We start from the raw sequence: 49,255 nt of genomic DNA on the forward strand, positions 1-49,255 counted from the left end.
CCCTTGCGGCGGGGGCCCCCCCTCATCTGCTGTTGTGCGGGCGGGGCGTGGGGCTCCGGGCCCCCACCCCCGCACCGGGTGAGGCGGCACGGGCCTGTGACGTGCGCAATCTGAACGTGACGGATCCGATGTCCGAGGACCGTAGGGGAGCAGCGAACATGAGTTCGCATATGTACCAGCGCGAGGTGGTGAGGAGGAGTTCGTCCGAGCGAAGGAGCTGGTCCTGAGCGGTGGCCGTGGTGGCGTCTGACCACGTCACGGGCCTTTCGCCACTGTCGGATCCCGATGGTCCGACGAAGCACGCAAGGAGGTAGGTCATGAGTGAGACACGTGCAGCCCGCCCGGAATCGGCGAAGCAACAATGGGCCGGCGGTCTGATGCTGTTCGGCGCCGTCATGCTGATGATCTGCGGAGTGCTCGACATCTTCCGCGGCATCATGGGCATAGCCCAGGACAACGTGTTCGTCACCACGTACGGATACACCTTCCAGTACGACCTCACCGGCTGGGGCTGGATCCACGTCGTTCTCGGGGCGGTCGCCTTCGTGGTCAGCCTGGGCCTGTTCCAGGCGGCGACGTGGGCTCGGGTCGCCGGCGTGGTCATTGCCGGATTCCTCATCCTCGCCAATTTCCTCTCCATGCCGTACTCCCCGTTGTGGTCGATCGTGGCGATCACGATCTCCGGATTCGTGATCTGGGCGCTGTGCGTCGTGCGGACCGAGCGACCCTCGGCCGGTTTGCGCTAGGGCGGCGTGCCCGTCGCCGCACCTTGCCGGCAGCGTGAAAGGGGCGGAGGCGCTCGGCGTGATACAGCGGTCGGCTGCCGTGCCGGCGGCGCGCCGTGGGCCCGGCTGGCCCTCCTCGCCCTCCTGGGCAGCGTGCTCGTGCTGCTCGTCACCGCTGGGCTCGGGCTGGCCCCCGGCCCCGCGGCCACGGGCGCGCTCGCGGACCGCTTCGGCCTGCTGGGCGTCCCGCGCCTCGTGCCCCTCGTCGCGGTCGTGGCCACCATGGCCTTCCTGGTCGGCAGGCACTGGTCCGAACGCGACCTCCTCCGCCTCGTCGGCCTCGCCAGGAAGGCGGAGTCCAAGTAGCCTTCGGAGATCCCCTCATGAGCGCGACCGTGGAACCCACCGTGGTCATCGCGTCCCCGGTCTGCGTGATCACGTCGCGGACCACGGGCAGACCCTGCTGGCCAAACGCCATCACCACTGTGCACTGGCCCGCCGCCACCGAGCCGGCGTACGCGGTGCGCTGCTCGCCACGCCGCCGGACCTCGCCACACCGCTGTCGGACGGCCACCCCACACCCGCGGAGGCGGCGGAACACGGCTGGACCCCCGTGCCCCGCCCGCCGCTGCCCTTTCCCAGCCTCGTCGCCGCCAGTGCCGACGACCCGCTGGGCGCGCCCGAGCGCGACGCCGAGCTGGCCCGGAGCCGGGGCAGTCAACTCCTGGAACTCGGCGCGGTCGGCCACCTCAACCCCGCCTCGGGATACGGCGGGTGGCCCCGGGCAGGGGAACTGATCCGCATGCTGGAGTCCGGCTCCGGCAGCGCACCGCTCGCGGTGTCCACCGGAGAGCACTCTTGAACCCGGACACCGGCCTGCTGTGGACACCGGGGCGCCGCGCACACTTCGGGCTCAGGCGAGGTCGAACCGGTCGAGATTCATCACCTTGTTCCACGCTGCCACGAAGTCACGTACGAACTTCTCTCCCGCATCCTGGGACGCGTAGACCTCCGAGACGGCTCGGAGCTGGGAGTGCGCACCGAAGATCAGGTCGACGGCGGTGGCGGTCCACTTGACCTCGCCGGTGGCGCGATCCCGGCCTTCGAACACGTTCTCCTCCGTGGTCGACGCCTTCCACTCCGTGCCCATGTCGAGCAGGTTGACGAAGAAGTCGTTGGTCAACATTCCCGGCCGGTGGGTGAGGACACCGTGGGGGGACCCCTTGAAGCCTGTGTTCAGGGCCCGCATGCCGCCGATCAGCACCGTCATCTCCGGGGCGGTGAGCGTCAGCAGGTTGGCGCGGTCCAGCATGAGGGTCTCCGGCGACAGCTTCTCGCCCGCCGGAAGGTAGTTGCGGAACGCATCCGCCTTGGGCTCCAGCACGGCGAACGACGCCGCGTCGGTCTGCTCCTGCGAGGCGTCCGTGCGCCCCGGTGCGAACGGAACCGTGACGTCGTACCCGGCGTTCCTCGCGGCCTGCTCGACGGCCGCGCACCCGCCGAGGACGATCAGGTCGGCGAGGGAGACCCGCCTTCCGCCGGTCTGGGAGAGGTTGAAGTCCTGCTGGATCCGCTCGAGCGTGCGCAGCGCCTCGGTCACCTCGGGGACGTCGTTGAGCTCCCAGTCCTTCTGCGGCGCGAGCCGGATTCGTGCCCCGTTCGCCCCGCCGCGCTTGTCGGTGCCGCGGAAGCTTGCCGCCGACGCCCAGGCGGTCGTGACCAGCTGGGCGATGGAGAGGCCCGAGGCGAGGATGCTGTCCTTGAGGGCAGCGATCTCCTCGTCCCCGACGAGTTCATGATCGACGTCGGGAACGGGGTCCTGCCACAGCTGCGGCTCGGGAATCCACGGGCCGAGGTAACGCGAGACGGGTCCCATGTCGCGGTGCAGAAGTTTGTACCACGCCTTGGCGAACGCCACCGCGAGTTCCTCGGGGTTCTCGTGGAACCTCTTGGTGATCGGGCCGTAGACCGGGTCCACCTTCAGCGCGAGGTCGGTCGTCAGCATCATGGGGGCGTGCCGCTTCGACGGATCATGGGCGTCGGGCACGGTGTTCCTGGCTGCGGGATCCTTGGGAGTCCACTGGTGGGCGCCGGCGGGGCTGCTCGTCAGCTCCCACTCGTACCCGTAAAGATTGTCCAGGTACCCGTTGTCCCACTTGGTCGGCTCGGTGGTCCATGCGCCCTCCAGCCCACTGGTGAGCGTGTGGGGGCCCGTGCCACTGCCGTATGTGTTCCGCCAGCCGAGGCCCTGCTGCTCGATGGGGGCGGCCTCGGGTTCCGGGCCGATATAACTGGCTTCGACCGCACCATGACACTTGCCGAAGGTGTGGCCGCCGACGATGAGTGCGACTGTCTCCTCGTCATTCATCGCCATGCGCGCGAATGTCTCCCGAATGTCCCGGGCGGCGGCCATCGGGTCCGGGTTTCCGTTGGGCCCCTCCGGATTGACGTAGATCAGTCCCATCTGCACGGCGGCGAAAGGACCGGTGAGTTCCCTGTCACCGCTGTAGCGCTCATCTCCGAGCCAGGTGTCCTCGGGTCCCCAGAAGATCTCCTCGGGTTCCCAGATGTCCTCTCGCCCGAAACCGAACCCGAACGTCTTGAACCCCATGGATTCCATGGCACAGTTTCCGGCGAACACCAGAAGGTCGGCCCAGGAGATTTTCCGGCCGTACTTCTGTTTGACCGGCCAGAGCAGACGGCGCGCCTTGTCCAGGCTCGCGTTGTCCGGCCAGCTGTTGAGGGGGGCGAAGCGCTGTGCGCCACTGCCGCCACCGCCGCGGCCGTCCGCGATGCGGTACGTTCCCGCGGCATGCCAGCTCATCCGGATGAAGAGCGGCCCGTAGTGACCGTAGTCGGCGGGCCACCAGTCCTGGGATGTCGTCATCACCTCGAAGACGTCACGCTTCAGCGCGTCGACGTCGAGGGTCGCGAACTCTTCCGCGTAGTCGAAGTCCTCGTCCATCGGGCTGGATCGGGGCGAGTGCTGGTGGAGAACCTGAAGGTCCAACTGATTCGGCCACCAGTCCCGGTTCGTCCTGGGCCGCCGAGTCGGTGTGGGTGTCGGTGAAGGGATTGCTGGATTCTCGCTTTCACTGCCGGGCATGCCCGTCCTTCTTCCTGTCTCGGTGTTCCTTCTGCCGGCTGCCGCTTTTGACGTCGTTGGATTTGCTGGTGACGAGCACGTCGCCCCACACAATCACTGCGCCATGGCGCCCACCGGCTGGAATAATGTGTTGTGCCGCGTCCGTATGGTCGCGCACCGCAGACCACACCTCTATGAAACACGCAGAGCACCCCGCATGACAGACGTGAGAGCAGGGGGCGGCATTTCTGCTCCCGCGCCGACTTTCGACGCAAGCCGAATCGCATAACGACAGCCCCCTGGGCTCGCCTGACGGGCCTGGCTGGTGGCCGGCGTATGGCGCGGCACGCCTTGGCCGGTGGGCGAGCGATCAGGAATGATGAACGGCCTGAGCGAGCAGTCGTCCCTCTTGATCGTCGTCTGTTGGACGACGCGTTGCACGACCGCTCTCATCGTCGAGGTCGTCTCGCCGCGCCATGCCGTGCTGCCGGAGAACGACGAGCGGATGGGCGGAGTTCTGGTGCGCCGCGCCGCGCCTCGACACCGGCCCCGGTCCCGGTCCCGCGGCGCATCGCGTCCTCCGGAGCGCCGTCCCAGCCCTGGTCGAGCTGCCCCTTGGCCGGCTGCGGCGCGTTGGGCGACCTGGTGCGCAGGAGCGCCGCTGCCGGTGGCGTGGCCGGGCCCCCTCGCCGCCACCGGCACCGGGCACGCTTGGATCTGCCGCGTCATCGCGTGCAGGCGCTCGGTGGCCGCCGCCAGTTCCGCCTGCGTCTTCCAAAGGATGCAGCCTCCGAAGGTCGCCGCCGCCCTTGACCTGCATATCTAGCGTTTGGGTTTTTCTGCAGGTCACGGCCGACCCTCGCCCCAACTGACCCGCTGGCCGAGGAGAACCAGGCACCGCGATCACCTCACCACCCGTCCCGGAGGCGGGTGTGCACAGGCAGGGATCCGCAGGTTCAAGGTCGTATGGCCATCCTATGGAGCATCTGCCAGCGCGCGGGCACCCCGACCGGGTCGGTCACCTTCTCGGACGGCACGGCCACGCCGGCGACCGTGCCGCTCAATGACGGGTGGGCGACCTTCACGACCAGCGCGTTCCAGCCCGGGGCGCACAGGATCACCGTCGGCTACAACGGGCGACCCCGCCTTCACGGCCGGCGCCACGGCCGCGCCTACCGACCTCACCGCCGGCTTCAGCCAGCCGTGCGTCACGGACCACGACGGCCCGCTGACCGTGGCCGCCGACCAGTGGCTGTGCATCGCCCCCGGCGCTACGCAGAACGGCCCGGTGGAGGTGCGGCCCGGTGGAGCACTGGCAGTGTCGGAAGCGGAGATCAACGGCCCGATGACCTCGGACGGCGGCCTCGCCGTCACCACGGACTGCGCGGGCAGCGCCTTCAAGGCTCCGCTGACCCTCCACGGCAACACCGGCGGCCTTGAGGTCTCGTCCGACACGTTGTCGGCGAGTCGGACAACACCGTGAACGGGCCGCGCACCGGCCAGTGCAAGTGAGCTGAGCCCAGACCCCGTCTGGCCGATCCCGCCGGACAGGGCGTCGCGCTCTTCTGACCTAGAGTTCGCTCTGTGCCGTCGTACAGCATTGGGCAGGCCGCGAGGCTGCTGGGCGTGAGTTCGGAGACCGTCCGGAGGTGGGCGGACTCCGGACTGCTGCGCATGGACCGGGAAGGGCCGGGGAACCGCGCGATCGACGGAGTGAGCCTGGCCGCGTTCGCGAAGGAACGGGCAGCGGGGAAGCGCCCATTGCGGGAAGGCCCCGCGGCCACATCCGTACGCAACGCGTTCCCGGGGATCGTGACCCGCGTGACGCTCGACGACGTCGCCGCACAGGTCGAGGTCCAGTCGGGACCGCACCGCATCGTCTCGCTCGTGACGCGGGAGTCCGTCGAGGAACTCGGCATCGAGGTCGGTGCCAGGGTCACGGCGCGTGTGAAGTCCACCAGCGTGTACATCGACACTCCTTGAGCCGACGCTCGCCTGCCGGTTGCTCACCGGCACAGGAGTGCGGCGTGCAGGTCGAGTTTGTGGTCGAGGCGGGAGAGGTCCCGCCCGGTGAGTGCCTGCACGCGTTCGATGCGGTAGTGGACCGTGTTGACGTGCAGGTGCAGGGCTTTGGCGGTGCGGGCCCAGGAGCAGTTGTGGGCGAGGAAGACCTCCAGGGTCTCCAGAAGGGTTTGGTGCGAGGCCGTCTCGCTGTGGGCGAGCGGGCCGAGTGCCGTGCCGCTGAAGGCTCTTCGCACGTCCGTCGGGATGCCTGCCAGGAGTGATTCCAGGGAGGCCAGTTCCTCGATCGTGGCCACGTGGCCGGTCGTCGGGGAGCTGTGCCGTGCAGCGGCGAGGGCGTAGCGGGCCTGGGTGAGGGCGGCGTGGAGTCCGGTGGGCTCCCCGGCGAGGCCGCTGACCCCGGCGTACAGCGGAGTCTCCGGTCGGCAGCCGGTGAGCAGGGACCAGGGCTCGTCGAGCCGGAGGGTGTCCTCGCCCCTCATGCGTACGACAGCGACGGCTTCGGCATCCCTCGTTGTGCCGACGGCGAAGACCGTGGCGGGCAGGTGCTGAAGCGCCTCCCTGAGGGCGCCCTCGGCGCCACTGTCCGCGAGCCGGCTGCCGGTGGTCGTGACCACGACCCGCCAGGGTCCCTCGGCGAGCGGCCCGCAGGACTCGAGGGCGTTCGCCAGCGCTCCGGCGGCGGCGTCGCCCAGGTCAACGAGGTCAACCAGCTCCTGCCAGGTGCGTCGTCGGGTCGCGTACGTGCGGTGGTGATGGTGTCGGTACCGGCCGATCACCTCGGCTATCTCGTGCAGCGCTCGGGGAGGCGCTCCGCCCACCTGGGGCATATGGAGGTACCAGGCATCGTACGGGGTGGTCTCCGCCTGGACGCGCAGCGTCTCCCCGGTGAGACCGCGCAGGCGCTCCACCGCCCGCGCCGCCGGTAGCGGGGGAGCCGAAGCGGTGCGGGCTATCGTGCGTCCGGTGCTGGTGAGCACGTAGCAGGGCGGCGCACCGAACGGAGCGAGCGCGCGAACCAGGAGTTCGTCGGCGGCGGTGTCCTGATCGACGAGGCGGCCGAGGTCGCTGCGTACGTTCTCGGGCAGGGCGAAGTGGTCGGCGGGGCGGCGGCTGAGGTCGCCCCACTGGCGCCGGTACACGGCTTCTGTGATGGCCCGGAAGCTGGTGCGCGCCGACACGGCCAGGAGCGCGATGCCGTGGGCTCGACACGAGTCCACGATGTCGACGGGGATGCTGCCGTGGGTCTCCTCGCCGGCGAGCAGTGCCGTGGCTCCGGCCTGTGCCAGTGCGGAGACGAACCGCTCGGTCCTGGCCCGGCCGTCCGCCTCGTTCCACCAGACCAGGCCACTGAGCACGATCTCGCCGGGCTGGACGAAACGAGCGGGGTCCTCCAGATCGGTCGCGGTCACTCCGCTGATCGCCTGGCCGAGCAGATTCTCGCCACCCCACAGGTGCGTGAGATCGAGTCCCTCGATCTGGAGGAGGTCTCCGACGTGCATGTTGCTGACTCCTTGTGCAGCCACCGGTGGTCGCCCCGGCTTCTCACACCCACCAGGCAGATATGGGTCGAGCCATCGTAAATGCAAGGGCAAGCCAGGAGAACGCCTCTTGGTTGATTCACCAGGACAGGGTCGGTCCGGCCGGAGATTTTCCGTGCGGCGGACCAGTCGTTTCCAGCCTCCGGCGCAGCTTCACTGAACAGGCAAAGCAGTGGCCGGCACAGGCAAAGCAGCGGCCCGACAGAGGTGGAGACATGGATCTGAACACGGTGCTCGACATCTGTGACGCAAGCCGTCACGAGCCCTGGCGACCGGGCGACGCCTGGCTCGGCGGCGGCACGTACCTCTTCTCCGAGCCGCAGCCGCATCTGCGCCGGCTGATCGATCTGAGCCGGATGGGCTGGGAGCCGGTCCAGACCCTGCCGGACGGTTCGCTGGAGATCGCGGCCACCTGCACGATCGCCCAGCTGTCCCGGTTCGGGCGGACACTCGACGCGGAGGCCGCGCCACTGATCGAGCAGTGCTGCCGGGCCTTCCTCGCCTCGTTCAAGATCTGGAACATGGCGACCGTCGGCGGGAACCTCTGCAACGGCCTGCCCGCCGGACCGATGATCTCCCTCACCGCGGCCCTCGACGGCGAGTGCCTGCTCCGGGCCCAGGACGGCTCGCTCCGGCGGGTGAAGGTGGCCGACTTCGTCACCGGAGCCGGGCGCAAGGATCTCGCCGAGGGCGAGCTGCTGCGCTCGGTCACGATTCCCGCCCGCTCGCTGCGCTGCCGTACCGCCTTCATGCAGGTGTCGCTCTACGGCCTCGGGCGCTCCGCCGCCCTCGTCATCGGGACGCTGGATCCGGTGGACGGATCGCTGGCCGTGACCATCACGGCCGCCACCACCCGGCCGTTCCGTCTCTGGTTCGCCCTGCCGCCGGACCGGGCCGAACTGCGCAGGGCGATCGCCTCGGCCGTGGGCGACGGTGACTGGTTCGACGACATTCACGGGCTGCCCGAGTGGCGGCGGCACATGGCCTTCCATCTCTCCGAGCAGGTCCGTCATGAACTCGTCCTGGACGGTGTGCGATGAGCTTCGGCATGCGGGTCAACGGCCGGCCCTTCGAGAGGGAGCCCCGCGCCGGGCAGTGTCTGCGCACCTATCTGCGCGAAAACGGCTGGTTCGGCGTGAAGAAGGGCTGCGACGCCGGGGACTGCGGGGCCTGCACCGTGCATGTCGACGGCGAGCCGGTGCACAGCTGTCTCTATCCGGCCGTGCGGGCGAAGGACCGGTCGGTCACCACCGTGGAGGGATTGGCGACACCCGACGGTGAACTCCACCCAGTGCAGCAGAAGTTCCTGGATGCCCAGGGCTTCCAGTGCGGGTTCTGCACCGCCGGATTCCTGATGACCACGGCAGCCCTCGAAGCGGAGCAGGGCTCCGACCTCGACGACGGCAAGCTCGACGACCTGCCGCGCGCCTTCAAGGGCAACATCTGCCGCTGCACGGGATACCGCGCCATCGAGGACGCCGTCCGCGGCATCAAGCACACCGAAAGGCCCTGCGCCGGCAAGGCGGTCGGCAAGAACCTCGGCGCCCCGGCCGGACCCCAGGTCGTGACGGGCACCGCCCGCTACACCTTCGACATCGAGGTGCCCGGGCTGCTGCACATGAAGCTGCTGCGCTCCCCGCACCCGCACGCCCGTATCCTCGCCATCGACACCTCCGCCGCGCTGCGCGTCCCCGGCGTGCACGCCGTCCTCACCCATGAGGACGCCCCCGCCACGCTCTACTCCAGCGCCCGGCACGAGCACCCCAACGAGGATCCCGACGACACCCGCGTCCTGGACGATGTCGTCCGCTTCGTCGGCCAGCGCGTGGCCGCCGTGGTCGCGGACAGCGAGCAGGCCGCCGAGGAGGGCTGCCGGCGGATCGAGGTGACGTACGAGCAACTCCCTTACGTCATCGACCCCGAGGAAGCCATGCGGTCCGGCGCACCCGTCATCCACGCCAGCAAGGGCCCGCAGGAGCGGATCGCCCGCGTCGAGAACAACGTGGCCGCTGAGGTGCACGGCGAGATCGGCTCCGTGGACGACGGATTCGCCGAAGCAGCGGTCGTCTACGAGGAGACCTTCCGGACTCAGCGCGTGCAGCACGCCAGCCTCGAAACCCACGGCTGCGTCGCCTACTTCGAGCCGAAGGAGGACGGCAGCGGGGAGCGGCTGACCGTGCGCTCCAGCACCCAGACCCCGTTCCTGACCCGCCGTGCGCTGTGCGCCCTCTACGACCTTCCGGAAGACGAGGTCCGGGTGATCGCGGGCCGGGTGGGCGGCGGCTTCGGCGGCAAGCAGGAGATGCTGACCGAGGACATCGCCGTCCTGGCCGCACTCAAGCTGCGCCGCCCGGTCAAGCTCGAATACACCCGCGCCGAGCAGTTCTACGGCGCCACCACCCGCCACCCCTTCACCATCCGCATCAAGCTCGGCGCCCGCGCCGACGGCACGCTCACCGCGATCCGGATGCGGGTGGTCAGCAACACCGGCGCATACGGGAACCACGGCCCCGGTGTCATGTTCCACAGCGTCGGCGAGTCCTTCGCCGTCTACCGTGCCCCGCACAAGAAGGTCGACGCCTACGCCGTCTACACCAACACGGTCCCCTCGGGAGCCTTCCGGGGCTACGGCCTGGGCCAGGTCACCTTCGCGGTCGAGTCCGCCATGGACGAGGTCGCCCGACGCCTCGGCATGGACCCACTGGCCTTCCGGGAGAAGAACATCATCGGCCCCGGCGACCATATGATCACACCGATCGGCCACGACGAGGACCTCTACATCGCCTCCTACGGCCTCGACCAGTGCCTGAGCATCGTCCGCAGCGCCATCGAGGAGGACCGCAGCACCGAAGAGGTGCCGGAGGGCTGGCTCACCGGTCAGGGCACTGCCATGTCGATGATCGCCACCGCCCCGCCGAACGGACACTACGCGGATGCCACGGTCACCCTCCTCGCCGACGGCACGTACGACCTCGCCGTCGGCACCGCCGAGTTCGGCAACGGCACCACCACGGTCCACGAGCAGATCACCGCGGGCGCCCTCCACACCACCGTGGACCGGATCGCCGTCCGCCAGTCCGACACTGACGTCGTCCGCCACGACACCGGCGCCTTCGGCTCCGCCGGCACCGTCGTGGCGGGCAAGGCGGTGATGCTCGCCGCCGACTCCCTGGCCGGCCGCCTGAAGACCTTCGCGGCCCGGTACACCGGAGTACCCCGCCACCTGTGCACGCTCGGTGCGGAGGCGATCGACTGCGCGGGCCGCTCGGTCCCGCTGAAGGAGTTGTACGAGGCAGCACACGCGCAGGGAGCGCAGGCCGAACTCACCGCGGACGGCTACTGGGGCGGCAGCCCGCGTTCCGTCGCCTTCAACGCACAGTGGTTCCGCATCGCCGTCGACCCGGAGACGGGCGAGATGCGGATCCTGCGCAGTGTGCACGCCGCCGACGCGGGAAAGGTCATGAACCCCTTGCAGTGCCGGGGCCAGGTCGAAGGGGGAGTCGCGCAGGCGCTGGGTGCGACGCTCTTCGAGACCGTACGGCTCGACGAGCGCGGCGAGGTGACGACGGCGGCCTTCCGCCGGTACCGCCTCCCGCAGTTCGCCGACGTGCCGCGCACCGAGGTCCACTTCATGGAGACCTCCGACTCGACCGGCCCGCTTGGAGCCAAGTCGATGAGTGAGAGCCCCTTCAACCCGGTGGCCCCCGCCTTCGCCAACGCCCTGTACGACGCCACGGGCATCCGCTTCACCGAGCTGCCCGTGACGCGCGACCGGCTCTGGCTGGCGATGAACCGGCAGGCGGAACGACGGGGCGAGTCCTCACCCTGACCGCGATCTTCGTCGTGTACTACCCGCCCCCCGCGTGTTGTGCTTTCGTGCCTCAAGTGACGGGGATCTCGATGCGCCCAGGGCTGCTGGTTCATACCCTGATCCCGTGCGCTGGTCGGGGTCGGGCGGGCCCGGACCGGTGGACGTCTGCCGGAGAGCGGGCTGCTGTAGGGTGCAAGAACAGCCCTTGACCTGCACAAAGCGGGCAGGGAGCGAATTTCGGGAGTTCTGGATGCTTCGTACTCTGTTCAAGTCCAAGATCTAGCGTTTGGGTGTTTCCGCAGGTCAGGGTACTGATCGCCCCCCCGGGTCAGCAAACAATCAGCATCAGGCCGACCGGTGTCCGGCTTGCTGAGACCTTCACCCGCGGCAGGGACCTGCTGCGCCGCCCATCGCCCTGCTCGGAAGGCTTGGCGAAAGGCCTCGCAACGCGGGAGCGGCGCAGACGGCGGCCCACCGGATGCCCGCCCGCCTGGGGCCTGAACCCGGCAGCGGCAGCGGCGTCAGGCGTAGCCCTTGCGCTGTACGGCACGCAGGGCCAGGGCGCCCAGTGGGATGTTCAGCCAGAAGGTGAGCAGGCGGTAGACGAGCACGGCCGAAGTGGCTGCGCCGGCCGTGACGCCCAGCGCGGTGAGTCCGGCGACGAGGCCGGCTTCAAGGGCACCCAGTCCGCCAGGGACAGGTGCCGCGTTGGCGACGAGGCGTGCCGCCATGTAGACGGCGCCGGCCTGGACGAAGGGAAGATCACCGCCGAACGCCCGCACGCTCAACACGAGTCCGACGACCTGGATGAGGGGCAGGCCCAGCGCGCCGGTGACGAGGAGAGCCAGCTTGGCGGGGGCGGAGGCCACCCCCGTCACGGTCGACGCCGCGGCTCGCAGGAACGGCCACACCTTCTCGCGGAGGAAGCGCCGGCCGGCCGGTGTGACACCGAGCAGACCTCCTGCCGCGAGGGCCAAAGCGATGGCCGGCAGCACGTACCGGCCTGCGGGCAAGTGCAGGTGTACTCCGGTGTGGTGCCGTCCGGCCCAGGCGAAGAACCAGGCGGCGAGCACGGCGTTGGAAACGGCGCCGACGAGGCTCTGCAGGCCGACAGAGGCCGTGGCGGCCCCGGTCTCGATCCCCGTCTTCTGCAGGTAGCGCAGGTTGAGCGCCATGCCGCCGACATTGTTCGGGGTGATCCGGTTCAGGAACGAACTGGCGAACTGCACCTCGTACGTGGGGCCGAATGGCAGCCTGGCCGGAATGGTGCCCATTTGCAGGCAGGTGGAGAACACCTGGGAGATGAAGGTAACGGGCAGTACCGCGAGCACCCACCACCAGTCGGCCTTTCGCAACGCGGCCACCACCGCCGGGGCGCTGGCGAACTGCGGTAGCACCAAATGCAGGACAAGGAACGCGCCGACCAGGCCGAAGATGCTTTTCCAGGTGAAGCGCGCCAGGGGCGCGAGGGGAGCCGGCTCGGCACCGGTCGCCTCCACGACCGCGGCGGAGAGGTCACGCAGCAGGCTTGGGCGGCCGCCGGGGCGCACCGCGCGCCGCTTGGCACCCGCTCCCGCCGCACGAGCGCGGGCCTGGTCGTGCCGGGCGACCTCGCGCCGTGCGGGGCCGAGCAGCGCGAGCGGCTGCAGGTAGGGCAGGGCTGTCGCCAGCAGCGGCGGCCCGAGGCCGGCCAACGCACACTGGATGGCGCGCGGCACCCCTGTGCGTGTCGCGGTGGTGGCCAGCAGTTCGGCAATGTCGCTGCCGAGCGCGTCGGGCGTGGCGCCCAGCCGGGCGCGTGTGAACGCGATGAGCCGGGACGCACCGTCCGGCTCGACGAGGATGTGTTCCGGGCGGAGCGCCCGGTGCGCCAGTCGGTGCTTTTGGAGGCGGGCCACGGACGTCCATACGCCGGTGAGTATCCGGTCGGTGATCTCCTCGCCCGGGAACGCGGACAGGGGACGGGCGGCGTGCTCGATCGTCACCAGGAGTGCGCCGCCCTTGGCCACCGGGTACGCGATCACCGGCTCGGCCGCCCGGGCGCCGGTACGGCCTGCGAACACGAGCATGAGGAGTTCGTGCTCGACCGCGGCGAGTGGGGTATGCGCGTCCGTGTCGGCGGGGTGGCGCAGCAGCGCGAGCCGGGCCAGCCGGTGGAAGAGATCGCGGTTGCGGTCCTCGGGGCCGAGCACCTGTACCGTGAGCCGCGCACCGGTGGTGATCTCGGCGCCGTAGCGGACCCCTTCCCCGGAGCGCCGATCGGGGGACGGCGTCTCCCGCAGCGCGGCGAGCGGGATCCCGCACGCCACGAGTGCGTCGGCGACCGCCTGTGGGGCCGGCCGGTCCACCGGGGCTCCGGCCAGCAGCAGCACGGCAGACCCGGCCACACTTCCTACGGCGAGCGTGGCGACTGTCTCCAGCGGCATGATGGTGGCGGCCGCGACGCTCAGCCCGGCGCACACGACGGTCAGGGTCCACCACATCCGCCGCAGACGCGTGTCCAGCCACGGGCCTGCCGCTACGACCGCCGCAGCGCAGGCGGCCAGATACGATGCCGGCGGCCAGTCGGCAGCCAGCAGCGCGCCCCGCCCCACCAGCACCTGCGGCCATACGCCCGGTCTGCTGCGAGTCATGGCCAGGTGGGTGACGGGCCACGAAAGCAGCACGCCCAGGGCCGCCGCGGGCACGGCCCGCAAGATCGCGTCGCCCCGCCGCCGGACGACCAGTACGCCGACGGCCACCACCGGCGCGACGACAGCGACCACCTGCACCGCCCCGAGGACACCATCGCGCAATCCCGGCGGTAGGGCGGTCGTCGCGTCGAGCAGCCCCTGCTGCATTCTGCGGGTGGATGCGTGCGCCGCAACGGCCGGCAGCACCGTCACCACCAGCACGACGCCGGAGACGAGTAGCCGCGACAGATCGGCCGCCCGGCGCACGGGGTGCGGCGGCGGAGCGTCGATCACCGGCGTTGCCGCAGTCTGAGCATCTCCGGCAGCAACGGAGAGTGGGAGGATGCCAGGGCGTTCATTCACAGCCGGCCGCCCAGGCGGATCCGGCCTTGGCCATGTCGGCTCCTCGTCGGCGGGCCGAGGCCCGAGGCGGGCTCTGGCGGGCACCGCCGCTTCATCCGACCAACCGATGCGGGCAGACGGGTCCGTTCTTCCGTCATTCGAGCGCGTCCGAGACCGGTCCGCAAACCCACGCCATCCAAGAGCACGTGATGGGGTGCTGGTCGGCCGTTGCCGCTCCTCCTCTGCATCGTGCTCGCCATGTGTCCCGCCCTTGGAAGACAGCGGCCTCGAAGTTCTGGCCGGGCAGTCAGGGCGTAGGGCAGGTGCGTCACCCCCTCGCTCTGCCAGAGGCTGTCTGGCGGGGAAGTGGATGTCGCGGCGGTTCAAGGCAGTATGTGACCGTCCGATGGCTCTGGATCGGACTGTCAGCGCATCCTCGAGGCCCTCGCGGACCGGCACGGGCTCCTCAACGGGTCTAGAAATGAGGAGTTGGCAGCCAGAGTCGTCCTGGACCCGGTGCCGGTCAAGGTGGAGGCACTATGTTCGAAGGCGAAGCGCCTATTCGTGCTGGGGTGGTTGGCCGAGCGGCAGCCGGGCCAGTTCAACCTCGCCCAGGGCTCGGCCGGGCGAGGCAGCGCGGCATGAGCGGGTCACCGAGCGGTACACCGCCGTCTCGGCCCTGGTGGTGCGGCCCCAGAAGATCGTCCGCAAACAGACCGTTTGCGATCGTCGGAGGGCAGGACGAGTATTTTTTAGGGCGCGGCGACCGGGGCCCACCTGATGCCGACGCTGTCGATGTACCGCCCTCTTCCAGCCGTGACGCTCACAGCCGACAAGCGTCACCGTGAACGCTGCGGCGCAGCGAACAGGACCGAACCTGCTCAGTCGGTGGCCTCGGACCCAGGCAACGGGTGGGACATCCAGCCCGGTCGGCTCACGGGAGGCTTGAGAACCGTCCCATAGCTTCATGACCAACATGTGCTGTGGCCGCTGGCGCGGGGCGGCCCGGGGAACTCCTGTCCTGAGCTCCCGCCGAGGGGCTGTCCGGATGAGTAGCCGGAGGAGCTTGTGCGTGGAATACCTCGTGCGCCACACCCCCGCCCTCTCCAGCGAGCAACATGAGGCTGATCGGGTGACGATGGAAGTAGCCGGATGTGACGACGCTGCTCCGAGAAGGAGGCAGGTGCCATGACAGCTCCTTCACATTCCTCTGGTCCCGTTTCCCCACACGGCACCGAGTCGCAAGAGGGCCCCCTGACCGAAGGCATGGCCGCACTGGCGAACCTGGGCTGGCAGTTCCTGCTCACCATGGGCCTCGCCACCATCGCCCTGGGCGTTGTCGCGCTGGTGTGGCCCGGTGCGACGCTTCGCGTCGTCGGCGTGCTCTTCGGGGTCTATCTCCTTGCCACCGGTGTCTTCCAACTTGCCGCCGCCTTCGGCGCCCACGTCCCCCGGCATCTTCGCGTACTGCACTTCATCACCGGCGCGGCCTCCATCCTGCTGGGACTGATCTGCTTCAGGGGCACCCTCGAGTCGGTCTTTCTGCTCGCCCTGTGGATCGGCTTCAGCTGGCTCATGCGGGGCACCCTGGAGACGGTTGCCGCGGCCTCGGATCAGGCCATGCCGGGGCGCGGCTGGCACGTGGCCTTCGGCATCATCGGCACCATGGCCGGCATCGTGATGATCATCATGCCGTTCGCATCCATCGCGACACTCACACTGGTGGTGGGCGTCATGGCCATAGTTCTGGGCCTGACCGAGGTGGTCCGCGCCATCAGGACACGCGTCGAGATCGGCCATCTCGCTCCCGGCACGGCCACCCAGCGGCGCCCTCTGTTCCACGCACGTGCGCACCCCCAGCACTGAGGGGGCGTTCTCGGGTATCGGCTCATCAGGGCCGTACTCACGTACCGCCCGAGTCAGAGGAGTGGAGAAGTTACGAGTACCGCGTCGAACACTTCCCCGTCTCGGCCACGAAAAGCGCGAACAGCGTATGAACGGCTCGAGTGACACGGGCAGGCTCGGCGGGTATGCGTCTGTCGGGTCTGCCTTGTGAGGGCGGATCACCGACTGCGTCGGCCGTAGAAGCCCGACCGGCCGGAAATGCCGAGTCGCACGGCGGACGGATGCGGGATTCCGGCGGATCAGGCAGATGGTGTCCGAGGCACGGGGGAGTGGGGAGACACGGTCGTGCCCGTCGAGTGCGGCCCCTTCACCGGCGGACGGCGGAGGGCTTGCCGGTGCGGCAGGCGGGTGACGGTGCTGAACCGTGCTGCTCGGCGGCGCAAATGCCGGTGGCCGGGAGCGGGTTCGGGGCGACCCCGTGGACCCGTGGTCCGGTAGAAGATCCGTTTGCCGAGCTCGACGAGGAGCAGGTAGACGACGACCATGGTGGCTACCGCGGCGAAGAAGGCGGTCGGTAGGGGCTGGAAGCCGAGGACGTGGGCCAGGGGAGTGGCCGGCAGGGCGGCGCCGAGCGCGACGACTCCCAGCGCGGTCAGCGTCAGAGGCAGGCTGGGGCGACTGCGCCAGAACGGAATGCGGCGGGTGCGGATGGCGAAGATCACCAGGGTCTGCGTGGCGAGGGACTCCACGAACCAGCCGGTGTGGAACTGGGCGGCGTCGGCGTGGAAGACGCCCAGCATCACGGCGAAAGTGACGAAGTCGAACAGCGAACTGATCGGCCCGAAACAGATCATGAACCGCCGGATGAAGGCAATGTCCCAGTGCGCGGGCCGCCGCACCTGCTCCTCGTCGACCTCGTCGGTGGGGATGGCGAGCTGACTGGTGTCGTACAACAGGTTGTTGAGCAGGATCTGGGACGGCAGCATCGGCAGGAAGGGCAGGAACAGCGAGGCTCCGGCCGCACTGAACATGTTGCCGAAATTGCTGGACGTGCCCATCAGGACGTACTTGATCGTGTTGGCGAAGATGCGTCGCCCCTCGGCGACCCCGTCCGCCAGAACCCCGAGGTCCTTCTCCAGCAGGATCACGTCGGCCGCGTCCTTGGCCACGTCGGTGGCCGAATCCACCGAGATGCCCACGTCGGCGGCGTGCAGCGCGAGCGCGTCGTTGACGCCGTCGCCGAGGAAGGCGACGTCGCCACCGGTCTTCCGCTGGATCCGCACGATGCGCGCCTTGTGCTCGGGGCTGACCCGGGCGAATACGGTGGTGTCGCGTATGGCTTCGGTGAGCCGCTCGTCGTCCATGGCGTCCAGGTCGGTCCCGATCAGCACGGCGGCGTCGGTCAGCCCCAGGTCCTGGCAGACCTTGGCGGCGACCGTGGGGTGGTCCCCGGTGACGATCTTCGTTGTGATGCCGAGCGCGTCCAGCTGCCCCAGAGCCTCGGCCGCGTCGGGTTTGGGCGGGTCGCGGAAGACCAGCAGGCCGGCCAGGCGGAGGCCCCGCTCGTCGGCGGCACTGAGTGCGGTGGCCGGGTGGGCGGACCGGGTCGCCACCGCGACCACCCGGTTCCCGGCGGCGAACTCCGCGTCCAGCGCCTCGCGGACCGGCTCGGGGACCTCCGCACAGCGTTCCAGTACCGTCTCAGGAGCGCCCTTCGTGATGAGCAGGGTGTCACCGGCGGGATCGGTGACGGTGACGGAGACCATGCGCCGCTCGTGGTCGAAGGGCAGGACGTCGGCCCGCTTCCAGCCGCTGAGCACCGGGCGCTGGGCGGCGGCGGCCGGTGAGTCCCACAGGGCGTCGTCGAGCGGGTTTCCGCCCACGGCCCGGCCCTGGTCGTCCACGTCCGTCTCGGTGCACAGCAGGCCGAGGCGCAGCACCTCCTGCGTCGACGTACCGGGGACGGGTACGGCCCGCATGAAGTCGATGCGGCCCTGGGTGAGGGTTCCGGTCTTGTCGGTGAACAGCACATCGACGTCGCCAAGGTCCTCGATACACACCAGCCGTTTGACCAGTACCTTGCGCCGGCTCATCCGCCGGGAGCCGGCGGCCAGGCTGGTGGAGACGACCGCGGGCAGCAGTTGCGGGGTGATGCCGACCGCGATGGCTAGGGAGAACAGCAGGGCGTCGATCAGCGGCTTGTGCAGCGCGACGTTGATGATGAAGATCGACGTGGTCAGTGCCCCGGCGACGTAGACCAGGAGCATGGAGAAGCGGCGCAGGCCCACCTGGAACTCGGTCTCCAGCTGGTGTCCGCTCAGGCCGGCGGCGATCTTCCCGAACTCGGCTTCGGCACCGGTGGCGACCACGACACCGCGGCCGCTTCCAGCGTGCACCACCGTGCCCATCAGGGCGCAGCCGGACAGGTCCGCCAGCGCCGTGCCGGCCGGCACGGCAGCGGTGTCCTTCGCGACCGGCAACGACTCGCCAGTCAGCACCGACTCGCTGCACTCGAGCCCGGCTGCCTGAAGCAGCCGTAGGTCCGCGGGCACGATGTCGCCGAGCCGCAGCTCGACCACATCACCGGGGACCAGGGTGGTGACCTCCACCTCCTGTGGTCGCCCGTCGCGCAGTACGACCGCGCGGTGCCGGATCTTCGCGTGCAGCGACTGGGCGGTCTTCTCCGCCCGGAACTCGTTGACGAAACCCAGGCCGGCGGAGAGCGCGACGATCACCGCGATGATCACGGCGTCGCTGCGCTCCCCGACGAAGTACGACACGACGGCTGCGGCCAGCAGCAGGCCGAGCAGGGGGGACCGCAGCTGATGCCACAGCACCAGCCACGCCCGAGCTCGGTGGGAGTGGACGGCGTTCGGGCCCCAGCGCTTCAGCCGTCGTGCTGCCTCCTCCGACGACAGGCCCCCTTCCGGCACCTGGAGATCACGGAGCACCTGCGCGGTGGGCAGGGAGGCCGCCGAGACGGCACGCCCCCCGGCCATCGCCCTCGCCCCGAAAGTGGTCACCATCAGCGCCCACCGCCTGGGCGTGTGCCCTCCCGCACAGGGAAACGCACACAGCTGGATGAACGTCCGGCAGTGCTGAGCCGACGGGAGGACGGGCGCGCGCACGGATCATCTGGCAGTAACCTCACCATCCCACCTTCCACCCTTCGCCGGGCACACCCTCATGGGCCTTCTGGCCCTGTCTCCGGGACCTGCTGCGCACCGCGCGGCGTGCTCCGGTCAGTCGGTGTGACGGCGATGAGACCGCCCGACGAGTGAGGCAGCCCGCTGGACGACGGCCCATCCCAGCGGTCGCCATCCGGTGGGCGCGACGCCCGGCCGATGGCGGGGAACCCATACCCGCAGCGTCCGGGGACTGATCCGGCACCGCACGGGAGTCGGCAGGGTGACGGCTTCGCCGTCGAGCCCGACGGGGACGACCGGGGGGTCGGCGTGGATGACGACGTCGTCGGGTGTCGCCAGCCGGGTCAGTCCGTGTATCTGCCCGCTTTGCAGCCTGGAAGCTGTTTCGGCGGGTGTCTCCGCCCTGGCGGCCAGTACTCCCAGGAGTCCGGAGTCGAGCTGCGCACGCCTGTCGAGCCCGGCCGGGTCGTCGAGTTGGTAGGGGTTGTTGCTCACCAGCACGGCATCCGGCCGGTCCACGGTGAGCAGCCCTGTGCGTACCACCAGCTCCGGCCCCTGGTGGCGGGCCAGGAATTCCGGGAGGATCCGTACCATCGTGCCGATCTTGTCCTCCCGGTAGGCCGGGTCCTGCACCAGGGCGGCATACGCGCCGAACGACACGTTGTTGACGAATGCCCGCTCGCCTGCGTACCCGAGATCCACGCGCAGCTCGACGCCGTCCCTGAGGGCCTCCAGCGCGGCCGAAGGGTCGTCGCGGTCCAGGCCGAGATCCATCGCGAAGTGGTTGCGGGTACCCGCCGGAATGACCACGAAGGGCAGGCCGCTCGCTGCGGCCACCTCGGCCACAAGTGCCTGTGTGCCGTCTCCGCCGGCCACCCCGAGCAGATCCGCACCGTCATCCACGGCGCGTCGCGCGACAGTCGCCAGGTCCTGGGGCAGGCAATGATCGATCACGAGAACCTGAGCCCCGAACGCACGGGCTCGTTCCGCGATCCGGAACCGGCTTGCTTTCCCCCCGCCCGAACGAGGATTCACGATCAGACAGGGCCGTCGCGCGCCGGTCGCAGGTCGCGACGCGCTCTCGGTCACGGCACGTACCGACAAGCCGCATGCATCGGCCCGGCGCACATCAAGAGCGACAACAGGACTGCCGCGATCACACCAGCAGCTGGCGGCGTCGGCCCCCACCGGGCCGACGCTCCGGCGATCGCACGTGTGGCCACCGCCACCATGACACTCCTTCGACAGTTGCGGCCTACAGACCCAGCTTGCAGCGCAGCCTGAGCATCCGCACCTGGGACGTACCTGGTCGACCCGCCACCGCCGTTAAGATCCACCGTGCACGGACCGGTCCCCGCAACGCGTCCACCATCGCCGCCGGGCCCACGCCTCTCCCCATGCTGCGTGCCCCGGGGTCGGAAGGCGCACGGATCAGGATGTGGCGATTTTCGCCAGCCGCCAAAGCCGGTCACGGCCGCCCCGGCGGCGATCCATGGGGGAGGGCCGAGGCATCCGCTGGTTGTGTCCGCCTACTCCCATGTCGGTTGGCGGCGACTTGACGCAGCCCGTGTCAGAGGCCGGCACGTGCGACAACGCAGGGAGGTCACGTCTCTCCGGGTGAGGAGCCCTCCTCGTTTCCCGAGACTGCGGCTGGGCACCCAGTGCCCATGGCGACGCGTCCGGTTCCGGTGCGAACCATCCTCGCCGCAATCGGTCTGGTGCTCGCCACCTACGTCGTACTCGAGTTGGTGGTGCAGGCTCGCCGGGTCTTGATCTGGGCGGTCATCGCATCGTTCCTGGCCGTCTCCCTTCACCCCGCGGTCGAGGCGCTGCAGCGACGGGTGCCGCGGTGCCGACGGCCGGTGGCCACCTTCCTGGTCTTTCTGGCTGCGGCCGCCGCCGTTGGCGCGGTGGTCGCCCTCTTCGTCATCCCCCTGGCTCAGGAGGGAAGCCGGTTCGCCGGTCGTCTGCCCGTGATGATCAGGGACGCCCGGGCCGGCCGCGGGACAGTCGGTAACCTGCTGGAGCGGATCCACGCTCTGCGGAATGTCCAGCGGCATCAGTCGCAGATTCGCGCGTTCGCCACCGGGCTGAGCAGGCCTACCTTGAATCCGTGACCGACCTCATTCCCTTGGTGGGGGCCACCATAGGGGCTGTCGTCGCCTCCTCAGTGACGTTCGTTCATTCCTTGCCGGCCGGCATCGGAGCAATCGTCTTCTTCATCGCTATCAGCAGGCCGAAAACCACCTCCTGCAACCGGTCATCCTGTCTCGAACGGTCAAACTCAACCCCCTCACCGTGCTGCTGGCCATCCTGATCGCCGCCGAAGTCGCCGGGATACTCGGTGCCCTGCTGGCGATTCCCGTCACCGGCATCATCCAAGTCGTCCTCGGTGACATCTGGGCTCACCGCGGCGGCCGGCGGCTGGGGCTGCCGATGCGGGCAGACAACAGCCACGAGAACGCCGACCGGTCCGACGCCGCCGAATGACCGCCGTATGAAATCCGGCCGCCATAAGGCAGCAAGGGAGCTCTCCCAGGTCGGAGACCCCGGCCTTCGCCATCGGATGATGGGCTGCTTTCTCGGCAACGGACTTGGCGACTCCCACAGCCCCTCCGGAACCATCCTTTGCCGCAGTCCCTCCCCATGACCTCGCCAACGACCAACTGGGCAGGCAGGAATGGCGCAAAGGAAGGAGCCGAGGCAGCTACGGCGAGGTGGGCAGGTGCGGGGAGCGGAGTACGAGCAGGGTGATCTCGCCGGGGGCGAAGACGCGGAACGGCGGGGCCCCAGAAGCCGGTGCCGCGGCTGGTGTAGAGGAGGGTGCGGGTGCCGTGGTGGCTGAGGCCGGCGAGGGCGGGCTGGTCGATGCGGACCAGGCGGTGGAAGAGCCATATCCGGCCGCCGTGGGTGTGCCCGGAGAGTTGGAGGCCGATGCCGCCGGCCGCCGCCTGGCCGACGAACTCGTCAGGTGCTGCTGGGCGGTAACACTCCTACCTCTCCAGGTACCTGGTGTTCCGTCAGGCAAGTCAGCGTTTCGTCAGCAGCGGTCCTGGCGCATTCCGCGAAGAGTGTCCGAGTAGGTGCATGGTCGGCGACGTCACAACAACCTGGTTCGCGCGGAAGCCCAGATAGGGAGCCTGCTCGCCAGAGTGAAGCGATGTTCCTGACAATCATCGACTCCGACGCGTGCCGGTGTACAGTGAAGACCGCCCTTGACCTGCACAAAGCAGGCAGGGAGCCGTCTTCCAGGAGTCCAAAGTGCTGCGTACTCTGTTCAAGTCCAAGATCTAGCATTTGGACGTCTGCGCAGGTCAGGGGCATGATGGGGGCCCCTCAGGTCAGCAAAAGGTCAGCATGCGTCGCAGCCCTGTCTCCGCTTGCTGACCTTCCGCTTCTGTGCAGCGCCTGTGCATGATCGCTTGCTCCCGCTCGGAAGGTTCGACACGTGGCCCGACAGCTCGCCCGCGGCATGGGGTCCTTCTTCAAGGACTGCGACTGCGCCAAGCCGACCCGTTGCCCACACCCGTACACGATTCGGTTCAGGGACGCGCTGGGCAAGCAGCGCGAGGAGGCCGGTTATGGCACGCAGGACGACGCGATCGAGCGCCTCACGCAGATCTACGCTGAGAAGAGGAACACTGCGCCATCCGTCGCGCAGGCCCGTCGTGAGCTGGGCCAGCAGACGGTCGAGGAATACGCGAAGCAGTGGCGCCCTAGACAGCGCAAAATGACGGAGTACTCCACGGGCGAGCACGTCGACAGTTCGATCAATGTGCACATCGTTCCTCGGCTCGGTTCGCGAAAACTGAACTCAGTTACGCCGATCGTGGTCGAGCGCTTCCTGGAGGAACTGGAGACCGACGGGGTGGGGCGCGGAAATCAGGTGAACATATTCCGCACCCTCAAGGCCATCTTGCGAGACGCTTATATCAAAGGGGCCATGGCAGATGACCCTGTGAAAGGCGTCCAGGAGCCCGAGTACGTCCGTGAGAAGGTGGTCATACCCTCCCTCGCCTACGTTAAGAAGGCTCTGACTGTCGCCGACGACGACCTTGCGCTTGAGATTGTCATGATGGTGGGCTGCGGCCTGCGCAACGGCGAGGCCCGCGCCGTGAACGTCAACAACGTCGTGGCGGACGACGTCTATAGGGTTCACGAGCAGATCCACTCCAACACGCACAAGCCGGCCAAGCTGAAGCACCGCAAGGCAGGTGAGTTCAGGGAGGTTCCGCTGCCTCGCTCAGTGCGGGAGGCGATGGAGCGGTACGAGGAGAAGAACGGAGCCACGAAGGACGGTTACCTGTTGCGCGGCCCCAGCGGCTTTTACACGGAGCCGATGGAACGTCGGCGTGTTCAGAAGCTGTTCAAGGAGCTCCCTGCAGCGGAGGGTGTGGGGATGTATGGCTTCCGGCACTACTTCGCCTCGAACGCCCTCGGAAGCGGAATACCGATCACCGACGTGGCGGAGTGGATGGGTCACAAGTCGATCGAGGAGACGTACCGCACGTACCGGCATTTGATGCCAGGAAGTATCACAAAGGCAGCGCGCATCCTGGATGCAGGGCTGTGGGACGCCGCGTGATGCACTCTCAGAGCTCGTAACACGATCTTGTTGAGGAGTGCTGGTCGGGCGTGACCGGTGTGACCATTCGGCCGTTCGGGAGGGTGTGAGTGTTCGGCCGTGGATCGTGGACGATGACCTGTGGGCGTTGATCGAGCCGTTGCTGCCGCCCTGGCCGGAGAAGGCGCCTGGTCCGAAGCCGGTGGACGACCGGCTGTGCCTGCAGGGCATCCTGTACGTGCTCTACAACGACATCAGCTGGCAATTGCTCCCGCTGGAGCTGGGGTTCGGCTCCGGCCAGACCTGCTGGCGTCGGTTGGGCCGGTGGCACGAGGCCGGTGTCTTCGACCAGTTGCACCGCATCCTGCTTGCCGAGTTGCACGCGGCCGGCGAGCTGGACTGGTCCCGGGCCTGCGTGGATGCCTCCCACATCCGCGCGAAAAAGGGGGCGAAGGTACCGGGCCGTCACCGGTCGACCGCGGGAAGACCGGCAGTAAGCACCACCTGATCTGCGACGGCAACGGCACACCGTTCAAGGTCATCACCACCGCCGCCAACGTCAACGACGTCACCCAGACCCTGGCCCTCGTCGACGGCATCCCGCCCGTAGCCGGCAGACCCGGCCGCCCGCGCCGCCGGCCCGACGCCCTCCTCGGTGACAAGGGATACGACTCCGACCCCAACCGGCGAGAGCTGCGCAAGCGCCGGATCCTACCGGTGATCTCCCGCAGAGGGGCTCCCAACATCAAGGACCTGGGCAAGCTCCGCTACGTCGTCGAGCAGACCTTCTCACTCCTGCACCACTTCAAGCGCCTGGCCGTCCGTCGGGAACGACGCCTCGACCTGCACGACGCCCTCGTCTCACTCGCCTGCGGCCTCATCTGCTGGAGACGCCTCAAGAAGACGCGGCCGTGATCGTGTTACGAGCTCTCAAGGCCATTCTCCGTGACGCTTACGGAAAGGGCGCCATGGCGGATGATCCTGTCAAGGGCGTTCAGGAGCCGGAATACGTACGTGAGTTGGTGGTCATCCCCTCTCTCGACTACGTGAAGAAGGCGCTGACGGTCGCCGATGATGATCTCGCGCTCGAGATCATTATGATGGCAGGCTGTGGCTTGCGTAACGGCGAGGCTCGGGCGGTGAACGTGAACAACCTCGTTGCGGACGACGTATACCGCGTGCACGAGCAGATTCACTCCAACACGCACAAGCCAGCAAAGCTGAAGCATCGCAAGGCGGGCGAGTTCAGGGAAGTTCCGCTACCGCGCTCGGTGCGGGAGGCGATGGAGCGCTACGCGGAGCAGCACGGAACCACAAAGGACGGTTACCTGCTGCGTGGCCCCAGCGGGTACTACACGGAGCCGATGGAGCGCCGGCGTGTGCAGCGGCTCTTCAAGAATCTTCCCGCGGAGGACGGTGTCGGAATGTATAGCTTCCGCCACTACTTCGCCTCGAACGCACTCGGGAACGGGATACCCATCACCGACGTAGCGGAATGGATGGGGCACAAATCCATCGAGGAGACGTACCGCACCTACCGGCATCTGATGCCGGGGAGCATTACCAAGGCTGCTCGAATCCTGGACGCTGGCCTCTGTGAAGCGGCTTAACCTCGATCTTTCGTGACGGTCTGCCAACGGAGTTGGCAGACCGTCACGAAAGATCGAGGTTAGTGGAAGGTGCGACCACCATCGACCGCGAGTGCCGCGCCTGTGACGTATGACGACTCAGAACTCGTCATGAAGAGGATTGCCTGCGCGATCTCCACAGGGTCTGCCATGCGCTTCAGGGCGTAGTTCGCGCTGTTTGCCCCGGAGCCAAGTCCCAGTGGCGTCTCGACCAGGCCTGGGCAGACACTGTTGACGCGGATCGCAGGTGCGAACTCGGCGGCGAGCGATCGAGTCAGAGCGACAACTCCGCCCTTTGATGCGGAGTAGGCGGAGAGATTGGGTGCATTGGAAAGGAGGCCCGCGCCGGAGCTGACGTTGACGATCGTGGCCGATTCCGCCTCTGACAGCCACGGCAAGCAGTTGCGGACGATGGTGTATGCGCCTATGAGGTTCACCTCGATGACACGCCGGAAGTCCTCAGTGCTCACGTCATGTGCAGAGCCGAGCAAATACACTCCCGCCACATTGACGATTCCGTCGATGCCGCCCATCGCGCTTGCGCCGTCCTGAACAGCCTGCGCAACAGCCGTCTCGTCAGTCACGTCGGCGCCGAAGGCATGGGCACCCGTGGCCTGCGAAGTTTTCTCCAGCCCAGCTACATCACGATCGAGCAAGGTGAGAGCCGCCCCCTCCGCGGCGAAGAGCTCCGCGGTAGCTCTGCCGATCCCGGATGCGGCTCCGGTGATCAGGACACGGCGGCCAGCCAGGCGCTTCAAGGGCGAAGACGAGGGTTGCGGCGAGCTGACAACTGTTTGATCCGACATCTTCCTACCTCTTCAGGGACTCTTCTCGCGGGAACGCGACTTATTTGCGTCATCGGCCCGGCGACGAACTCAGGCTGACAGTGCGTCGTCCGCGAACGGATCACTATCGCTGGCCCGCCTTGCCGTTCTTCGACTTTCCGGCCGCTACTGAGGGCGTATGGCGGCAATGCTGCCCCCGTCGACGACGATATCCGCTCCGGTGATGAAAGCCGCATCAGGGCTGCACAGGAACTGAATTGCTGCGGCTACGTCCGAAGGTTCACCATACCTGCCGAGCGGAGGAAGCGCGCTCGGTTTCCATCCGGAAGAACCCCTGCCTTCGAGACCTGTGGAAACCATTGGGGTGTTCGTGCGCCCAGGTGTCACAATGTTCACCGTGTACCCGAGGGGGGCGATATCAACAGCGAGCACCTTGAACGCGACGTTCAGCGCTGCCTTGCTTGCGGAGTAAGCGCCGTTTCCTGCCCTGGGATGCAGCGCTGCAATCGATGAGACTCCGACAATCCGGTACGGGTCTTCACTCGTCGCTGCAGCCGCCGTCGTGCGCTCCACGAAGACCTGAGAAGTCAGGATTGGCGCACGGACATGGACCGCGAAGTTCTCGTCCCAGGAATCGATGGGCAGCTCCTGCAGCTTTCCCGGTCGCAGTATTCCAGCGCAGTGGATCAACACGGACGCGTACGGAACAGCATCGAGCGCCGTATGAATAGCGGAGAGAGCGCCGTCGGTGGTGGCGAGGTCTCCTGCGACAGCATGCAGGGCGCTTCCCGAATCGATGGAGCTCATCGCTGATTCGATGGAGTCTTTGGTTCGGTCCAGCAGCGCGACTTCGTAGCCCAGCGCAGCGAACCGTCGGGTCACCTCCAGGCCTATGCCTGAGGCAGCGCCCGTGATGATGGCACCGCGACGGTTGGGCGTCTCCATTGTTTGGCTCCTTGTGGTGGTTGCGTCGATCAGGCAATGGTGAGGCACTGCGCAAAGTAAGCGGGCAACGGTTCGGCGCACCCCCGGGCTGTGGCCACAAGCACAGGTGACGCCATGGGTGTCAGTCGCCCAGCGCGGGCTACCACGACCTGGTAGGTAGCCCAGCGAACAGGAGAGCAGCCTGGCGGGTGGCCGAATCAGTGCACATGTGCCGTCAGTCGCTGTAGGGCAGGCTGCGGTCGGTCGTCAGATCCCAGACGACGGACTTCCGCCGCGTGTACATCGAGATCGAGGCGAAACCGTTCTCGAGGCCGTACCCACTCTGCTTTGTGCCACCGAAGGGAACCGTTGGGTGGAAGGCACGATAGGTGTTGATCCAGACAGTCCCGGCGACGAGGTTCTGGGCCAGATACTGGATCGACGCCGCGTCGTTGCCCCATACCTGCGCGCTGAGCCCGAACTGCGAGGAGTTCGCCCTCGTGAGCGCCTCGTCGATGTCGTGGTACGACAGCACGCTCGCCATGGGGCCGAACGCCTCCGTCATCGAGGCGGGGTTGTCGTCGGTGACGTCGGCCAGCACGGTGGGCTGGTAGAAGGCACCCGCCGCGAGGTCTCCCTGATCGGCAGGCGCGCCGCCCGCGAGGCAGGTGGCTCCGGCGGCCACGGCCTGCTGGACGAGGCCGTTGACCCGGTCGCGGTGGGGTCGGCTGATCAGCGTGCCCATCTGCGACGACTCCGAGGTCGGCAGGCCGACCCGGACCGCCTTGGCCCTGGTCGCGAGTTCCTCGCACACCCGCTCGTAGACGGAATCATGGACGAGGATCCGGGAACCGGCCACACAGCTCTGGCCGCTCTTCACGAAGTTCGAGTGGAGCACCGAGGGGATCGCGGTCGCCAGGTCGGCATCCGGGAGCAGGATCGCCGGGCTCTTGCCGCCGAGCTCCAGGATGACCGGGACAATGTTCCTCGCGGAGGAGCCGATGACGGAGCGGCCGGCACCCGGGCCGCCGGTGAAGGCGATCATGCCGATGCCCGGGTGCTCGGTCAGCATCGGCCCCACGATCTGACCCCTCCCTGTGACCACGTTGACGACCCCGGGAGGGATTCCGGCTTCGAGAGCCAGCTCGACGAACCGGTACGTCGACAGTGGCGCGATCTCGGGCGCCTTGAGGACGATGCAATTGCCGGCGATCAGAGCCGGAGCGGCCTTCATCACGATGAAGTTGGGGTTGCCGTTGTACGGACTGATGCCGGCGACGACGCCGAAGGGCTCGTTGACACCGTAGGCGAGTCGGCCGGGGATCTGAGCGTACGACGTCCCCTCGATCTTGTCCGCCATCCCCGCGTAGTACCGCAGCAGCCGCACCGCGGAATCGATGTCGCCGAGGACCTCGCTGCGCAGGTGACCGACATCCATCACCTCGATCGCGGCGAGTTCACCGCGATGGGCGACGATCCGGTCGGCCCATGCTCCGAGCAGCCGGCCCCGCTCCTCTGGGGCGAGGTGCCGCCAGGTGGAGGCGAAGACGGTATGCGCCTGAGCGACGATATCGTCCAGCTCCGCCGCCGACACCTCATGGGCCTCTGCGATCGTCTCGCCCGTGGCAGGATTTTCGATCGGCAGCACATTTCGGTCCTTCGGAATCACTACTCCCTCGGCCGATATATAACCCACTCGCTGAAGCGCCGCATTGTCTGCCATACGAGCTGAACTCCTAACTTCTTCAATCATTCTCCAGAGGGCTGCGAACCCGGCGCCCGCGGACCGCGCTCGAGCGCCGGGTTGCCTGTCCGTGCGATGCGCGGCGGGCGTTAGCGGATCCCTCCCGCTCGCCCCTGAGCTGAGTTTCGGATGGGGGCGCCGGCCGCTACGCACGACGCCCGCTCCTTCGACCGGATCCGGATGCTGGACAGGCTTTTTTATGGCCTGTCCAGCCCAGGGCCGTAAGCGCGGTCACGCTTGCGTGTCCTGGGGGTTCCGTGCGCTGATCGTGACAGGTGTTTCGTGCTCGTCGGTGAGCGTAGCCAGGTTGACTCCCGTCCGATCGGTGACCGTGACCACGGCGATCACTGACACCACATTGACGGCGAGGGCAAGCCACATGAGGGACTGGGTTCCGCCGGCGTCGACCAATGCCGTTGCGATCAGAGGGGCGGGGGCTGCGAACACCAGATTGGCCAACGTGAACGCGAGGGCACTGCCGGAGAAGCGGGACTGGGTGGGAAATGTTTCCGCGAAGAGTGCGGGCTGCCCGCCGGCGAGGAACTGGATCGAGCTCAGTGCCAGCGTGATGGCCACTGTGATGGGGAGGAGCGACCCGCTCAGTGCGAAGACGAAGAACATCGTCACGCCGACTGTGCAGCCTATGAGCCCGAAGAAAATCGCCCGCTTGCGGCCGATCCGGTCGCTGACCATCCCGCCAACGATGCATGCCGGGACCGAGATGGCGTTCGCGATGACGAGGATAGCGAACGTGTCGTTGCTCGCGATTCCACCCTGTCGCGTCAGGAGAGTCAGGCCGTACACCACGATCAGATAGAAACTGAGAGTGGGGCCTCCCCAAAAGAGTGCCAGCTGGATGATCTCGCGCGGTTGCGTCAGCAGGACGCGGATACCCATCCCGTGGGGCTTGGCACTCGCGTGCTCCGTCTCATCCTTGTCCTCCTTGGCCACGAACGCGGGGGTTTCCGCCAGCTTGGTACGGATATAGGCGGCGACGGCGACGATCGCGAGGCTGGACAGAAACGGTATCCGCCATCCCCACGAGGACCATTGCTGCTCGCTCAGTTCGGTGGTCAACACGGCCAGCAACAGGTTCGCGGCAACCTGGCTGATAGGTGATCCTATGGCCACGAAGGAACTCATCACGCCACGCCGGTTACGGTTCGCGTGCTCTATCACCATGAGTTCGTTGCCGGTGTGTTCGCCACCGAGGGAGAAGCCCTGCACGAAGCGCAGAGCGACCAGAATGCTCGCGACGGCGACACCCTTACCGGTGGGGAGCAGTCCGATGATGATGGACGCGGTGCCCATCATGGCCAGCGTGATGTAGAGCATCGGCCGTCGGCCGAACCGGTCACCGAGGTGTCCGAAGAGGATGGCGCCGGCGGGGCGGGCGACGAATCCCACACCGAAAGTCGCGAAGGAGGCCAGCAGGGCACCCGAATTCCCCAGACCGCTGAAGAACAGCTTGGGGAACAGGGAAGCGGAGAGCGCTCCATAGATGGCGAAGTCGAAGAACTCCAGTGTCGATCCGAAGCCGCCGCTCACGGCGGCCCACAACTGCATCCTGCTTGAACGTGCTACGGGAATCGAGGGGGATTCACCGGAAGACGACAAGGACATCATTGGCCTCCTGCTTCCTTGCATGAGCCGTACGGTTTCACCTATGGCGCCGGGCGTCCTGAGACGTGCTTTGGCCAACTGAGGTGGAGAGGAGGCGTCAGAACCATGAGGTCCTGGCCCCGAGATCACTATCACGGCGAGCAAACCGCGTCCTTATTTACGTACGGCGGGACGCTATTCTGAAAGCGGAAGGGTGTCAAGGGTCACAACCAACCCGATTTCATCAGTGTGCGACCACGGCTCACGGCGGCTGTTTGCCCAGCTCAGGGGGCTATTCGGGTCAGGAGGCCGATCTTCTTGACGGAAGCGGCACCCCGCAGACCTCCACGGGATGACCAGCCCGAGCCGGAAGCTCCCTGATGTGTCCTGCGGGCATGGTCACATGGTTGCTCTCCTCCGAGGCGGGCAGCCTCGGGCCCCGTCGGGATCGGCTCCCTGCGGGTCTCCCACACCTCCCAGGGCTCCGTCAAGTTCCGTGATTGCGTGGAGGGTTGGCGATCAGCCGGTAGGGCGGGTAGTAGAGCAGGCACGGGGGTTCGTGATCATTGTGGTGTCGAAGCCAGATGATCACGAGGATGTCCCGTGCCTGCTGTTGCATCTTCCCCTATCCCTGCCGTGCTGGAGAAACTGGGGCCGCTGGATGCGGACCGGATCGCTGACCTGCGCCCCTACCTTGAATCGGTTCCGGATCCGCGCTCACGCCGGGGCCGGTGGTACTCGCTGACGGCGATCTTGCTGGTGTGTGCCTGCGCGGCCGTCTGCGGCGCGAAGAGCATCGACGAGCTCGCCGAGTTCGGCGAGCGGGCCACGAACTCGCTGCTGGCATCCCTCGGGGTGCGCCGTCACCTGCTCGGCTGGCGGCGCAGCCCCAAGCCGGTCACTCTCGGACGCGTCCTTCAGGCACTTGACGGCGACGCCCTGGACCAGGCCGTGGGCGCCTACCTGGCCGACCGGCACCGCATCACCGCGTCCGCGGACGTGCCCGAGGCCCGATCGCGGCAGGCTGTCGCCGTGGACGGCAAGGCCCTCAAGGGCTCAGCCCGCCTGGCCGCGCCGCGCCGTCACCTGCTCTCGGCGGTCACCCACGACCATGTCGCCACGATTGCCCAGGTCGAAGTCGGTGCAAAGACCAACGAAGTGCGCCACTTCAAGCCTCTGCTGGCGCCACTCGACCTCGCCGACACCGTCGTCACCTTCGATGCCCTCCACTCGGTGAAGGCCAACATCACCTGGCTGGTCGAGACGAAGAAGGCCCACTACATCGCCGTCATCAAGACCAACCAGCCCACCGCCTACGCCCAGCTCGCCGCCCTGCCCTGGACCTCGATCAAGGTCCAGCACACCGCCTCCGCCACCGCCCACGGCCGCCGCGAGTCCCGCTCGATCAAGACCTGCGCTATCGCCGACAACCTCGGCGGCATCGCTTTCCCCCACGCCCACCTCGCCATCCGGGTCCACCGCCGCCGCAAGCCCACCGGCCGGCCCGAAACCCGCGAGAACGTCTACGCGGTCACCAGCCTCGCCGCCCATCAAACCTGCCCCGCCGACCTCGCCGCCGCCCTTCGCGGGCACTGGGGAATCGAAAATTCCTCCCACTACATCCGAGATGTCACGTTCGCTGAGGACGCCTCGACCATTCACGCCGGCACCGCACCCCGCGCCATGGCCACCATCCGCAACCTCGCCATCGGCACCCTGAAGATCCTCGGAGCCGACAACATCGCCAAAACCACCTGCGCCATCCGCCACGAGCCCGAACGAGCACTCGCCGTCCTGGGCATCACCAACAACCCGGACACTCACGGAACTTGATCAGGCCCTGCGCACCTCCCGCCCGGCCGTCTTTCCGACCCGTTCCGCTTGAGCCATGAGAGCCGGTCTGGCCCCGCTGTATGGCGGCAGGTCCGGACCCGAGGTTTTTCAGTGATCTCCTACGCGACAGTCTTGCCCGCCACATCGATTCGACATACGGTACCTGTGTTCAGATTAACGGATGAAGAGGGTGTCTGCCCTTACTTCCCCAACGAAGGAGTTGCGGCGTATGACCGTCCTTGTGACAGGTGTGGGCTTTCTTGGCGGGTACGTCGTTCGTGATCTGGTCGCTGCCGGGGAGAAGGCGGTCCTGTTCGGGTACCTGGGCGGTAACGGTGACCCCCGCGGTGAGCTGCCCGAGCTCGATTACATCGACCACCTCGTGGGCGGCGACCTCCGCGACAAGGTGGAGGTAGTGGTCGGCGACGTCTGCGACCTCAACGCGTTGGTCGCGGCCGCCGAGAAGCACCACGTCGACTCGATCGCCCACTTCGCGACCATGCTGGGGGGCAGCGCCAAGGACAGGCCCTGGCTCTCGACGAACATCAACGTGATGGGCACGGCGAACGCCTTCGAAGCGGCCGCCCGGCTCGGGATGCGGAAGGTTGTGTGGACCAGCAGCGTCAACATCTTCGGTCCCCGTTCGGTCCAGCCCTCCGGGATGGTGGACGACTCGAGCGCCCCCGACCCCCAGGGCGTCTACGGGGCAGCGAAGCTGATGGATGAGAAGCTCGCGCTCGGCTACGCGGAGAAGTTCGGGCTGAACATCACCGGCGTGCGTCCCACCCGGGTCTACGGCTTCGGCGAGCACGTCAAGTTGACGAGGGGCGGTGGAAGCGCCTGGCTGAACAACCTGCTCTACCGACCCGCGATCGGCGAAGGCCCGGTCGTGGTGCCCTTCGGCCGCAGGTCCCTGGACTTCCTCTACGTGGAGGACGTCTCCGCCGGCCTCCTCAAGGCCCTCCGCTACGACGAACCGAACGGTGCCGACAGTTACCTCATCAGTGGCGACTACCGGCCGATCTCCGAGGCCTACGACTTCGTACGGCGACTGCTCCCGGGTGCGGACATCATGCTCAGCCAGGAAGACCTGGACCCGTCCCAGGGCGCGACTTTGGGATTCACGATGCGTGGTGACTCCTCGAGGGCTTCGGCAACGTTCGGGTTCAAGCCGCGTCACAGCATGGAGGCCGGCGTCTACCGCACCGTCAACAGCAACCGGCTGATGGCGGGCCTCGAGCCCATCGAAGAGCCCGCAGAGGCTCACCTGGTCGCCTGAACGCGGACGTGGACCTCGCGGTCCACTGCGGCCACGCCGCCGCAAGGGCCACCCACTACACCGCGTCGTCGGCTGCCGGGGACGCGGCGGAGAAGAGCATCCTCGACGGCCTGTCCCCCAGCTCAACCGCACGCTGGGGATCGCCGGAATGCAGTACGCCGTCATGACTGAGGCGATCAGCTGCACGGGCAGGTGTGCAGGGCCCTCGAGGCACGGCCGTCACCGGCCACCCGCACGGACGCCCGGTACAGTCCGTCTGCCTCGTGGGCCGTCGACGCGGTTCGCGGAGTTGTCGTCTCCGACTTGACCGAGGACGCCATCCACGACGAGCGGGCGCTGCGTACAGCGGCGAAGGTCGCGCCGGTGCCCGACTCGCAGCTCGACCGGCGCACCGGACTCTCGCGGGGCCGGGGCCCGGTCGCGACTCACGACGAGTGGATCCTCGACGCAGTCGGCGACCGGGTGCGGGCAACGCGGACCTGATCCTGATCTGGGATTTCGGGCTACTGCTCGGGGGACGAACCCTGCAGGGTGTGGGCATGGGAACGGTGCCGCTTGCGATCGCCGTCGCCACCGCCTTCCCGCGGAGCGTATGCGTTCCGGGATCTCCTTGCTGCGGGTCACCACATCGGTCGGCGCCGGGCTTGATTGTCCCGTGACGGGCGTCATCGCTCAGATTCCGTGTCCCTCGAGCCATGTCCTGATCTTCAGCGGGGTGCGGGCGCGAGCACGGAGATGCACCCGGTCGGAAGGTCTTCAGATGACCACGACGCCGTTGCGCCGACGCATCGAAGCTATCGGTAGAGGTAGCCTGCGTCGGCTGAGGCACGGCGCACTGTCAGCGACACCACAACCATGCCCAGGCCGCCGGCGGTGACGAGCAGAAAGGCCGGGATGTAGGGGTTGCCCGTCGCGTCTATGAGCCAGGTGGCGAGGTAGGGGCCGCCGCCACCACCGATCACTGCACCGACGCTGTAAGCGAAGGCGACGCCGGTGTGGCGCACCCGGACGGGGAAGAACTCGGGCACTGTGGTGTGTGTGCCCGCCTGGCACAGCGCGTAGGGCGTCATGCTCAGCGCAAGCCCGAGGAGAGCCAGCCCGACGGACCCCTGGTTCATCAAGAGAAACGACGGCAGAACGAGCACGATGTAAGCCGCGTAGGACCACAACAGGAGTCGCTTGCCGCCGATCCGCGTGCCGAGCTGACCCGCGGCGATGATGAGGAAAGCTGCGAGGAGTACCGCCACGAGCACGATGGTCGATGATGAGGTCTCCGAGAAGCCGAGCATGCGACTGAGGTATACGGCGATGAACACCGCGCCGATGTATGTCCCGACGTTCTGCACGGTCGCGATCAGAACGCCCTTGGCAAGCGCGCCACGGTGGCTGCGGAACAGGTCCCGCACCGGCCCACGGGCATCGGTTCGGTCAGTGTTGTTCTCGAGGAATTCGGGACTGTCCTCGACGCGCAGCCGCAGGGCCAACACCGTGATGCCGAGCGGGATGACCAGGAGGAACGGGATGCGCCACCCCCAAGTCAGCATGACATCGCTCGGGACCAGGCTTGAGACGAGGGCGGTCATGCCCGCGGCGAGCGCCTTACCCACGTTGCCGGCGGCGGAAGCGAAGGAGATGTAGAACGCGCGGCGCGGCTTCGGAGCCCACTCGCGGATGTACGTCACGGCGCCGCCGAACTCTGCCCCGGTCGAGAAACCTTGCAGCAGACGCAGAAGGAGCAGCAGGGTCGGCGCCCAGGCCCCGATGTGGGCGTACCCGGGCAGAATACCGGTGAGCCCGGCGGACAAGCCCATGCAGGTGATACAGGCGACGAGGCTCGTCCGCCGGCCCACCCTGTCACCCAGCCGACCGAAGTAAAGTGCCCCGAGTGGTCGGACGACGAAGGACGAGCCGAAGATCAGGACCGTGTTCAGCAGCGCCACGATCGGGTCCTGGTCGGGAAAGAACACCGTTGCCAACGTAGCGGCCACGTACCCGTAGACGCTGAAGTCGTAGTACTCGACGAGAGTGCCGCAGACAGCGGCAGCGGTCGCCCTTTTCGCCCTTCTTTCATGGATCATGACGGGGGTTGTCTGATGTCCGAGACTGGTTTCGCTCATGGCAGCTCCTGCGCAACCAAGCAGATGGACAGGGCATCACTGTCGCGATAGCCGCATCAGGGCCCCCTTGGACGGCGTCAAAGGGGGATGACGAGGCACAGGCGACCGTGTGGATCGTGACGTGAAATAACGTGAGATAGCGCGAGGTGACGTGCGGCCGGCCCGGCCGAGACGGGGGTGCTCGCGCCAGCGGCTTGTCCCCCGCAAACCGTGTTCACACCGGGCTGATCGCCGAAAGGAAGGGCTGCGTCCCGACGCCCGGTTCCGCTTCATGCGCGCCAGCGGCGTGCGGAGACTGACCTTGATCGCCAAGGTCGTCATCAGGGGAAGATGACCAAGTGAATCGCCCTTGGCTCGCCGTCAGGTGATCAGTGCGCGGCTCTCACTGAAACTACGTAGGCCCGTCACCGTGGACCGAATTACGGGGGAGTCACGAAAGCACAGATGGAGCAGCCGACTGCTCACCCATGGTTCCTACGGCTCCGCCGAGTAATTCTCGCCGGTCGCTCGCCTCGCTCATGTTGTCTCCTGTGAGTGCTGGAGGCGGGGGTGCAGGTGGGTGCTCACGCCACACGCTGTTCGCACATCAAGATGGAAGTACGGTATATGGAACGATTGAGTGTGTCTAGAGCCACACCCGATCCCATGGGCGGTCCCGGAGCCGGGCGGAACGGGCAGGTCAAAGTCCTGCTGCACAGGGGGCGGAACCTCGGCGACACGCTTCGCAGCCCGCGCTGCTTCGGCAAGTTGGTGACGATGCTGCGGCGTGAAGGAGCGGACGCGGTCCGGCGGGGCCGGCCCTGAACCGGCCGCTGGAAGATCCCGATTGCTGATCACGGGCTATTGCGCCCCAACGTGACGCTGCGCCAACTCGCCCCACTCTTCGGCGTCTCGAAGTCCGCGGCGGACCACACCGTCAACCGCCTTGCCCCGCTGCCCGCGCGCCTCGGCGGCACGTTCGTCACGCGGAGGGTCGCACGCAAGGAGGAAGGATGGCCGGCGACACCACCATGACCGAGTACCCCTCCGCACCCCGCACGAGCCGCGACCGCCAGGCAGAGCCTGCGCCGTCGAACGGCGACGCACCCAGTCCTCCAGCGCGGCCCGCTGGGCATCAGTCCATGACAACGCCGGAATCTTCCGACCCGGACGGCTCACTGCCCAACCAGCGACAAGTCTCCGACTCAGGCCATTGGACGTCTTGTATTAGGTACAGCGGTTCGTTATTTTGAACGCAGTCCCTGGTGGGCTCACTCGTATCTGTGCCTCACCGGCGAGACCCGGAAGCACGACCGGACTGGATAGGAGCAGGCATGCCCAACGCCGTGTTGGTGGACGTTGTTCGATCTCCCATGGGACGGGGTAAGCCGGATGGGGCCCTCGCTCCGGTGCATCCGGTGGAGCTCCTGGCACAGGTCCTGCAGACTCTGGTTTCACGCACCGGAATCGACCCCGGGGACGTGGACGACGTGATCATGGGCTGCGTCGGCCAGGTGGGAGAGCAGGCGGCCACACCGGGAAGGATGGCCTGGCTGTCCGCTGGTTTCCCGATCTCGGTTCCGTCGACGACGGTTGAGCGCCGCTGCGGTTCGGGTCAGCAGGCGATCGACTTTGCCGTTCAGGGCGTGATGGCGGGTGCCTACGACATCGTCATAGCGGGCGGAGTCGAGTCGATGAGCCATGTCCCGATCGGCAGTCACCGGTTGGGGCGCGACCCGGAAGGGCCCGGCGTGCACGCCCGTTTCCCGGGCCTGGTGCCCCAGGGGGTAGCGGCCGAACTGATCGCTGACAAGTATGGCTTCTCACGCACGGACCTGGATGAGCTGAGCGCCGAGTCGCATGTACGTGCGGATCGAGCCAGGTCTGCGGGGCTCTTCGAGCCGTACATCGTGCCGATCACCAGGCCGGACGGTGCGGTCGTGGAGACCGATGAAGGGATCCGGCCCGGCACCACGGTGGACAAGCTGGCCGGGCTGAGGCCGGCGTTCGCCTCGGACGAGATGCGAGCGACCTTTCCCGCGCTTGACTGGAAGATCACAGCGGGCAACTCGTCCCAGGTCACCGACGGGGCCGGAGCAGTCTTGATCATGAGCGAGGAGCGCGCCAGCCAGCTTGGTCTCCAGCCCCGTGCCCGGGTAGTCGCCTCCAGCGTCACTGGAAGCGACCCGGTACTGATGCTGACCGGGGTCATTCCCGCAACGCACAAGGTCCTGGCCCGGTCGAAGATGTCGATCGACACCATGGACCAGGTCGAGGTCAACGAGGCGTTCGCGCCCGTGCCGCTGGCCTGGCTTTCCGAGTTCTCGATCGACCGGGGCCGTCTCAACAGTCTCGGCGGAGCGATAGCGCTTGGCCATCCGCTCGGGGCCTCTGGGATCCGGCTGCTGTCCTCCCTCCTCGCCAGCCTGGAGGCAGAGGGCGGCCGCTACGGTCTGCAGACCCTGTGCGAGGCCGGAGGCATGGCAAACGCGATGATCATCGAGAGGCTCTGACCAGCCTCGCAGCGAGGCAGGAGCCGTCTGGCTCCTGTCCGCAGCAGGCGTTGGTGACAGGCCGTCTTTGGTGGAAGAGGCGGGAGCGTGTGGCCCGGCAGCGGGCGGGGGCAGCGCGATCCGGCAGGCCACCGCCTTGCTTCGTCTACTGCTCGGAAAGCGAACGAGCCGTTTCCAGCACACTGCGGGCGAGGTCGTCCTCCCGCACTTTCATTCTGTCCGCCGGACCCACGAGTCCGATCGCCAATGTGACATCGGAATCACCGAGAATGAGCGGGCTGGCCAGGCCGTAGAGCCCGGGGACCGACTCTTCACGGTTGAAGGCGATTCGCGTTTCTCGAATCTTCTCCAGTTCGTCCAAAATCCTGGCCCGCTCGCGGGCGTCCTCATGCTTGCGCCGCAGGTAGGTGTCCCGTCTGCGCGGTTCCATGAAGGCGAGGAATACCTTTCCGTAACTGGTGGGCCAGAGCGGACGCCGAACGTTCAACTCGGGCGATGCCCTGATCAACTGGTTCGACTCGACGACGTCAATATTGGTCACAGACTCCCCGACCAGAGTGGCGAGTATTGCGCTCTCATTCCAATCGGCGCGCAGTTGTTCGAGTGCACGGTGGTAGTGAGCCGGAATCCGTTGTCTGCCTGATGTCAGCAAGGAAATCGCGGGCCCCTGGTAATAGCGACCCTGATCCTCGCGAAGATACCCAGTCGTAACCAGCCCCCTGGCAAGTCCATGTATCGACGACTTCGGGGCGCGAACCAGATCGGAAAGGTCACCCAGTCGAAGCCCTTGAGGTTCGTTGGCGACCACCACTTCCAGGATGGCCATCACCCGGCTGACTGTGCGATGCTCCGGCGTGCGCACAGCACCATTCTCATCACTAAACGCCACCCTGGGCACCTGCTCTTCACTCTCCTCGTACCATTCCGGCAAGAGCGGCGCTGCGACCAGTCGTGCGGAATCCGAATTTCTTTATTTTCCGTTTCAGGTCCGTGGTCGCGTCCGCTGCAAGTCTTGGGCCTGCCCAGCTCACACGTCGATTCGACTGTTTTGCGAGTCATCAACCAGCGGTATTATAGCTGAGGCTTCCTCCAGTTGCGGAGGGAGGTGACAGGAGATCAGGTGCTTCCATGTATGCCACCTTCGCTCTGGAGCCGCAGATCAAGCGGCCGACCATCGGGCCGGCCGTGCCGCTAAAAACTCTGCGCGGCTGGATCCGGCAGGCCGCGCCAATGCCGATGCGGGAGCGTGGCGACCGGCCCACGACCTTCAAGCGCGGGGAGCTCGCGGCGTTGCGGAAGCAGAACGCCCAGCTCAAGCGAACGAGGTGCTGCTGTGGACGGCGCCGGCGTTTTCTTCGCGATGCACATCGGCCCGATTCGAATCGACGCGCGACAGGGTCGTGACGCGGAGCCGACCGAACAGATCCACAAGATCGACACGGCCATATCCACGACTGGCCTCGCGCGCATGCCGTCATCAAACGACGAAGACGTCGCAGTGGGTCACAACTGGGGTTCAACTGGGGTCGAGCATCTGAGGAGACTCCGAACCGGTTGTCGGGACCCGACCTCACGGTGATCGCTTACCAGTGAGGAACCGCTGTTGCTGTCCACGATCCGTGCTGCGTTCTTGCACCGAGTCCCGGGCTGGGAGGCATCCGCCTCGCGCGGACGCCGACTGGTCTCACCCCCGAGTACGCCCTCGCCGGCCGGAGGCCGAGCCGGCGGGTCTTGGTGCCGGAGCACGCCGCACCTCTTGCGGTGCGGCGTGCTCCGGCACTTGCTGTTGAGGGCGGGAAGACGTCCGACAGGGAACGCCTGCGGTTGTCACGGATGAGACGCCGCCGCGGTGTCGGCGGCGATGATGCGTTCGGCTTGCCGGATCAGCGGCCCGTCGACCATCCGACCGTCGACTTTCACGACGCCTCCGGACGCACCGGCCTCGAGTATCCTTCTCGCCCACGCGACCTGTTCCCGGCCCGGCCGGAAGACTTCTCTGACGATGCGGATCTGGTCAGGATGTATGCACGCCTTGCCGGTGAATCCAGTCGCGACGGCTTCTGCTGTCTCGGCACGGAGCCCTGCGCTGTCCTTGATGTCCAGGTAGACGGCATCAAGCACTTCGGCGTCGGCAGCACGTGCGGCGAGAAACACCTGGGCCCGAGCGGTTCGTGCCAGGTCGTAGTACTGGCCGCCCTGGTCGCGACTGGCCCGGCCCCCGGCCGAGGCGACCAGATCCTCGGCGCCCCACATGAGGCCCCATACGGCAGGGTGCTGCGCGAGCCGCGGCGCTGAGACGACCCCTCGCGGCGTCTCGCAGAGAGCCACCACCTCATAACCTTCCAGGGCTTCGAGGTCGTCGAGTTCTTCGGCCTTGGGCAGCATGACGCGTGTCACGGCGGTCTGCTTCAGTGCGGCCAGATCCGCCGCGTGATCCTCGGTGCCGGCGGCGTTGATACGGACGACGACCCGCTCGGCATCGAACGCCGTCTCCAGCAGGCTCTGCCGGGCCGCGGGCTTGCGATCCGGCGAAACAGCGTCCTCGAGATCGAGAATGACGACGTCCGCGCGATCCAGAGCCTTTGCATAACGGTCGGGCCGATCGGCGGGACAGAAAAGCCACGCCGGCCCTGCAGGGAACCTCATGCCGCTTGACCTGCCTTCCACATCAAGGAGACCCGCTGGACCACGGCCACCACCTCGCCCCGCTGATTACGCGCGATATGGCGGAAAGTGACGATCCCCTGTCCCGGCCGACTGCGTGAGTGGCGTTTGTCCAGGACGAGGGTCTCGCCGTAGATCGTGTCACCGCTCAGCACTGGCCTCGGGAAGGAGATGTCGGAGAACCCCAGGTTGGCGACGAGCGTCCGCTGGGTGAGGTGCCCGACCGAGAGTCCCACGAGAACGGACATCGTCAGCAGACTGTTGATCAGACGTTCCCCGAATTCGCTCTCGGCGGCGAAGTGGGCGTCGAGATGCAGGGCCTGCGGGTTCATGGTCATCGTGGAGAACGCAGTGTTGTCCGCCTCGCTCAGCGTGCGTCCCGGCGAGTGCCGGTAGGTCACGCCGACCTCGAGTTCGTCGAACCACAGGCCGCGCTGCTCGACCAGCCGCTCTGTTCTTTGCTCCATCAGTCCTGCTCCTCCGATGCTGATCGACTCCACGGGCGACGCCGTATGACTGGGAGGGACACCCAGACGGGCGAAGGGTCATGAGAGCGATGCGTTCGTGGCACCTCGAAGGCGAGGGCGGTTCACGCTTCGGTGGCCAGTCCGTCCCCGTGGGGCGGCCACACCGTGGCCCCACGATCGCATACGACATGTCGAATCATCAACCTTAAATATGAACGCCACAGCATGCGTGCAGCACTCTTGACGGGCACACCTTGTTCGAATTACGGTATGGCCGTACGTCATCCTGAACATTCAGGGTTTGAGACCCCTGGGGGGCACTGAGCGCGTCAACCCGAGCTGGGCACAGGATCACGGCGGAAGGACACCACGCATGTCATCCACCATCGATGAACGCCTTGCCGGGTTCGCGGCCGGCAGTGATGTCCGTACTGTCCCCAGCGGGTCGGACGGGAAGACCGCGGTGGCCGTACTCGGGGCGGTGCGAGTGTCCGTGGCGGGGGAGTCCGGCCGACTCGGTGCGCCCCGGCAAGCCGGTCTCGCCGTCCTCGACGCGATCGACGCCACAACGGGAACCGGTGTCCCCGGCCGCACCGGTGAACGCCCCTTGGAGCTCGGCGAGTTGCTCCCGGACTCACAGCGGACGAGGTCCGAGACAAGTCCCCGCCTCGCACCCTGCAAGCCGTCCCGACCCAGCCCAAGGAGGAGAGAGCACTGTGCGCAAGGCGACTTCTACTCGCTCGAACGAGAACAGGCCGACACTCCCCCAGCCGATGACCGCGCTTCGTCATCGCACGCCCGAGTACCGGACCTACGCCGGTGGGAACGCGCTCGACGACCTCTCGCGGGAACTGACGCGTAACGGTGCGCAGGCGGTGTTCCTCGTGAGCACCGGCTCGCTCGCTCGCAACGAGCGGGTGTTCTCACGGGTCACCGACGCGATCGGGGACCGACTGGCCGCGACGTTCGACGGCGTCCAGCAGCACAGCCCGATCGAGGTGGTCAAGGCCGTGCGCGACCAGATGCTCGAGGTGGGCGCAGACGCTGTCGTCGTACTCGGCGGAGGATCGGCGATCGTGACGGCCCGGGCGGCCTCGGTCCTGGCCGGCGAACGCAGGCCGATCAGCGACCTGGCCACGCGCCGCGGCGCGGACGGGCGGGTGGTCAACCCGAAGATGCCGGCGCCCAAGCTGCCTCAGTGGATCGTGGCGAGCACCCCGACGACGGCCTACGCCAAGTCGGGGGCGGCCATGCGGGACACCACGACCGGTGACCGGGTCGCCGTCTACGACCCCAAGGCCAGGGCCCGGGGCGTCTTCTTCGACCCTGACGTCATCGCAACCGCGCCCGCTTCGTTGGTCCGGTCCGCCGCGCTCAACGCGCTGTCGATGGCGGTTGAGGGTCTCCTCGCCACCGGTGACGACCCCCTGGCCGAGGCGCTGCTCGCCCAGGGGGCCAAGGAGCTGGTCACCTTCCTGCCGCAGGTGTGCGACGGCGGCACCGATGGCCATGCGCGCTCGCGGGTCATGATGGGAGCGCTACTCGCAGGTCAGGGCAGTGACTTCGCCGGCGGCGGGCTCGCACTCGCCCTGTCGCATGCCATCGGTCCTCGATCCGCCTCACCGAACGGCGTTGTGGAGGCGGTGCTCCTGCCCCACACCCTTCGCTTCACCGCCGCGGCTGTCCCGGATCGTGTGCCGGTCGTGGCCGCCGCTCTCGGTGCGCCCAGCACCACCTCGGCCGAGGGCGTGAGCGACATCCTGCAGGAGTTCCTCGGTCGGCTCGGACTGAAGGTACGGCTGCAGGACCAGGGGGTGGATGAGGCCTCGCTCGACGAGGCCATCGCGCATGCCGCCGGCGACTGGGCGATCTCCCCGCGTATCCCGCGCCAGGCCGATGCCGGGCAACTGCGCGCCATCGTCACCGACGCCTGGTGACGAAGCCCGGGTGACGAGGGGCTCGGGGAAGGTGACACCGGCGCATTCGGCCCCGTGCCGACGCGCGCCCTGCCGGTGCACTTCGTTTCGATGGCCCACTCCCGGGCCAGGTCTGGACAGCCGCGTTCACCGTACTGGTCAGCGCGGCGTCACGCCCCATTGTTCGTAATGATGTACAGGTAAGCGACAATCCGAACAGGAGAATCATGGTTGACACGGCCGATCGCGACATGGAGGCCTTCCGGCGGCAGCTGGCCGAAGCACTTCCCGCTGCCAACATCCCGACTCTGATCCTTCTCCTGCACCAGTTCACCGGCGACGACCGTTGGATCGCCGCGCCGTACACCCCCCAGCGCAGTCGCGGCCTGGACGACAACGACTCGGGCGGCCTTCCGCCCGAGATCCAGGACGAGGTCCGAGCTGCCGCGCTGGAGGCGATCAGCGCCTGGCGGAGCGGCGTTCCCATCGCGAAGCCCAACCTGTCCGACGAGGACCTCATCCGCATGATGAGCGTCTCCGAGGCCGAACCCATTCCCGCGGATTACGCCGAGGTCATGCTGGACAAGCTCCAGCGCTATTCCGGGGCGGCGCCGGCTCCTCTCTCGGTGCCTGAGGGCTTCCGTGTGCTGATCATCGGGGCCGGAATGTCGGGCATCGCCGCCGCGATCAAACTCCGGCAGGCCGGAGTCCCCTACGTCATCGTCGAGAAGCAGGACGAGTTCGGTGGCGTGTGGCAGTCGCATCACTATCCCGGCTGCGGTGTCGACACCCCCGGTCACCTCTACTCGTACAGCTTCGCGTCGAACGATTGGTCCATGTACTTCCCCCTGCAGGAGGAGATTCAGAGCTACTTCAGCAGGGTCGCCAAGGAATGGGGAGTCACGGACGAGATCCACTTCGGCACCGAGTGCCTGAGTACGCGCTTCGATGAAGCGACCCACATGTGGTCGTCGCGTCTGCGGCTGCCCGACGGCACGGAGGAGACGCTGGTCACCAATGTGGTCATCAGTGCTGTCGGGACTTTCACCACTCCGAAGTGGCCGGCGATTCCCGGACTGAAGGAGTTCGACGGCCCTGTGGTGCACACGGCTCAGTGGGACGAGAGCGTGGATCTCAAGGACAAGCGGGTCGCCGTGATCGGAAACGGTGCGAGTGCCATGCAACTCGTGCCCGCGATCGCCGACACGGTGAGCTCACTTACCGTGTTCCAGCGCTCGAAGCAGTGGGCCGCTCCCTTCCCGAAGTACCACAAGCCGGTTCCCGAGTCCGTGCGGTTCCTCTTCCAGGAAGTGCCGCAGTACGAGTGGCTGTACCGGCTGCGCATGAGCTGGATCTTCGACAGCAAGGTGTACGCCTCCCTGCTGAAGGATCCTGAATGGGAGCACCCGGAGCGTTCGGTCAACGCCATCAACGACGGCCATCGGCGCTTTTTCAGCCGTTACATCAAGGAGCAGCTCGGAGATCGCCAGGACCTGGTCGACAAGGTCACCCCCGAGTTCCCTCCTTACGGCAAGCGCATCCTGCTCGACAACGGCTGGTACCGGACCCTGACCAAGCCGCATGTCACCCTGGTCGACGCAGCCGTGGACCGGGTCGAGGGCAACTGGGTTCACAGCGTGGGCGGCGAGGCGCACGAGGTCGACGTTCTCATCGTGGCCACGGGATACGACGTGGCGCGCTACCTCTCACCCGTGGAGGTCGTCGGCCGAGGCGGCGTGACGGTCCGTGAGGCCTGGGACGATGACGACTCCCGCGCCTACTTGGGCACCGTCATACCTGAGTTCCCGAACTTCTTCATGCTCTATGGGCCCAACACCCAGCTCGGGCACGGCGGAAGCTTCATCTTCATCGTCGAATGCCAGATCGACTACGTGCTCCGCGTGCTGCGCCACATGAGCGAGAACTCTCTGTGTGAGGCCGAGTGCCGCCGTGAGGTGTACGACGCCTACAACGAAAAGATCCAAGGAATGCACCAGAAAATGATCTGGAGCCATCCCGGCATGTCGACATATTTCCGCAACTCACGAGGGCGCATCGTCACCCAGAATCCATGGAGGCTGGTGGATTTCTGGAAGCTCACCAGGGAGGCCGACATAGCCGGTGACTTTGACACCGTCGGCGCGGAAGCTGATCGGCGCTGAACCCTGCGCAGTCACCCATCACGTTCTGCAGAACCAGACACTCAGCGAAACGCAGCATCGGAGGCCCGCAATGTCAACAGCGACTGTCGCATCGCATGATAAGGAGTGCATAGGGGGTCATGCCACATGGCTGGCAGATCTCCGCATCCTGTGCGTCGGGTCGTCCACAGTCCTCCAGATCGCGTCGGGAGTCCTGAAGGACTTCGGTGCCCGCGTCCAGTACCTCACCTCTCCCGCCGAGGAAGATCTGCTGGAGGCAACCGGCAGCGATATCGTACTCGTCGACCGGATCGAGTCCGCATCCCCGGTGAACGGCCTCGCGGGCAATACTGAGGAATACGTGAGGTTCGTCGAGCGAACGAACACAGCGGTGTGGGTGACCGCAAGCGCCTACGGTCTGCAGACGAGCCGGGCGGACGCGGTCGGATCCGAGCTCACGGTACTCGCGTCGGGCGGAATTCTGGGCCACTCCAGGGATGCTGATGGAGTTCCCACGCTGCCGGCCGGCAGTATCGCACTGAAGCTCGTCGGCATCACCATGGCGATGTCCGCCCTGCACGGCCTGCACAAATTCAGGGAACGCACATCTCCAGTCCATGTCGATCTCTCTGCCCAGGCGGCAGTCATATCGACCGGACTGTGCCTTGAGATGGCACACGCGCTGGCACGCTGCGCGAACGAAGGCGGCAGTTCGCGGTATGGCGCACCCACGGGGTTCTTCGCATGCCGCGACGGCGCGATCTGCATCGTGGTGCTGGAGCAGCATCAATGGGCAGCCCTGCGGACGTGTCTCGCTCCTGCGCTCGATGACATCCCGACCCTCGAGGACGCCCGTCGTCGGGCCGGGGAAGTGAATGATGCCGTGGCTTCCTGGGTCGCCACACGGTCGACCGTCGAGTGCGAGCGGATCCTGCAGCGCGCCGGAGTCCCCTGCACGGCCGTGAATCCGGTGGGCACGTTTCTCCAGCGAGCGCAGGAGGCGGGGCGGTCACTGAGCCTGGAATCCGACAGTCCCACGCTTCCCGCCGTGGTCAGGGAAGGACAGGCGGGGGACGACGCCGGGGTGGAGGAGGGGGCGATCCTCCTGCGGTCTCTTCGCGTTCTCGACGCCGGTCATGTTCTCGCCGTGCCCCTGGCCACCGCGTGGCTCGGTGCGATGGGCGCCCAGGTGACCAAGCTGGAAGACCCTGATCGGCTCGATGTCTACCGGCGCCGCGGTCCTTTCGTGCCGGGCGGCAGCGGTCCCAACCGGAGCGCCTACTTCAACCAGGTCAACTACTGCAAGCAGTCTTTGGACGTGCGCGTGGATTCGTCGGGCTCCTCGCTCGACACAGCGCCGTATCACGTCATCGTCCACAACCTCAGTCCGCGGCGGGCCGCAGCGGTCGGGGTGGGCGGCGCCGACGCGCTCGCCACCGCCGGCCCCCGACTGTCGATCGCCTCCAGCGGCTTCGGCGGCACGGGCGAATGGGCCGGTTACCGGGCCTATGGCCACAACATTCATGCTTTTGGCGGCCTCGTGGCGGCGACCCGGGACGCCGAGGGCAACATGGCCGACGTCGGAACGCCGTGGGCGGACCCGCTCACCGGGGCCGTGGTCGCCACCTGGGTGCTCGCTTGGTCGCTGGCGGGCCGGCGGAACCGGAACACGGCTGTGGACCTTTCGATGGCCGAGATCATGGCGGCCCAGCTGAGGGATCTCATGGGCGTCGACCCGGAAGACTACTACCGGCCCTCCGGTATCGGAGGTGACTTCTTCCTCCGGTCGGAGCGCGGGGGCGGGATGGTCGCTGTGACGCTGAGGAGTCGCGGAGAGGTGGCACGCTTCGAAGAGCTGACGGGTGTGACGTTCTCGCCGCCCGCGTCACGCGGTGGGCTGGTCGCCGAGGAGGTGCTGGGCTCGCTCAGGGGTCTGGATGCGCTGCACTTGGCGGACAAGTTGAGGACGGCCGGTCTCGCGGCCGCCGCGGTACAGACCGCACGCGACTTGGCCGCCGACGAGTTCATTCGCTCGACAGGGCTCTTCCAGCAGGTGCAGAGCAAGGCGCTCGGTCCCTACGACGTGACGGGCCTGCCGTGGGCGATGGTGGGAGAGGCTCGGGCACCTCTCACGGCCGCCCCGGAACGGCCATAGGCGGAGCGCGGGCCGCAAGACCCCAGAGCATGGTGAAGCGACAGTTCACCATGCTCTGGCCATGGAGGCCATCGACTGCCCGAAGAGCGTGGCGAGGCGGTGGTGGTGCATCAGGCCAGGCGGTCATGTCCCGCGGGGTGGTGTAGTCACGACAGCTGTTTCGGTTCCGGTTGTGGGGTGATCTGTGGTTCGGGTTCGGCTGGCTTGGCGGTGAAGAGCTCGGCCATGGAGGCTTCCGACAGGTAGCGGCGGTCGAAGACCTGCCACTCGTCGTGGAGTTCGGCCAGCACCGCGGTGGCGAGCCGTTCCAGGGCGGCGGGGCTGGGAAAGACCTGGACGACGTCGGCCCGCCGTTTGATCTCCCGGTTCAGCCGCTCCAGCGGGTTGATCGACCAGATCTTCTTCCAGTGCGCCGGCGGGAAGTCGGCGAACGCGGTGATATCGGTTGCCGCATCCAGCGGCATCGTCTTGACCTGCGGGAACTGCCGTCCGAGCATGTCGACGACCACGTTCAGCTGGGTGCGGACCTGCTCGCCGGTGGTCTGCGCGAAGATGGTGCGGATGGTGGCGGCGACCATCTCCCCATAGCCCCTCTCGATCACCGAGAACACGTCCCGGACGAAGTGAAGCCGTAAAGAATCAACCCGTTGCTTTCATAGGACAAGATCGTTGCTCTGGTATGAGCTTCGCCGACGACGTTCTGGATCAGCTTGCGCTGCGGTTCCAGGTCGTCTTGCCGCATCTGAACGAGCGTCAGCGGCGTCTGATGCTGGCCCAGGAGGCGCGACTGCTCGGACACGGTGGGGTACGCGCGGTGGCGCGGGTGGCCGGGGTAAGCGAGAGCACGGTCCGTAACGGGGTGTTCGAGCTGGAGGCCGGTGGGGATCCACTACCGGACGGCTGCGTCCGGCGCCCCGGGGGTGGCCGCAAGCCCGCCGAGGAACAAGATCCTTCCCTGGTTCCCGCGTTGCTGAAGCTGATGGAGCCGGACGAGCGGGGCGATCCGATGTCGCCGCTGCGCTGGACCACCAAGTCCCTGCACAACCTCGCCGAGGAGCTGACCAGGCAGGGACACCCGGTCTCCGCTCCGACCGTCGGCCGGCTGCTGAAAGGGCAGGGCTTCAGCCTTCAGGCCAGCGCCAAGACGCTGGAGGGCAAGCAACACCCCGACCGGGACGCACAGTTCAGCTGCATCAACGAGCAAGTCAAGCAGCACCAGTCCGGCGGCCAGCCGGTCATCAGCATCGACGCCAAGAAGAAGGAACAGCTGGGACAGCTGCCGAACCCCGGACGGCAATGGCGCCCCGCCGGCGATCCGGTGCAGGTGGAGGACCACAGCTTCTACTTCATCGGCCCCGACGTCGACGTGGCGATACCCTTCGGCATCTACGACCTGGCCCACGACAGCGGCTGGGTGAACGTCGGCACCGATCACGACACCTCGGTGTTCGCCGTCGAGTCGATCCGCCGCTGGTGGCAGGGCCGTGGCCGGGTGGATTACCCGGATGCCGACAGGTTGTTGATCACCGCGGACTGCGGAGGGTCCAACAGCTACCGCTACCGCTTGTGGAGGGCCGAACTCGCCGCGTTCGCCGCCCAGATGGGCCTCACGGTGAGCGTCTGTCACTTTCCGCCGGGCACTCAATGCCGTTGCTTGAGTTACTGACGTTGTCACCGTGATGTCGTCAACGTGAGCCCTGTTTCAGCAAGGCATCCGTCGATGAGGTTGCTGTGGTACTGGATCTGGCGGAGACC

At 67.3% G+C, this 49,255-nt stretch carries 36 protein-coding genes and 5 pseudogenes; 24 read left to right on the forward strand and 17 right to left on the reverse strand.

Features of this window, described 5'->3' with window-relative positions:
- Positions 1-317 precede the first annotated feature (317 nt).
- The 3 genes from ACWC2T_RS39215 to ACWC2T_RS39225 all read left to right on the forward strand — a co-directional run bounded on the left by ACWC2T_RS39215 (position 318) and on the right by ACWC2T_RS39225 (position 1,587).
- The gene (locus tag ACWC2T_RS39215; RefSeq protein ID WP_450675103.1) at positions 318-746 is read left to right on the forward strand and encodes a DUF7144 family membrane protein; all 429 of its coding nucleotides are present in this window, start codon (positions 318-320) and stop codon (positions 744-746) included.
- 132 nt (positions 747-878) lie between these two features.
- Positions 879-1,091: a hypothetical protein gene (locus tag ACWC2T_RS39220; RefSeq protein WP_450675138.1), complete on the forward strand. Its 213-nt coding sequence runs from the start codon at positions 879-881 to the stop codon at positions 1,089-1,091.
- Between the two features lie 160 nt (positions 1,092-1,251).
- Positions 1,252-1,587: an alpha/beta hydrolase gene (locus tag ACWC2T_RS39225; RefSeq protein ID WP_450675135.1), complete on the forward strand. Its 336-nt coding sequence runs from the start codon at positions 1,252-1,254 to the stop codon at positions 1,585-1,587.
- A 51-nt stretch (positions 1,588-1,638) separates the two neighbouring features.
- On the opposite strand, the gene katG is transcribed toward ACWC2T_RS39225, so the two are convergent.
- Together katG and ACWC2T_RS39235 are read right to left on the reverse strand one after the other, a co-directional pair.
- Entirely contained in the window at positions 1,639-3,831 is a 2,193-nt protein-coding gene (katG, locus tag ACWC2T_RS39230) for a catalase/peroxidase HPI (RefSeq protein WP_450675104.1), read from the reverse strand.
- Positions 3,818-3,988, reverse strand: coding sequence for a hypothetical protein (locus tag ACWC2T_RS39235; protein ID WP_450675105.1), 171 nt, complete (start codon positions 3,986-3,988; stop codon positions 3,818-3,820). Before ACWC2T_RS39235 ends, katG begins: the two co-directional genes overlap by 14 nt.
- A 788-nt stretch (positions 3,989-4,776) precedes the next feature.
- On the opposite strand from ACWC2T_RS39235, the gene ACWC2T_RS39240 reads away from it, so the two are divergent.
- Both ACWC2T_RS39240 and ACWC2T_RS39245 read left to right on the forward strand, forming a co-directional pair.
- On the forward strand, positions 4,777-5,250 hold the full coding sequence (locus ACWC2T_RS39240; RefSeq protein ID WP_450675106.1) for an Ig-like domain-containing protein: 474 nt from the start codon (positions 4,777-4,779) through the stop codon (positions 5,248-5,250).
- 144 nt (positions 5,251-5,394) lie between these two features.
- A complete protein-coding gene (locus ACWC2T_RS39245) occupies positions 5,395-5,793 on the forward strand; it encodes a TOBE domain-containing protein (RefSeq protein WP_450675107.1) in 399 nt (132 codons plus the stop codon).
- 23 nt (positions 5,794-5,816) lie between these two features.
- On the opposite strand, the gene ACWC2T_RS39250 is transcribed toward ACWC2T_RS39245, so the two are convergent.
- Positions 5,817-7,334 (reverse strand): PucR family transcriptional regulator, encoded by a 1,518-nt coding sequence (locus ACWC2T_RS39250; RefSeq protein ID WP_450675108.1) that lies wholly within the window; start codon positions 7,332-7,334, stop codon positions 5,817-5,819.
- 254 nt (positions 7,335-7,588) lie between these two features.
- Between ACWC2T_RS39250 and ACWC2T_RS39255 the strand changes: the two genes are divergently transcribed.
- Positions 7,589-8,413, forward strand: coding sequence for an FAD binding domain-containing protein (locus tag ACWC2T_RS39255; RefSeq protein WP_450675109.1), 825 nt, complete (start codon positions 7,589-7,591; stop codon positions 8,411-8,413).
- Positions 8,410-11,202 (forward strand): molybdopterin-dependent oxidoreductase, encoded by a 2,793-nt coding sequence (locus ACWC2T_RS39260; protein WP_450675110.1) that lies wholly within the window; start codon positions 8,410-8,412, stop codon positions 11,200-11,202. Before ACWC2T_RS39255 ends, ACWC2T_RS39260 begins: the two co-directional genes overlap by 4 nt.
- A gap of 503 nt (positions 11,203-11,705) precedes the next feature.
- Here the strand turns inward: ACWC2T_RS39260 and ACWC2T_RS39265 are convergent.
- Positions 11,706-14,150 (reverse strand): lysylphosphatidylglycerol synthase transmembrane domain-containing protein, encoded by a 2,445-nt coding sequence (locus ACWC2T_RS39265; RefSeq protein ID WP_450675111.1) that lies wholly within the window; start codon positions 14,148-14,150, stop codon positions 11,706-11,708.
- A 537-nt stretch (positions 14,151-14,687) separates the two neighbouring features.
- Between ACWC2T_RS39265 and ACWC2T_RS39270 the strand changes: the two genes are divergently transcribed.
- Positions 14,688-14,843, forward strand: a complete 156-nt coding sequence (locus ACWC2T_RS39270) for a hypothetical protein (RefSeq protein WP_450675112.1) — start codon at positions 14,688-14,690, stop codon at positions 14,841-14,843.
- Between the two features lie 543 nt (positions 14,844-15,386).
- The gene (locus tag ACWC2T_RS39275; RefSeq protein ID WP_450675113.1) at positions 15,387-16,064 is read left to right on the forward strand and encodes an HdeD family acid-resistance protein; all 678 of its coding nucleotides are present in this window, start codon (positions 15,387-15,389) and stop codon (positions 16,062-16,064) included.
- Positions 16,065-16,342: 278 nt separating this feature from the next.
- Here the strand turns inward: ACWC2T_RS39275 and mgtA are convergent, their stop codons facing one another.
- Together mgtA and ACWC2T_RS39285 are read right to left on the reverse strand one after the other, a co-directional pair.
- Positions 16,343-19,069 carry a magnesium-translocating P-type ATPase gene (mgtA, locus tag ACWC2T_RS39280; protein WP_450675114.1) on the reverse strand — a complete coding sequence of 909 codons (2,727 nt, stop codon included), beginning with the start codon at positions 19,067-19,069 and terminating at the stop codon, positions 16,343-16,345.
- Between the two features lie 216 nt (positions 19,070-19,285).
- Entirely contained in the window at positions 19,286-20,377 is a 1,092-nt protein-coding gene (locus tag ACWC2T_RS39285) for a diacylglycerol/lipid kinase family protein (RefSeq protein WP_450675115.1), read from the reverse strand.
- A gap of 479 nt (positions 20,378-20,856) precedes the next feature.
- On the opposite strand from ACWC2T_RS39285, the gene ACWC2T_RS39290 reads away from it, so the two are divergent.
- Together ACWC2T_RS39290 and ACWC2T_RS39295 are read left to right on the forward strand one after the other, a co-directional pair.
- A complete protein-coding gene (locus ACWC2T_RS39290) occupies positions 20,857-21,306 on the forward strand; it encodes an AI-2E family transporter (protein WP_450675116.1) in 450 nt (149 codons plus the stop codon).
- 148 nt (positions 21,307-21,454) lie between these two features.
- Entirely contained in the window at positions 21,455-21,679 is a 225-nt protein-coding gene (locus ACWC2T_RS39295) for an AI-2E family transporter (RefSeq protein WP_450675136.1), read from the forward strand.
- Between the two features lie 217 nt (positions 21,680-21,896).
- Here ACWC2T_RS39295 and ACWC2T_RS39300 read toward each other — a convergent pair.
- A pseudogene (locus tag ACWC2T_RS39300) lies at positions 21,897-22,155 on the reverse strand (metallophosphoesterase); the annotation flags it as partial.
- A gap of 506 nt (positions 22,156-22,661) precedes the next feature.
- Between ACWC2T_RS39300 and ACWC2T_RS39305 the strand changes: the two are divergent.
- The 3 genes from ACWC2T_RS39305 to ACWC2T_RS39315 all read left to right on the forward strand — a co-directional run bounded on the left by ACWC2T_RS39305 (position 22,662) and on the right by ACWC2T_RS39315 (position 25,363).
- Positions 22,662-23,774, forward strand: a complete 1,113-nt coding sequence (locus ACWC2T_RS39305) for a tyrosine-type recombinase/integrase (protein ID WP_450675137.1) — start codon at positions 22,662-22,664, stop codon at positions 23,772-23,774.
- Positions 23,775-23,859: 85 nt separating this feature from the next.
- Positions 23,860-24,668 (forward strand): IS5 family transposase gene (locus ACWC2T_RS39310; protein ID WP_450675117.1). Its coding sequence is split into 2 segments (ribosomal slippage): positions 23,860-24,177 and positions 24,180-24,668, totalling 807 coding nucleotides; the frame shifts between segments, so codons are not numbered across the junction.
- On the forward strand, positions 24,665-25,363 hold the full coding sequence (locus tag ACWC2T_RS39315; RefSeq protein ID WP_450675118.1) for a tyrosine-type recombinase/integrase: 699 nt from the start codon (positions 24,665-24,667) through the stop codon (positions 25,361-25,363). Before ACWC2T_RS39310 ends, ACWC2T_RS39315 begins: the two co-directional genes overlap by 4 nt.
- Positions 25,364-25,422: 59 nt before the next feature.
- On the opposite strand, the gene ACWC2T_RS39320 is transcribed toward ACWC2T_RS39315, so the two are convergent.
- The 4 genes from ACWC2T_RS39320 to ACWC2T_RS39335 form a co-directional block, all read right to left on the reverse strand.
- Positions 25,423-26,139, reverse strand: a complete 717-nt coding sequence (locus ACWC2T_RS39320; RefSeq protein ID WP_450675119.1) for an SDR family NAD(P)-dependent oxidoreductase — start codon at positions 26,137-26,139, stop codon at positions 25,423-25,425.
- Positions 26,140-26,331: 192 nt separating this feature from the next.
- The gene (locus ACWC2T_RS39325; protein ID WP_450675120.1) at positions 26,332-27,111 is read right to left on the reverse strand and encodes an SDR family NAD(P)-dependent oxidoreductase; all 780 of its coding nucleotides are present in this window, start codon (positions 27,109-27,111) and stop codon (positions 26,332-26,334) included.
- Between the two features lie 214 nt (positions 27,112-27,325).
- Entirely contained in the window at positions 27,326-28,738 is a 1,413-nt protein-coding gene (locus tag ACWC2T_RS39330) for an aldehyde dehydrogenase family protein (protein ID WP_450675121.1), read from the reverse strand.
- A 327-nt stretch (positions 28,739-29,065) separates the two neighbouring features.
- Positions 29,066-30,400 carry an MFS transporter gene (locus ACWC2T_RS39335; RefSeq protein ID WP_450675122.1) on the reverse strand — a complete coding sequence of 445 codons (1,335 nt, stop codon included), beginning with the start codon at positions 30,398-30,400 and terminating at the stop codon, positions 29,066-29,068.
- 672 nt (positions 30,401-31,072) lie between these two features.
- Between ACWC2T_RS39335 and ACWC2T_RS39340 the strand changes: the two genes are divergently transcribed.
- The 3 genes from ACWC2T_RS39340 (at position 31,073) to ACWC2T_RS39350 (ending at position 34,031) form a co-directional block, all read left to right on the forward strand.
- Positions 31,073-32,269: an ISAs1 family transposase gene (locus ACWC2T_RS39340; protein ID WP_450675123.1), complete on the forward strand. Its 1,197-nt coding sequence runs from the start codon at positions 31,073-31,075 to the stop codon at positions 32,267-32,269.
- 229 nt (positions 32,270-32,498) lie between these two features.
- Positions 32,499-33,548, forward strand: coding sequence for an NAD-dependent epimerase/dehydratase family protein (locus ACWC2T_RS39345; protein ID WP_450675124.1), 1,050 nt, complete (start codon positions 32,499-32,501; stop codon positions 33,546-33,548).
- A gap of 303 nt (positions 33,549-33,851) precedes the next feature.
- Complete coding sequence (locus ACWC2T_RS39350) at positions 33,852-34,031, forward strand: hypothetical protein (RefSeq protein WP_450675125.1); 180 nt, start codon at positions 33,852-33,854, stop codon at positions 34,029-34,031.
- Positions 34,032-34,342: 311 nt separating this feature from the next.
- On the opposite strand, the gene ACWC2T_RS39355 is transcribed toward ACWC2T_RS39350, so the two are convergent.
- Positions 34,343-35,665, reverse strand: a complete 1,323-nt coding sequence (locus ACWC2T_RS39355; RefSeq protein WP_450675126.1) for an MFS transporter — start codon at positions 35,663-35,665, stop codon at positions 34,343-34,345.
- A gap of 687 nt (positions 35,666-36,352) precedes the next feature.
- On the opposite strand from ACWC2T_RS39355, the pseudogene ACWC2T_RS39360 reads away from it, so the two are divergent.
- Together ACWC2T_RS39360 and ACWC2T_RS39365 are read left to right on the forward strand one after the other, a co-directional pair.
- Positions 36,353-36,607: pseudogene (locus ACWC2T_RS39360) on the forward strand (hypothetical protein); the annotation flags it as partial.
- A gap of 371 nt (positions 36,608-36,978) precedes the next feature.
- The gene (locus ACWC2T_RS39365; RefSeq protein ID WP_450675127.1) at positions 36,979-38,157 is read left to right on the forward strand and encodes a thiolase family protein; all 1,179 of its coding nucleotides are present in this window, start codon (positions 36,979-36,981) and stop codon (positions 38,155-38,157) included.
- 145 nt (positions 38,158-38,302) lie between these two features.
- On the opposite strand, the gene ACWC2T_RS39370 is transcribed toward ACWC2T_RS39365, so the two are convergent.
- Positions 38,303-39,019 (reverse strand): IclR family transcriptional regulator, encoded by a 717-nt coding sequence (locus ACWC2T_RS39370; protein WP_450675128.1) that lies wholly within the window; start codon positions 39,017-39,019, stop codon positions 38,303-38,305.
- 266 nt (positions 39,020-39,285) lie between these two features.
- Here ACWC2T_RS39370 and ACWC2T_RS39375 point away from each other — a divergent pair, with 266 nt between their 5' ends.
- Complete coding sequence (locus tag ACWC2T_RS39375; RefSeq protein WP_450675129.1) at positions 39,286-39,561, forward strand: hypothetical protein; 276 nt, start codon at positions 39,286-39,288, stop codon at positions 39,559-39,561.
- A gap of 423 nt (positions 39,562-39,984) precedes the next feature.
- Here ACWC2T_RS39375 and ACWC2T_RS39380 read toward each other — a convergent pair whose 3' ends face one another.
- Together ACWC2T_RS39380 and ACWC2T_RS39385 are read right to left on the reverse strand one after the other, a co-directional pair.
- Positions 39,985-40,803, reverse strand: coding sequence for an HpcH/HpaI aldolase/citrate lyase family protein (locus ACWC2T_RS39380; RefSeq protein WP_450675130.1), 819 nt, complete (start codon positions 40,801-40,803; stop codon positions 39,985-39,987).
- On the reverse strand, positions 40,800-41,288 hold the full coding sequence (locus tag ACWC2T_RS39385) for a MaoC family dehydratase (protein WP_450675131.1): 489 nt from the start codon (positions 41,286-41,288) through the stop codon (positions 40,800-40,802). The genes ACWC2T_RS39380 and ACWC2T_RS39385 overlap by 4 nt, the downstream gene beginning before the upstream one ends.
- 773 nt (positions 41,289-42,061) lie before the next feature.
- Here ACWC2T_RS39385 and ACWC2T_RS39390 point away from each other — a divergent pair.
- From ACWC2T_RS39390 to ACWC2T_RS39400, 3 genes are all read left to right on the forward strand, one after another.
- The gene (locus tag ACWC2T_RS39390) at positions 42,062-43,225 is read left to right on the forward strand and encodes an iron-containing alcohol dehydrogenase family protein (RefSeq protein ID WP_450675132.1); all 1,164 of its coding nucleotides are present in this window, start codon (positions 42,062-42,064) and stop codon (positions 43,223-43,225) included.
- Between the two features lie 206 nt (positions 43,226-43,431).
- Entirely contained in the window at positions 43,432-45,366 is a 1,935-nt protein-coding gene (locus ACWC2T_RS39395) for a flavin-containing monooxygenase (protein WP_450675133.1), read from the forward strand.
- 70 nt (positions 45,367-45,436) lie between these two features.
- A complete protein-coding gene (locus ACWC2T_RS39400) occupies positions 45,437-47,500 on the forward strand; it encodes a CoA transferase (RefSeq protein ID WP_450675134.1) in 2,064 nt (687 codons plus the stop codon).
- A gap of 146 nt (positions 47,501-47,646) precedes the next feature.
- On the opposite strand, the pseudogene ACWC2T_RS39405 reads toward ACWC2T_RS39400, so the two are convergent.
- Positions 47,647-48,132: pseudogene (locus tag ACWC2T_RS39405) on the reverse strand (transposase); the annotation flags it as partial.
- 47 nt (positions 48,133-48,179) lie between these two features.
- Between ACWC2T_RS39405 and ACWC2T_RS39410 the strand changes: the two are divergent.
- Positions 48,180-49,142: pseudogene (locus ACWC2T_RS39410) on the forward strand (ISAzo13 family transposase); the annotation flags it as partial.
- A 29-nt stretch (positions 49,143-49,171) separates the two neighbouring features.
- On the opposite strand, the pseudogene ACWC2T_RS39415 reads toward ACWC2T_RS39410, so the two are convergent.
- Positions 49,172-49,255 (reverse strand): annotated as a pseudogene (locus ACWC2T_RS39415) (transposase); the annotation flags it as partial.

Source organism: Streptomyces sp. NPDC001393 (assembly GCF_053597455.1).

What these genes read in the sequence shown, in the direction of transcription:
- katG (WP_450675104.1), bottom strand. Translation starts at nt 3,831, where the DNA reads ATGCCCGGCAGTGAAAGCGAGAATCCAGCAATCCCTTCACCGACACCC.
- ACWC2T_RS39290 (WP_450675116.1), top strand. Translation starts at nt 20,857, where the DNA reads ATGGCGACGCGTCCGGTTCCGGTGCGAACCATCCTCGCCGCAATCGGT.
- ACWC2T_RS39355 (WP_450675126.1), bottom strand. Translation starts at nt 35,665, where the DNA reads ATGAGCGAAACCAGTCTCGGACATCAGACAACCCCCGTCATGATCCAT.
- ACWC2T_RS39275 (WP_450675113.1), top strand. Translation starts at nt 15,387, where the DNA reads ATGACAGCTCCTTCACATTCCTCTGGTCCCGTTTCCCCACACGGCACC.
- ACWC2T_RS39215 (WP_450675103.1), top strand. Translation starts at nt 318, where the DNA reads ATGAGTGAGACACGTGCAGCCCGCCCGGAATCGGCGAAGCAACAATGG.
- ACWC2T_RS39380 (WP_450675130.1), bottom strand. Translation starts at nt 40,803, where the DNA reads ATGAGGTTCCCTGCAGGGCCGGCGTGGCTTTTCTGTCCCGCCGATCGG.
- ACWC2T_RS39335 (WP_450675122.1), bottom strand. Translation starts at nt 30,400, where the DNA reads ATGCAGTTGTGGGCCGCCGTGAGCGGCGGCTTCGGATCGACACTGGAG.
- ACWC2T_RS39365 (WP_450675127.1), top strand. Translation starts at nt 36,979, where the DNA reads ATGCCCAACGCCGTGTTGGTGGACGTTGTTCGATCTCCCATGGGACGG.
- ACWC2T_RS39345 (WP_450675124.1), top strand. Translation starts at nt 32,499, where the DNA reads ATGACCGTCCTTGTGACAGGTGTGGGCTTTCTTGGCGGGTACGTCGTT.
- ACWC2T_RS39390 (WP_450675132.1), top strand. Translation starts at nt 42,062, where the DNA reads ATGACCGCGCTTCGTCATCGCACGCCCGAGTACCGGACCTACGCCGGT.
- ACWC2T_RS39385 (WP_450675131.1), bottom strand. Translation starts at nt 41,288, where the DNA reads ATGGAGCAAAGAACAGAGCGGCTGGTCGAGCAGCGCGGCCTGTGGTTC.
- ACWC2T_RS39375 (WP_450675129.1), top strand. Translation starts at nt 39,286, where the DNA reads ATGTATGCCACCTTCGCTCTGGAGCCGCAGATCAAGCGGCCGACCATC.
- ACWC2T_RS39260 (WP_450675110.1), top strand. Translation starts at nt 8,410, where the DNA reads ATGAGCTTCGGCATGCGGGTCAACGGCCGGCCCTTCGAGAGGGAGCCC.
- ACWC2T_RS39400 (WP_450675134.1), top strand. Translation starts at nt 45,437, where the DNA reads ATGTCAACAGCGACTGTCGCATCGCATGATAAGGAGTGCATAGGGGGT.
- ACWC2T_RS39240 (WP_450675106.1), top strand. Translation starts at nt 4,777, where the DNA reads ATGGCCATCCTATGGAGCATCTGCCAGCGCGCGGGCACCCCGACCGGG.
- ACWC2T_RS39395 (WP_450675133.1), top strand. Translation starts at nt 43,432, where the DNA reads ATGGTTGACACGGCCGATCGCGACATGGAGGCCTTCCGGCGGCAGCTG.
- ACWC2T_RS39255 (WP_450675109.1), top strand. Translation starts at nt 7,589, where the DNA reads ATGGATCTGAACACGGTGCTCGACATCTGTGACGCAAGCCGTCACGAG.
- ACWC2T_RS39305 (WP_450675137.1), top strand. Translation starts at nt 22,662, where the DNA reads ATGGGGTCCTTCTTCAAGGACTGCGACTGCGCCAAGCCGACCCGTTGC.
- ACWC2T_RS39325 (WP_450675120.1), bottom strand. Translation starts at nt 27,111, where the DNA reads ATGGAGACGCCCAACCGTCGCGGTGCCATCATCACGGGCGCTGCCTCA.
- mgtA (WP_450675114.1), bottom strand. Translation starts at nt 19,069, where the DNA reads ATGGTGACCACTTTCGGGGCGAGGGCGATGGCCGGGGGGCGTGCCGTC.
- ACWC2T_RS39250 (WP_450675108.1), bottom strand. Translation starts at nt 7,334, where the DNA reads ATGCACGTCGGAGACCTCCTCCAGATCGAGGGACTCGATCTCACGCAC.